This window comes from Pseudomonadales bacterium (genome assembly GCA_041395665.1).
Taxonomy (GTDB): Bacteria; Pseudomonadota; Gammaproteobacteria; order Pseudomonadales; family UBA7239; genus UBA7239.
In genome coordinates this window covers 394947-445827 of the sequence record JAWLAB010000001.1, presented here as the reverse complement: position 1 = coordinate 445827, position 50881 = coordinate 394947, and the positions used below count along the sequence as shown (strand labels likewise).

At 49.1% G+C, this 50881-nt stretch carries 47 protein-coding genes and 1 pseudogene (1 of these 48 running past the window's edge); 15 read left to right on the top strand and 33 right to left on the bottom strand.

Annotated elements, in window-relative coordinates; all coding sequences use genetic code 11:
• Positions 1-221: 221 nt before the first annotated feature.
• The 5 genes from R3E63_02395 to R3E63_02375 form a co-directional block, all read right to left on the bottom strand.
• On the bottom strand, positions 222-2534 hold the full coding sequence (locus R3E63_02395; GenBank protein MEZ5538812.1) for a 7TM-DISM domain-containing protein: 2313 nt from the start codon (positions 2532-2534) through the stop codon (positions 222-224).
• 61 nt (positions 2535-2595) lie between these two features.
• A complete protein-coding gene (gene purD, locus R3E63_02390; protein MEZ5538811.1) occupies positions 2596-3888 on the bottom strand; it encodes a phosphoribosylamine--glycine ligase in 1293 nt (430 codons plus the stop codon).
• 9 nt (positions 3889-3897) lie between these two features.
• Positions 3898-5469 carry a bifunctional phosphoribosylaminoimidazolecarboxamide formyltransferase/IMP cyclohydrolase gene (purH, locus tag R3E63_02385; GenBank protein MEZ5538810.1) on the bottom strand — a complete coding sequence of 524 codons (1572 nt, stop codon included), beginning with the start codon at positions 5467-5469 and terminating at the stop codon, positions 3898-3900.
• A 77-nt stretch (positions 5470-5546) separates the two neighbouring features.
• Positions 5547-5840 (bottom strand): DNA-binding transcriptional regulator Fis, encoded by a 294-nt coding sequence (gene fis / locus R3E63_02380; protein ID MEZ5538809.1) that lies wholly within the window; start codon positions 5838-5840, stop codon positions 5547-5549.
• Positions 5830-7197 (bottom strand): DUF3426 domain-containing protein, encoded by a 1368-nt coding sequence (locus R3E63_02375; GenBank protein MEZ5538808.1) that lies wholly within the window; start codon positions 7195-7197, stop codon positions 5830-5832. Before R3E63_02375 ends, fis begins: the two co-directional genes overlap by 11 nt.
• A gap of 229 nt (positions 7198-7426) precedes the next feature.
• Here R3E63_02375 and R3E63_02370 point away from each other — a divergent pair, with 229 nt between their 5' ends.
• From R3E63_02370 to R3E63_02360, 3 genes are all read left to right on the top strand, one after another.
• Positions 7427-8638 (top strand): cytochrome P450, encoded by a 1212-nt coding sequence (locus R3E63_02370; GenBank protein MEZ5538807.1) that lies wholly within the window; start codon positions 7427-7429, stop codon positions 8636-8638.
• Positions 8639-8764: 126 nt separating this feature from the next.
• On the top strand, positions 8765-9580 hold the full coding sequence (gene ccsA, locus R3E63_02365) for a cytochrome c biogenesis protein CcsA (protein ID MEZ5538806.1): 816 nt from the start codon (positions 8765-8767) through the stop codon (positions 9578-9580).
• Between the two features lie 85 nt (positions 9581-9665).
• Entirely contained in the window at positions 9666-10946 is a 1281-nt protein-coding gene (locus R3E63_02360; protein ID MEZ5538805.1) for an HlyC/CorC family transporter, read from the top strand.
• Here R3E63_02360 and R3E63_02355 read toward each other — a convergent pair.
• The 4 genes from R3E63_02355 to R3E63_02340 all read right to left on the bottom strand — a co-directional run bounded on the left by R3E63_02355 (position 10943) and on the right by R3E63_02340 (position 14396).
• On the bottom strand, positions 10943-12241 hold the full coding sequence (locus R3E63_02355; GenBank protein ID MEZ5538804.1) for a hypothetical protein: 1299 nt from the start codon (positions 12239-12241) through the stop codon (positions 10943-10945). The genes R3E63_02360 and R3E63_02355 overlap by 4 nt on opposite strands.
• Positions 12238-12639: a TM2 domain-containing protein gene (locus tag R3E63_02350; GenBank protein MEZ5538803.1), complete on the bottom strand. Its 402-nt coding sequence runs from the start codon at positions 12637-12639 to the stop codon at positions 12238-12240. The genes R3E63_02355 and R3E63_02350 overlap by 4 nt, the downstream gene beginning before the upstream one ends.
• 61 nt (positions 12640-12700) lie before the next feature.
• Positions 12701-13375, bottom strand: a complete 675-nt coding sequence (locus R3E63_02345) for a nucleotidyltransferase family protein (GenBank protein MEZ5538802.1) — start codon at positions 13373-13375, stop codon at positions 12701-12703.
• Between the two features lie 13 nt (positions 13376-13388).
• Entirely contained in the window at positions 13389-14396 is a 1008-nt protein-coding gene (locus R3E63_02340) for a phosphotransferase (protein ID MEZ5538801.1), read from the bottom strand.
• 163 nt (positions 14397-14559) lie between these two features.
• On the opposite strand from R3E63_02340, the gene lptD reads away from it, so the two are divergent.
• From lptD to R3E63_02310, 6 genes are read left to right on the top strand one after another with little or no spacing between them, the layout of a single operon-like run.
• The gene (gene lptD, locus R3E63_02335) at positions 14560-17469 is read left to right on the top strand and encodes an LPS assembly protein LptD (GenBank protein ID MEZ5538800.1); all 2910 of its coding nucleotides are present in this window, start codon (positions 14560-14562) and stop codon (positions 17467-17469) included.
• A 32-nt stretch (positions 17470-17501) separates the two neighbouring features.
• Positions 17502-18509, top strand: a complete 1008-nt coding sequence (locus R3E63_02330) for a peptidylprolyl isomerase (protein MEZ5538799.1) — start codon at positions 17502-17504, stop codon at positions 18507-18509.
• Positions 18510-18530: 21 nt separating this feature from the next.
• Positions 18531-19529: a 4-hydroxythreonine-4-phosphate dehydrogenase PdxA gene (pdxA, locus tag R3E63_02325; GenBank protein ID MEZ5538798.1), complete on the top strand. Its 999-nt coding sequence runs from the start codon at positions 18531-18533 to the stop codon at positions 19527-19529.
• Entirely contained in the window at positions 19529-20326 is a 798-nt protein-coding gene (gene rsmA, locus R3E63_02320) for a 16S rRNA (adenine(1518)-N(6)/adenine(1519)-N(6))-dimethyltransferase RsmA (GenBank protein MEZ5538797.1), read from the top strand. Before pdxA ends, rsmA begins: the two co-directional genes overlap by 1 nt.
• On the top strand, positions 20326-20694 hold the full coding sequence (gene apaG, locus R3E63_02315; GenBank protein ID MEZ5538796.1) for a Co2+/Mg2+ efflux protein ApaG: 369 nt from the start codon (positions 20326-20328) through the stop codon (positions 20692-20694). The genes rsmA and apaG overlap by 1 nt, the downstream gene beginning before the upstream one ends.
• A gap of 15 nt (positions 20695-20709) precedes the next feature.
• Positions 20710-21528, top strand: a complete 819-nt coding sequence (locus R3E63_02310; protein MEZ5538795.1) for a symmetrical bis(5'-nucleosyl)-tetraphosphatase — start codon at positions 20710-20712, stop codon at positions 21526-21528.
• An 11-nt stretch (positions 21529-21539) separates the two neighbouring features.
• Here R3E63_02310 and R3E63_02305 read toward each other — a convergent pair whose 3' ends face one another.
• Both R3E63_02305 and argH read right to left on the bottom strand, forming a co-directional pair.
• Positions 21540-23918: a phosphoketolase family protein gene (locus R3E63_02305; GenBank protein ID MEZ5538794.1), complete on the bottom strand. Its 2379-nt coding sequence runs from the start codon at positions 23916-23918 to the stop codon at positions 21540-21542.
• A gap of 68 nt (positions 23919-23986) precedes the next feature.
• On the bottom strand, positions 23987-25432 hold the full coding sequence (gene argH / locus R3E63_02300) for an argininosuccinate lyase (protein ID MEZ5538793.1): 1446 nt from the start codon (positions 25430-25432) through the stop codon (positions 23987-23989).
• A 57-nt stretch (positions 25433-25489) separates the two neighbouring features.
• On the opposite strand from argH, the gene R3E63_02295 reads away from it, so the two are divergent.
• Entirely contained in the window at positions 25490-26572 is a 1083-nt protein-coding gene (locus R3E63_02295) for a histidine kinase (GenBank protein MEZ5538792.1), read from the top strand.
• Positions 26569-27321, top strand: a complete 753-nt coding sequence (locus tag R3E63_02290; protein MEZ5538791.1) for a LytTR family DNA-binding domain-containing protein — start codon at positions 26569-26571, stop codon at positions 27319-27321. The genes R3E63_02295 and R3E63_02290 overlap by 4 nt, the downstream gene beginning before the upstream one ends.
• A gap of 5 nt (positions 27322-27326) precedes the next feature.
• Here R3E63_02290 and R3E63_02285 read toward each other — a convergent pair.
• A pseudogene (locus R3E63_02285) lies at positions 27327-28242 on the bottom strand (pseudouridine synthase).
• 20 nt (positions 28243-28262) lie between these two features.
• Here R3E63_02285 and tsaA point away from each other — a divergent pair.
• The gene (gene tsaA / locus R3E63_02280; protein MEZ5538790.1) at positions 28263-28973 is read left to right on the top strand and encodes a tRNA (N6-threonylcarbamoyladenosine(37)-N6)-methyltransferase TrmO; all 711 of its coding nucleotides are present in this window, start codon (positions 28263-28265) and stop codon (positions 28971-28973) included.
• A gap of 2 nt (positions 28974-28975) precedes the next feature.
• Here the strand turns inward: tsaA and R3E63_02275 are convergent, their stop codons facing one another.
• The 18 genes from R3E63_02275 to rfbB all read right to left on the bottom strand — a co-directional run bounded on the left by R3E63_02275 (position 28976) and on the right by rfbB (position 48318).
• Entirely contained in the window at positions 28976-33397 is a 4422-nt protein-coding gene (locus R3E63_02275) for a hypothetical protein (protein MEZ5538789.1), read from the bottom strand.
• 138 nt (positions 33398-33535) lie between these two features.
• Positions 33536-34495, bottom strand: coding sequence for a calcium-binding protein (locus tag R3E63_02270; protein ID MEZ5538788.1), 960 nt, complete (start codon positions 34493-34495; stop codon positions 33536-33538).
• Positions 34479-34748: a hypothetical protein gene (locus R3E63_02265; protein MEZ5538787.1), complete on the bottom strand. Its 270-nt coding sequence runs from the start codon at positions 34746-34748 to the stop codon at positions 34479-34481. Before R3E63_02265 ends, R3E63_02270 begins: the two co-directional genes overlap by 17 nt.
• Entirely contained in the window at positions 34730-35041 is a 312-nt protein-coding gene (locus R3E63_02260) for a hypothetical protein (GenBank protein MEZ5538786.1), read from the bottom strand. The genes R3E63_02265 and R3E63_02260 overlap by 19 nt, the downstream gene beginning before the upstream one ends.
• Positions 35042-35386: 345 nt before the next feature.
• Positions 35387-35950 carry a hypothetical protein gene (locus R3E63_02255; GenBank protein ID MEZ5538785.1) on the bottom strand — a complete coding sequence of 188 codons (564 nt, stop codon included), beginning with the start codon at positions 35948-35950 and terminating at the stop codon, positions 35387-35389.
• Positions 35907-36632 carry a hypothetical protein gene (locus R3E63_02250; GenBank protein ID MEZ5538784.1) on the bottom strand — a complete coding sequence of 242 codons (726 nt, stop codon included), beginning with the start codon at positions 36630-36632 and terminating at the stop codon, positions 35907-35909. The genes R3E63_02255 and R3E63_02250 overlap by 44 nt, the downstream gene beginning before the upstream one ends.
• A 173-nt stretch (positions 36633-36805) precedes the next feature.
• Positions 36806-37258 (bottom strand): hypothetical protein, encoded by a 453-nt coding sequence (locus R3E63_02245; GenBank protein ID MEZ5538783.1) that lies wholly within the window; start codon positions 37256-37258, stop codon positions 36806-36808.
• Between the two features lie 159 nt (positions 37259-37417).
• Positions 37418-37594, bottom strand: a complete 177-nt coding sequence (locus R3E63_02240; GenBank protein ID MEZ5538782.1) for a hypothetical protein — start codon at positions 37592-37594, stop codon at positions 37418-37420.
• A gap of 508 nt (positions 37595-38102) precedes the next feature.
• Positions 38103-38384 (bottom strand): hypothetical protein, encoded by a 282-nt coding sequence (locus tag R3E63_02235; GenBank protein ID MEZ5538781.1) that lies wholly within the window; start codon positions 38382-38384, stop codon positions 38103-38105.
• A gap of 328 nt (positions 38385-38712) precedes the next feature.
• Complete coding sequence (locus tag R3E63_02230; GenBank protein ID MEZ5538780.1) at positions 38713-38892, bottom strand: hypothetical protein; 180 nt, start codon at positions 38890-38892, stop codon at positions 38713-38715.
• Between the two features lie 222 nt (positions 38893-39114).
• Entirely contained in the window at positions 39115-40692 is a 1578-nt protein-coding gene (locus R3E63_02225; GenBank protein ID MEZ5538779.1) for a hypothetical protein, read from the bottom strand.
• Between the two features lie 2 nt (positions 40693-40694).
• On the bottom strand, positions 40695-41183 hold the full coding sequence (locus R3E63_02220) for a hypothetical protein (GenBank protein MEZ5538778.1): 489 nt from the start codon (positions 41181-41183) through the stop codon (positions 40695-40697).
• A gap of 48 nt (positions 41184-41231) precedes the next feature.
• The gene (locus R3E63_02215; protein MEZ5538777.1) at positions 41232-42593 is read right to left on the bottom strand and encodes an HlyD family type I secretion periplasmic adaptor subunit; all 1362 of its coding nucleotides are present in this window, start codon (positions 42591-42593) and stop codon (positions 41232-41234) included.
• Entirely contained in the window at positions 42590-44797 is a 2208-nt protein-coding gene (locus R3E63_02210) for a type I secretion system permease/ATPase (GenBank protein ID MEZ5538776.1), read from the bottom strand. The genes R3E63_02215 and R3E63_02210 overlap by 4 nt, the downstream gene beginning before the upstream one ends.
• Before the next feature lie 93 nt (positions 44798-44890).
• Positions 44891-45772, bottom strand: coding sequence for a dTDP-4-dehydrorhamnose reductase (rfbD, locus tag R3E63_02205; protein ID MEZ5538775.1), 882 nt, complete (start codon positions 45770-45772; stop codon positions 44891-44893).
• Positions 45772-46356, bottom strand: coding sequence for a dTDP-4-dehydrorhamnose 3,5-epimerase (gene rfbC, locus R3E63_02200; protein MEZ5538774.1), 585 nt, complete (start codon positions 46354-46356; stop codon positions 45772-45774). The genes rfbD and rfbC overlap by 1 nt, the downstream gene beginning before the upstream one ends.
• A gap of 2 nt (positions 46357-46358) precedes the next feature.
• Positions 46359-47228 carry a glucose-1-phosphate thymidylyltransferase RfbA gene (rfbA, locus tag R3E63_02195; GenBank protein ID MEZ5538773.1) on the bottom strand — a complete coding sequence of 290 codons (870 nt, stop codon included), beginning with the start codon at positions 47226-47228 and terminating at the stop codon, positions 46359-46361.
• Positions 47229-47256: 28 nt separating this feature from the next.
• Positions 47257-48318 (bottom strand): dTDP-glucose 4,6-dehydratase, encoded by a 1062-nt coding sequence (rfbB, locus tag R3E63_02190; GenBank protein MEZ5538772.1) that lies wholly within the window; start codon positions 48316-48318, stop codon positions 47257-47259.
• A 131-nt stretch (positions 48319-48449) separates the two neighbouring features.
• Between rfbB and R3E63_02185 the strand changes: the two genes are divergently transcribed.
• On the top strand, positions 48450-48935 hold the full coding sequence (locus R3E63_02185) for a GtrA family protein (GenBank protein ID MEZ5538771.1): 486 nt from the start codon (positions 48450-48452) through the stop codon (positions 48933-48935).
• Here the strand turns inward: R3E63_02185 and fur are convergent.
• On the bottom strand, positions 48932-49348 hold the full coding sequence (fur, locus tag R3E63_02180; protein ID MEZ5538770.1) for a ferric iron uptake transcriptional regulator: 417 nt from the start codon (positions 49346-49348) through the stop codon (positions 48932-48934). The two genes, R3E63_02185 and fur, sit on opposite strands and share 4 nt — an antisense overlap.
• Before the next feature lie 74 nt (positions 49349-49422).
• Here fur and bamE point away from each other — a divergent pair, with 74 nt between their 5' ends.
• On the top strand, positions 49423-49860 hold the full coding sequence (bamE, locus tag R3E63_02175; protein ID MEZ5538769.1) for an outer membrane protein assembly factor BamE: 438 nt from the start codon (positions 49423-49425) through the stop codon (positions 49858-49860).
• A 15-nt stretch (positions 49861-49875) separates the two neighbouring features.
• On the opposite strand, the gene R3E63_02170 is transcribed toward bamE, so the two are convergent.
• On the bottom strand, positions 49876-50169 hold the full coding sequence (locus R3E63_02170) for an RnfH family protein (protein MEZ5538768.1): 294 nt from the start codon (positions 50167-50169) through the stop codon (positions 49876-49878).
• On the bottom strand, positions 50166-50612 hold the full coding sequence (locus R3E63_02165) for a type II toxin-antitoxin system RatA family toxin (GenBank protein MEZ5538767.1): 447 nt from the start codon (positions 50610-50612) through the stop codon (positions 50166-50168). The genes R3E63_02170 and R3E63_02165 overlap by 4 nt, the downstream gene beginning before the upstream one ends.
• Before the next feature lie 72 nt (positions 50613-50684).
• On the opposite strand from R3E63_02165, the gene smpB reads away from it, so the two are divergent.
• Positions 50685-50881, top strand: the 5' portion of a protein-coding gene (smpB, locus tag R3E63_02160; protein MEZ5538766.1) for an SsrA-binding protein SmpB. 277 nt of this gene lie beyond the right edge of the window; the window shows 197 of its 474 coding nt (coding positions 1-197); it begins with the start codon at positions 50685-50687; its stop codon lies beyond the right edge, outside the window.

The window sequence follows — 50881 nt, the reverse complement described above, 5'->3', positions numbered from 1 at the left end:
CTTGCAGCGTGTTATTTGCCGCCAGCGCTACATTGCCTACCAGCAATAGCGACGACAGCAAAAAACCTTGGAATAATTTGGACGAAAGATGACGAGTGAACATAGGGCACGCTCAGGTAAATTTTGAGGACAGCGCCTCAATTCTTCCACAAGCGTACCTACATAGCTACTCGAGATTTGACGAAGCGGTCAGGCTCCTATTATTTTCTAATATCTATACACTATTTTTTTTGTGCTAAGGCATTTTGCAAAGCCTGTTTTAAACTCTTGCCACTGAGCGGCTTATAGAGCACGCGCTGCATGCCAACTTGTTCCAACGCTGATTTATTGGGCGCGCGGCTCACACCCGTCAGCATCATCATCAATAAGTGTTCGCTATTGATTTTCTGATCCTCACGAATATGTGCAGCGAGCTCAAGACCATCCATACCCGGCATTTCATAATCGATGAGCGCAAAATCAAAGAATTCTTCTTTTGTGGTATGAGAACGCAGAATCGCCAGCGCTTCCATTCCACTATTGGCTGACTGCACTGTCATACCCCACTGCACCGCTTGTTGTTCGATAATGGAGCAATATGTGGCATTGTCATCCACAATTAAAATACGGCATCCCTGCAACGCACCTTCTTCATCAGCCGATATGTCATGACCGACATGCGCCTCTAAATGCAAACAAAAGCTGATCAATGCACCGCCATTGGCAAAAAGCTGCGTATCTAAAACACCGCCCATCAACTTAATGTATTGCTCTGCAATCGTTAAGTTCAGTTGGTCACTGGAATGCAAGTTGCGTTGGCGCAACAAAGGCCGATGTTCTGTTAGTGTGTTTTGCCCTGAGTGCACATCAAACATTAATTGATCGTTTTCCACAATCTTCACACTAAGAACTACTTCGCCTTGCTCTATATTACGCAAAGAAAACTGCAACAAGTTCACCAAAACATGCTGTAATTTTTCTTGATCGCCTTTGACAAAGCCACTCACACCGCGATCAATATGATAGATCAGCTCCACGCTACTGCTCTCTGCGCGCAGACGGCAACTTTCTATACAAGATTCCACCAATGCCGTGAGCTCAAAAGGTGCGTTATTTAATTCAACGGTTCCTTGCTCAATGGACGACAAGTCAGACAAACGGTTTGTAACATCCAACAAAGCCAAGCCTGAACGATGAATAGTTTTTATTTGGTTGCGCTGCTGTTCTGTGACATTACCTGTCAGCAATAAATCTGTCATCCCCAACACACCGCTGATTGGTGTGCGCAGCTCGTGGCAGACATCGGATAAATTGATAATGGATGAAGGCGCTGTTTTTTCTGCTTTTTCCTTCGATACCTCTGCTCTATCGCGCAAGCGGTTCATGCAATAGATCGACATCACTACACACATAACCAAAGACTCAATAACAATGGCCGCTGCTACGCTCCAAGTGCTGAAAGCGCCTTGAGGCAATAATCCATTGATATTAAAAATAGCTATCAACACCATGCCGATAGTGACAGCACGCAGAGTAATAAAACGGCGCGCCAAGACAATTTCATCCATATTGGCATGCAGTGCGGCAGCAAAGATAAAAACAACAATCACTGCAGATAACCACGCAGCTAACGAGGCGCTAATATGCGGCGAAATAAACCAATTCGCTATCGCACAAATCAAACTCAGTACCGCAAGTATCGAAAGCGCATAGTGCTGCCAAGGCGCTCGTCTGCGCGTTTTCAATAAACTTTGTGCATATAGCGCACTAAACAATAAAGACAAAAACACCGGCGTTAAAATTTGGTGATCCAACAATGTTTCATGGTTATCAAAGAAAGGTAGCCCATAACCATTCCATGCTAGCTGAATGGCTGTAATACAAATCAGTGTCAATCCATGCCATAAAAAAGCCCTGAATTGATAAACCACAAAAAGCCCTAAATACACTGCCGCCAAAAGACCCAAACTGCCCAGCAGCACACCTTGCCAAAATTCATTTTGTGTCGCGCTCACCATGTATTCACGAGGCGAACTCAGCGATAGCCGCGCATTAACCGCTTTATCCGATTCAATACGAATGAAATAACTGTGTGCTGTATGCTCTGCAATTTTTAGATCGAAAAGATTGGATGGATAACGATAAGCACGATCGGTGTAAGGTGTTGCCGATCCCAATTTTGTGTGCTGTTGCAATTGACCTGTTTGTGGATCTACCACATAGAGATCGACAAAATCGATATCCGCTGGCGCCACATCAAGAATCAGTCGCATATCCTCATCACGCTGATTTTCTACCGTAAAACGCAACCAATAAGCAGAAGTGGAATAGCCAAAGTACAACTCAGCCAATGATGCGGGTGCAAATTGAAACGCGTAGCGCTCAGACACCACATCGTCGATCGTGAGACCGCCATTTTTATCTTCTAAAACATCAATGTACGGCGTTAAAGGCAGGTGCACCGTATCGCTATTGATTTCCACCAAGGGTGCGGCCAATAGGTGCGTTGCAAAAAACAAAAAAACCAACATCATCAATGATGCGAAACGCTTCATAGCGATACATTCGGCAGAGCCGCTCCCTTAGTGAATTCCTGTTTTGTTAACTTCCGTTTTACTAGATTTCCGTTTTTGCTCTTTCTCGTGCAATTGCGCGCCAACCGATATCTTTGCGCATAAACATGCCGTCCCAACGAATCCTGTCTGCCAGATAGTACGCAGTCTGCTGCGCCTCGGCTACTGTCTGCCCCAAAGCTGTCGCGCATAAAACGCGGCCGCCTTGTGTGACCACCGCACCATCTTTCATTGCTGTGCCCGCATGAAATACTTTTGCGTTGGCAACAGCAGTATCCAAACCCTGAATCACCGCACCTTTTGCCACATCACCAGGGTAACCGCCCGCCGCCAATACCACGCCGAGCGCGGGGCGTTCATCCCACGCTGCCTGCGCGCTATCTAACTGCTCTGCCAGTGCTTGTTCGACCAAAGCAACCAAAGAAGACTGCAAACGCATCATGATTGGCTGTGTTTCAGGATCACCAAAACGACAATTGAACTCGATCACTTTCGGTGCGCCGCTGGCGTCGATCATCAAACCCGCATAGAGAAAGCCGGTGTAAGGATGCCCTTCCGCCGCCATGCCACGCACGGTGGGCTCGATGACTTCGCGCATCACCCGCGCGTGAACTTCGGCAGTCACCACGGGTGCAGGTGAATACGCACCCATGCCGCCCGTGTTGAGGCCGGTGTCGCCGTCGCCCACGCGCTTGTGATCTTGGCTGGTTGCCATCGGCAATGCGGTTTTGCCATCGACCATCACGATGAAGCTCGCTTCTTCGCCGTCGAGAAACTCCTCAACAACGACACGCGCTCCTGCTGCACCGAATTTGTTGTCCGCCAACATATCGCGCACGGCGTCTTCCGCTTCCGCCAGAGTCATCGCGACGATCACGCCTTTGCCTGCCGCCAAGCCGTCCGCTTTGATGACGATAGGTGCGCCTTTTTCTCGCACATAAGCGAGCGCAGGTTCCACTGCTGTAAACACAGAATAAAACGCGGTGGGAATGTGGTGACGCGCGAGAAAATCTTTTGCAAAAGCTTTGGAGCCTTCCAATTGCGCGGCGTGTTGCGTGGGGCCAAAAACTTTTAATCCCGCCGTACGAAAAGCATCCACTACGCCGTTCACCAACGGCGCTTCGGGGCCAACGATGGTGAGTTGCACATTGTCTTTCGCAAACGCAATTAGCGCATCGTTATCCAAAATATTGAGCGCAATGTTTTCGCATTTATTTTCGGTGGCTGTGCCCGCATTGCCAGGCGCAACAAACACTTTTTTGACACGATCATCCTGCGCGCACTTCCAAGCTAACGCGTGTTCGCGGCCGCCGGAACCTAAAATTAAAATGTTCATCGTGTGACCTCAGTGGCGGAAATGACGCATACCCGTAAACACCATCGCCATGCCGTGTTCGTTGGCGGCGGCGATCACTTCTTCATCACGCATTGAGCCACCGGGTTGAATCACGCAACTGATGCCGACTTTGGCGGCGTTGTCGATGCCATCGCGGAAAGGAAAGAAAGCATCGGATGCCATCACTGCGCCTTGCACAGACAAACCAGCATGTTCGGCTTTGATTGCAGCAATGCGTGCAGAATTAACGCGGCTCATCTGCCCCGCACCCACACCAATCGTTTGACGATTTTTAGCATAAACAATCGCGTTGGATTTCACATACTTCGCAACTTTCCAAGCAAAAATACAATCGTGAATTTCTGCCTCGGTCGGCGCGCGTTGCGTAACAATTTTTAAATCAGAATTTTTGATCATGCCGATATCGAGGTCTTGCACTAACAAACCGCCGTTGACGCGCTTCCAATCCCACTGCGCTGCACGCTGCTCAGGCAATGCACCGCAAACCATCACGCGAATATTTTGTTTGGCGGCTAAAACAGGTAGCGCATCGCTCGCCACCGCTGGCGCAATAATCACTTCCACAAATTGACGATCGACGATCGCTTTTGCTGTCGCTGCATCCAACTCGCGGTTAAACGCAATAATGCCACCAAATGCCGATTCAGGATCCGTGGCATACGCCAAATCGTAAGCAGCATGAATACCATCCAGTGACACCGCCACACCGCAAGGATTGGCGTGTTTCACAATCACACACGCCGGCTTCACAAAAGTTTTTACGCATTCCAACGCGGCATCGGTATCAGCAATGTTGTTGTACGACAACTCCTTACCTTGCAATTGTTTAGCGGTGGCAATGCTCACTTCCTGCGGCGATGCTTCTACATAAAATGCGGCGGCCTGATGCGGGTTTTCACCGTAACGCAGCTCTTGTGCTTTGATGAGCTGCGCGTTGAAAGTGCGCGGAAATTTTTCTACGGTTTCCGTTACGCGCGCACCGAGATAGTTGGCGATCATGCCGTCGTACTGCGCGGTGTGTTCAAACGCTTTCACCGCTAAATCAAAACGCAGGGCGTGCGTTAAGCCTTTGTCATTGTCTAACGCTTGTAGCACGCGCGCGTAATCACTGCTGTTGACGACGATGCCTACATGCTCATGATTTTTTGCTGCTGCGCGCACCATAGTCGGCCCGCCAATATCAATATTTTCGATAGCATCTTCTAACGAGCAATTCGGTTTAGCGACGGTGTGTGCGAAGGGATACAGATTCACTACTACCAAATCTATCGGCGCGATATTGTGTTCTTGCATCACAGCATCGTCTTGCCCGCGACGACCGAGGATGCCGCCGTGAATTTTGGGGTGCAGCGTTTTCACGCGACCGTCCATCATTTCTGGAAAACCGGTGTGATCGGAGACTTCTGTTACGGCAATATTGTTATCGCGCAACAAACGATAAGTGCCGCCCGTAGACAACAATTGCACGCCGCGTACTGCCAACGCTTGCGCAAATTCCACAATGCCTGTTTTATCAGAAACGGAAATCAAAGCGCGGCGTACAGGTATTACAGCTGACATAAAAACTCCAATCATCAATCAATAAAAAGTGAATAAAAAAGGAGGCCGTTGCCTCCTTCTATTTAACTGCTGTTTCCTTACAGCAGGTTGTACTGCTTGAGCTTTTTACGCAGCGTACCGCGATTCAAACCTAACACTTCCGCAGCACGCACTTGGTTGTTGCGCGTGTATTCCAACACCACTTCCAACAAAGGCGCTTCCACTTCGGCCAGCACCATGGCGTAAATATCCACCGCTGGTTGACCATCGAGATGGCTAAAATAATTTCGCAGAGAATTTTCTACACAGCAGCGGATTGTTTGATAATTAGGCACGGCTTCAGTTTTTACTTCATCAGCCGGTAATTCAATTTCTGCACACTTACTCAACATTACCTGCCACCGACATACTCCAATTCACTGCTTCTGCGCCCGGATTAACCACTTCCAATGCAATATGCACCGGCCGGCCTGCTGGCATCATCGTTTGACCACTCAATTCACCGGATAAATATTCCGAAGGATTAAAACGGCGACTGGCTATCGGCGTTTTCACTAGATCACTGAAATATAAATCTAATGCTGGAAAGGGTAGATCCTGATCTGTCACATTCAACAACATGGCATCAACCACCAAAGCATTCGGTAATTGCGCATGCTTGCGCACTACCAAGTTTTGAATTTTGATGTAGCGCCAATTTTCTACTACTGGTAACTCGCAGCGGAACACATGACAAATTGTTTGTATGTACGGCCTACTGGTGCTGGTTTTTGCTAATCGATTGAAATTAAAAAATACATATTGCGCAATCAACAACACGAATAGCGCCGCAATAATTCCACTCCCTTGCAGTGTCACTTTCCAATCTTGTTTTAGTTGACCGGCGCGCGTAGACAGTAAATCAACCGGCAGCGGATCGATATGCGCAATCATTTCTGAGCGATGACTGCCCTGCGTACTACCCAAGTCTTTTGCCGCAAAAGGATCGCGATGCCCAAAACCAAGATCGCGACTGGCTGCATCCACATCAACGGGATTGGCAAAGTCTTGCAAAATATCACGCACATCATCGACGGCGTTCAAATCAATCGTCTGCGTCTCAGGCTTCGGCAATTCATCGTCCAAAAGATTTTTGGCCCACGACTCATCAACGGCTGCGTCATGATGATCTTGTTGCAAATTGGTATCGTCGAGTATGTCATCAAAATTATTGAAGTTATCCAGAGCAGCATCCTGCGCTGCGCTGCGAGGTGCATCCATCATGTCGCCAAATACACTGGCGTAATCACTATCAAGACCCGTTACCGATGATGCAATGACCGGCTCTTCGTCTTCTTCTCTCAAATCTGTATCGTCACTGATTTTGTCGTCATCGCCGATATCGTCTATTTTCTTCGGATTGGCCACTGCGCCAACTGCTTCTATCGGCACACCTAAATCCAGTGTTTCACTGGGACGATAACTATCGGCGGGCGTCTCGTTTTCAATTTTAGGCTGGGCTGTGGATACTGAGTCAGCCGCGCCATTTTGCGACGACGCATCCAACTGAAACCGGCTGTTGGGCGTAGGCGTATTCGAAGAAGAATCCGTTGCTGTTGTTTCAGCGGTTGGGTTAATCCAGTGCTGGCGTGCTTGAAATACCAGCAAGCAAGAGCCGCAGCGCACAGCGCCATTGGCCAGCTTGAGATGGTCTTCCGTGACGCGGAAGGAGGTATGGCACTGAGGACAGCGGGTCACCATGTTGCTCATGCGTATCCTTAATTCCCTGTCGTTTTTACATAGATTTCGGTTGCGCGTAGTTTAGGCAGGTTTGAGCAGGATGTATATTTTTCGCGCATAACAATTCCGCAATGACCCTCTGCACCTACGATGTTTGTCGTTTTGATTTACCGCAAGACATTGGCAGAACCTGACTGGTGTACACGGGATTGTTTGCGGCACAATGCAGCGACACCCATTCAGAAGTCGGAGTACCTACATGAGCACAGTTGATTACGATCCCTATTCCCACGAAGCCATGAAGGATCCTTATGCCCTTTATGCCGCCATGCGTAAAGAAGGCAAGCCGCACTTTATGCCGAAGTACAACGGTTGGGCGCTGGCGCGTTTCCAAGACATTTGGGATGCGAGCAGCAAAGTGGACGACAACTGCACCTTCACCAAGGGTCAAACACCAGGACAGGTGTTGCTGGGCGAGCCCGTGCCTGTCACCTTTATGACCATGGATGCACCAGATCACCGCAAATGGCGCGGTCTGATTCGCCATGAGTTCACGCCAGAAGGTGTGCGCGAACAAGAAGCGCGCCTGCGTGCACTCACCAAAGAAATACTGGCTCCACTGCTGAAAAAAGGTCAGTTCGACATTTACAGTGAACTCGCCAACCGCGTTACCTGTATCAACGCCGGCCACAACCTCGGTCTACCGCGCGAAGACGCTGAAAAATGGCGCGCATTGATCGATGACATGCTGCACCGTGAAGAAGGCCAAGTGGGCGGTAGCTCACCGCGCAACCAAGCGGCAGCGCAGGAGTTATTTGGCTACTTTGGTCAATATGTTCACCAGCTGCGCAACGACCCTGCGCTGGCACAGCGCTATACCAAAATCTTCTTAGAAGCCAATGTCGAAGGGCGCACACTCACCGACGAAGAGATGATGTTCCACCTGTTTTCGTTATTGGTTGTCGGCTCTGAAACTACGCCAATTACTGTTGCCGGCACTTTCTGGAACTTGCAGAACAATCCGGATCAGAAAGCCGCTGTACTGGCCGAAGCAAAAGAAGGCAAATTTGATCTGGCACGCAAAGCCTTCCTAGAAACCATACGCTTTGACCAGCCCACCAACATGTTGGCGCGGACCGCGAAGCGCGATTTCGAATTGAATGGCGTCGAAATCAAAGCAGGTCAGCCGGTGTTGTTTTTGTACGCCTCTGCTGAACGCGATGAAACCATCCACCCCGATCCAGATAAGTTCGACTTGTATCGTCAACCTACGGCGAAGAGTTTGATGTTTGGTCACGGTGGCCACAAGTGCCTTGGCTTGCATTTGGGCGTGTTGATGGGCTGTATCCTTGTTGAGGAAATCCTGAAAGCTGCACCAGACTTTGAAGTGGTTGGAGATCAATGCGAGCGCGTTTACGGCGAGCATTTGTCCGGCTGGGGCAAGGTAGTGATCAAATTCAAACCTCATTGATTCAAGCCCTAGCACGATGAAAGAGGCACTACGGTGCCTCTTTTTTTACCCGCGATTTTCATTTCGCGTTTTTCTCAACCGTAGTCTGTGCCACACTGAACACTTTCGCGGATTGAATCGATTGCTATGTCAACCACACTGGCTGGATTGCTCGCTTGTTTTTTCTATACCTATTTAGCCGGTTGGCGATGGCGCAACTGGCACTCAACCGTTTCGCCAACCACACCCAGCACACCGCACGCTTTGTATATTGCCATCGCGGTAGCCGCTTTGAGCCTACACGGTTTTAGTCTTTATGCATTAATAGATACAACCGCTGGTTTTAATTTTTCTTTTTTTCGTGTGTCGTCACTCATTTTTTGGGTTATTTGCATAACGGTGTTTGCCAGCAGCTTTCGCCTTCCTCTGCCGATACTACTGCCGCCATTTTTTGTGATGACGGCCATCAGCGTTCTCTGTTCTATTCTGATTGAAAGTCCTTACACGCCTCACTCGCTGACTTACCCTCAAGCACTGCATATTTTGTTATCCATTCTTTCCTACAGCATTCTCACCATCGCAGCGATGCAGGCTTTAGCACTCGCCCTGCAAGACCATTTGCTCAAAACAAAACAATTACAAAAAGTGATGGCTCAACTGCCTCCACTGCAAACGATGGAGTTTTTATTGTTTCAAATGCTGTGGGCTGGCTCGGTGTTGCTGGCTTTGTCCATTGCCAGTGGCTTGCTGTTTTTACAAGACATACTGGCGCAGCATTTAGCACACAAAATGTTTTTCTCGTTTGGCGCTCTGCTGGTGTACTGCATATTGCTGTGGGGAAGGTATCGACACGGTTGGCGCGGCAAGCAGGCCATTCGTTGGACGCTCGGCGGTTTTATCGCCTTGATGCTCGCCTATTTCGGCACCAAATTAGTCTTGGAAATTCTGCTGCATAGCGCGTAAGCGTATAAGCAACAACGACTAACGGTTGCGTAAGCCTGATTATTTTCTGACAATAAGAGACCTTGTTTCTTTTACAGGCAACACCTTGGACGACATTTCCATAGGCCTGCTGATCGGTGTATTGGCTTGTCTCACGCTTTTGGGCGCTTTCTTTTCCGGTGCGGAAACCGGTATCGTTTCACTGAATCGCTACAAACTGCGCCATTTGATTAAAAAAAACCATCGCGCAGCAAAACTGGTGGACTTTTTACTGTCCCGTCCCGACCGCTTTTTTGGCATTGTTCTCATCGGCAACAACCTTGCCAATGCCGCTACTGCTGCGATAGCGGCGATTGTCGTACAACGCATTTACGGCAGCACGGGTGCAGCGATTGCTACTTTTGTCATGACGCTAGTGACGATTATTTTTGCAGAAATTATTCCCAAAATGCTGGGCGCACTGTATCCAGAACGCATCGCGTTTCCCGCCAGCTATGTGTTGTATCCGCTACTCAAAATTCTCTACCCTCTGGTGTGGTTCACCAATGTCATATCCAACAGTTTTTTGCGTCTTTTTGGTATCACACCGGATAAAGCCAACAGCGATCAGTTAAGCGCTGATGAGTTGCGCACTGTGGTGCGCGAATCAGGAAAAATTATTTCACCGCGCTATCGCGGTATGTTGCTCAACATCCTCGACCTCGGCCAAATGACTGTGCAAGGCATCATGGTGCCACGCGCACAAGTTACTGGTATCGACATGAGTCGCAGTGATGCAGAAATCATGGCACTGCTGTGCAAAACTGAATATACGCGCGTTCCCGTTTACCAAGGTGAAATAAACAACATTCTTGGTATTTTGCACATGCGTCGCATCGGGCGCTTGTACGATGATGCCGCCAATGAACGCGATGTGCGCGACTTTATCCTCGCCAATATGCGCGAACCGTATTTTGTGCCAGAAACAACGCCACTGAATACACAGCTGCTCAATTTTCAAAAAGAAAAACGACGCATCGGCCTCGTGGTTGATGAATACGGTGATGTACAGGGCATTGTGACACTGGAAGATATTCTGGAAGAAATTGTCGGCGAATTCACGACCAACTTGGGCGAAAGCAACAGTGAGTTTGAACGCTTGCCCAATGATTTTTTTCGCATCAACTGCAGTGCCAATATTCGCGATATCAACAAACACCTCGATTGGCATTTGCCCGTCAAACCCAACAGTGCGCGCACCTTAAATGGACTATTTCTTGAACACCTAGGGCTGATTCCCGCTGGCAATACTTGCTTTGTGATTGGGCAATACTATTTTGAAACGGAAAGCATAGCTGATCACAAAATTCAAAGTGTGATCGTCTTTGAGAAGAAAAACGCGCGTTAGCGTTCGAGTAAACGCGCGATTTGGCTATCCAATAAGTTGCGATGCTGCTGTGCGAACGCAGTAATGCGGCAAAAAGATTTTCCGCCTTCACCGTGCTCAACGGCTAGCGTCAAATTCTCTTGTGCTTGCAACAACTCGCCGACTTCTGCGCTCACTGCCAACTGCGCATTGCCCACTTGATTGCATAACCAGCGGCTGCGTTGTTCATCCGTCGTTTGCTGGCGATTGCGCAAAATATCGTTATCACACGGCGAATGGTGATCCAGCGCCAAGCTCCACTGTAACTGTATGCCCAGCTCGTCATCGCGACAGGCTTGCAATACATTGCACAGCACATCCGCACAGCAGGCAGCGCGCAACAACACCTCAGCCACAGGTGCATCGACAGGGAACACAATTTTGATACAAGAACCAGCCGCTGGCATGCGCTGCGCGTGATAAAGCCGCGTGGTTTTTTTCACTTGTTCTTGCACTTGATCCAGTAAAACGCGCAGACGATCACGGCTTACCTGCCGCTGCAAAACATCGATGTTGTGACATTCCAACAGCAAGTACACATAACCGCCTCGACCATCAAATAACGAAGCAGCCGCTTCATGAAGTTCTGCGGGTGATGGTGTTTGAATTTGCAAAACATACTGTTGCAAATGCTCCATTAACTGACGCATTTCATGCTCACTCAAGTTACTGGGGCGTGAGGAAAAACAAGTCTCCATGACTTCGACAGGGACTCTCTCCATTAAAACAGTTGCCAACGCATTGCGCTGTTGACGAATATCTCGTGTGAAGTAGTAACTCAGCATCAATAATGCAACAAAAGACGCCACAAATAATGTAGCCAATGCCCAGCGTATTTCTGGCAATAAACTTTCAATTTTTTCTACTTCTAAGATGACATTGACGCTGCCCGTCATGTTGTCGCCGAAACCAAGCGTTGCTGTGTAACTGCGCAAAAAATGGCGCTGCGATAATTCACTGGGCGTTGCGCCTGCCTGCGCCAACAATGCATTGCTCGCATCGTAAATACTGACACTCACCACACTCGGCACTTTCATCAAACGAGCGAGCTGCGCTTGTAATCCCACTTGATCGCGCTGAATGGCGGCATCCAAAGAATTTTGTGCCAACTGCTCCGCTACTGTGGTGCCGTAAGTATCGATGGTGCTACCAACTAACCACTCAACACGCGCGACAAGAAAAACGCCTATCAACAAAAAGACTGCAAAAAATATCGCGCCGTATCCCGATACGATACGCAGCAGCAGTGACCCTTTTAGTGCATCAACTACTTTCATTGATTTTCCTGCGCATTCTGTATAGAAATTTGATCGTTCAATGTCCAAAAATCATAGAGAACACCCAAGCCACATAAACCCGCTGTGAACAAATACAAAATCGCTGTCAGCCATTTGCCTTGATAAAAGCGATGAATACCAAACACGCCGAGGAATGTCAGCAAAATCCATGCGAGGTTGTAATCCAAACTTCCTGATGCAAAACGCAAATCCGCTTCTCTATCCATGCTAGGAATCAAAAATAAATCGATCAACCAACCTATGCCCAATAAACCCAAAGTAAAAAACCAAAGCGTGCCGGTAACAGGCTTTCCGTAATAAAAACGGTGTGCACCGAGAAATCCAAAAATCCACAATAGATACCCGATGGTTTTGAGATGCGTATCGCGTTGCTGCATGACATGACTCGTTGATGGCGTTTAACCGCCGAATTATATACAGAACACTTGTGCTGTTTTTTTACGCCAGCTTTTGCGTCAACTGTTGCAGGCGCTGCGGCGTGCCTACATCCAGCCAATAACCTTGATAGTGCTCACCGCTGACGGCGGCTTGCTGCATGGCAGGCAGCAAGACTTCACGCAACGGAAAAGCAGAGCCAGCTCGCTCGCGCCACGCAGAAAATAAATCTGGCGATAACACCGAGACGCCACTAAAAGTCAGCCCTTGTTCCTCGCCGCGCGGCTGCACTTTTCCATCCTGCAACACAAAATCGCCCTGCGGGTGATGCTCGGGGTTATTCACCAATACCAAATGTGCCAGCGCGCCATTCGCAAAATGATTGGGCAGTGTGTTCAGTGGAAAATCTGTCCAAATATCGCCATTGATGACGAGAAACGGTGCATCACCCAACAGCGGCAATGCCTTGACGATACCGCCCGCCGTTTCCAACGGCTGCGATTCCCGCGAGTAAGCAATCTGCACGCCCCATGTACTGCCATCGCCCAACGCCTCTTCAATCATGCAACCGAGATGGGCGATGTTGATGACCAGCTCACGAAACCCAGCAGCGGCGAGGCGTTCAATATGGCGCACAATCAGCGGCTTGCCCGCCACATCCAGCAAGGGCTTAGGGCAGTGGTCGGTCAGCGGTCGCATACGCGTACCCAAACCCGCCGCCAGAATCATTGCTTTCATGGTCAGACGCTCGTCACGGCAAGGGCTTCCACCACGGCTGCCGCTGGCAAGCGGGCAGAATGCGCTCCTGCATCCACTGAGCGAATTCCGCCGTTTGTGGATACTGCTCCGCAACCGATACGGTGTAGTGCAGCACCAAAGGCAGGTCATTGAGATAGCCCGCTTTGCCGTCACGCAGCCAGAGGCGGGCGAAAATACCCAGCACTTTGATGTGCCGCTGCAGCCCCATGAAATCAAACCATTGCAGGAATTGCTGATCGCTGTCGCCAGCTGGCTTTCCTTGATTGATCAGCTTTTTACGGTAAGCAAGCGCCCACTGTTTCACCCGTTCTGGCTGCCAGTAGATGTAGCAATCGCGCAGCAGAGACACCAAATCGTAGGTGATCGGGCCGACCACCGCATCCTGAAAATCTATCGTCACCAACTCAGCAAGCTCGCCGCACAACATCACATTGCGCGCATGGAAATCGCGATGCACTAGCACTTGCGGTTGATCCAGCGCGCTGTGCACCAAGCCATCGAAGCAGTTATCCAACAGCGTTTGCTCGTTGCGGCCACAAGGTTGATCGAGCAGCCCTTGTACAAACCAAGTGGGGAACAACGCCATCTCATCCCACAATCGTTGACCGTCATACAGCGGCACAGCATCCGCAGGCACGGAAACAGATTGCAGCGCCAGCAACATAGCCAAGGCGCTCTCGTACAGGGCATCGACCGAGTGATCATTCAGCGCGGGCAGCAGTAATTGATCGCCGCAATCTTCCACCAACAAAAAGCCGCGACTAAGGTCCGTCGCCAACACTGCCGGCACACGCACGCCGCTAGAAGCCAGCAACTGAGACACCGCCAAATACTGCTCGCTGTTTTCGGTGGCGGGCGGTGCATACACCGCCATCACCGGTGGCTGGCTGTTCGACACGGAAGTAACGGCGAAATCCGGCATCACCAGATAGAGGCAACAACGCACCCGTTGCGCCATGCCCGCCTGTTGTTTTACCCATGTCGCTAACTGCTGTTCCACCGCTGTGCCCGCACTCGTTTATCTCAAACGCGGCATTCTAACCGCCAGCCCGTCTTGCGCCACAGCTCGAGTAAATCCTTTACAATGCGGCGTTCAATTGCCCGCCCGAAACATCTCGCCTGTGGCTTGTCGGGAATGCACAGCACAGCATGGAAAAGACTTGATGAACTCGATTGCTCCCTTTGCGCGTTTGCGCGTTTCGCGCCTGACTTTGACTGGTCTCGGATTGGTGTTGGCCGCCTCAACAGCGATGACCACCCAAGCATCCGGTTGGGACTGCAACACCAACGAACGCGGTGAATGGCTCTGCCAAGCGGGCACTGGCGTGACGGTAGACACTGGCGCTACCGTGGCATCGTCGCAAAATAAAAAATCAGCGGAAGATGCTGCTATCGAAGCGATTGCTTACGGCAGACAAGAAAGCAATAACGCAACAGAAGAATCATCAAAAGATCCAAGCTCTCCAACACATAAAGTGCGTATCAGTGATGACTGGGTGCCGTTCGATAAATTGACAGCGGAGCAAAAAGAAAAACTCACCGACGCACAGCGACACGAAGCCTCCATGTGTTGCGGTATGTATGTTGATCCAACAGAAAATGGCGATCAAACCAAACCGGAAGATGCAGAAATTCAAGCGCACGCCGATAAAACTTATACCGATATCAACAGCCAACTCACGCGCTTAAAAGGCAATGTACATGTGAGTCAAGGTAATCGATATCTGCGTGCAGATACCGTGACGCTACGCAGAGAACCGCGCCAAATCGCACTGCGCGGCAATGTGGCATTGCGCGAACCCGGTTTGTTGTTAACCGGCAGCCGAGCGGATATGCAAGTCGAAGAAAATACTGCGCAAATGGAAAATGTGCGCTACTTAATGCACAAAGCGCATGTGCAAGGTAAGGCGCAAAGTTTGAGCCGCAGTAACACCGGCGTCGTTGCTTTAACCGATGCCAGTTATAGCTACTGTCCGGTGGGCAGTGAGCAATGGACGCTCAATGCCAGCTCACTGACTTTAGATCCCAACGATTCACAAGGCCGCGCGCGCAATGTCACGCTGCGCGTAAAAGGCGTGCCTATTTTTTACACGCCGTATTTGCAATTCCCACTGGGCGACGAGCGTATGTCTGGCTTTCTCGTGCCTTCGTTTAGTTTTGGTGAAAACGGTTTAGATATTTCTACACCGTACTATTTCAACTTAGCACCGAATTACGATTTGATTCTTACGCCGCGCTACATGAGTGATCGCGGTTTAATGTTAAGTGCTAAAGGTCGCTACATGACCGAACACACTTACGGCAGCGCCTTAGTCAGTATTTTGCCGAGTGATCAAGAAGCCGATCGCAATATCGATGATGACCGCTGGTTCTTCAACTTCAAACAGAACGGCGCGGATAAACATTGGGAAAGTATGGTGGATTACTCCTCCGTCAGCGATTCACAATATTTCCACGATCTTGGATCTGACGGCATTCAAGGCACCAACACCGCGCAATTGCGTCAGCAGGCACAGTTCGATTTCCTGCCGGACGACCACTGGCGTTTAGGTATCATCGCGAAACAATTCCAAACACTGAACGATTCCAGTTTGCTTGACGATGTCAACGAATTGATTCGTGCCAACACCATTCCATTTTGGTATCGCACGCTTTTGCAAAACTATCAGTTAGCTGATCCACACAAAGTATTGCCATCTTTGTTTGCCGATGCCGACTACGCGTTAGATAACGGTTTAGAAATCAACCTGCATCATTCTGTGACGCGTTTTGATCATGAACATGAGGGTCGCATCCAACCAAATCTATTCTTCGATACCGATTACAGACCGTTGATTGACCCCGTTACTCTACTGCCAGTTATTGACCCCTTTACCAATCGCACCACTTATCTTGGTGAGCATGAGTTTATTGCCGGTCAACGCATGAATCTCGATTACAGCATTGCGTTTCCTATGCGTACCGCTGGCGCATTTTTCACGCCAAAAATTGGTATACGCCATGTATCACAATCCTTGGATGAAACGACTTTCTTCACACCTGACAGCAACCCGTCAGCTTCGGCAGCTTATGTCAGCCTCGACAGCGGTTTAATTTTCGAACGCGATGCCAATTTCTTTGGTCGTGACTACAAGCAAACGCTTGAACCGAAATTGTCGTACTACTACGCCAACCCCGGCGATCAAGACGACATGTACAACTTCGATAGCAATTCGCTGTCGATGTCCTACGCACAGTTGTTCCGCGAAAATCGTTTTGCAGGTGAAGATTACATTGCCGATAACAATCAGCTGTCTGTGGGCGTTAGCTCGCGCCTGCTGAGCCCAGTCACCGGCCGTGAGTTGCTGCGCGTGGGTGTGGGTCAAGCGTTTTATCTCGATAAGCGCGATGTTGTCTTGGCAGATAACCCTGTCCGCGCCAGGTATGAACGCGATCGTTCACGCTCCGCACTGGTGTTTGACGCCGCTGCACGCATCACCAACGAATGGGATATCCGCACAGAAACACTGTGGAACGAAGATACAGCACAGCGCGAGCGGCAATCGTTGGCCTTGCGCTACCGCGATGGCAAAGGCCTTTTGTTTAACGCCGGCTACCAATACATTGACCGTGAAGAAGAATGGCAGCCTACGGCTTACAATCCAGCAACTGGCGCGATTCTTAGCACGCCACCTGTTATCGATCCTATTACAGGCTATGTCACCGCCATGCCACTGATCGGCCAAGGCACTTACCTTGACCGCAACGTGCAGCAATTTTATGTGTCCGGCGCTTATCCCATCACCAATCAATGGAGCTTGATCGGCCACTGGAATCGCGACACCACCAACGACCGCAATTTGGAAACCATCGCCGGTGTGGAGTACGACAACTGCTGTTGGAGCGTGCGCGTGGTGGCACGACAATGGGTCGTCAACGAACACTTTGTTAACGACGCAGGCCTGCAAGACACCGACAACGGTATCTTCCTGCAAGTACAGTTCAAGAGCCTAGGCAATGTGGGTGACAGCGTAGACAGCATGTTGTCTGACAGCATCGTGGGCTATCAAGATCGTTATAAAACGATCGATTGATGCGCGCTCAAGCCACACAAAAGGAACTCTCGATGAAGAACCTATTTTTCACCGGTCGTACACTGACTGCAGTTGCGACCATTGCACTAGGGATTGCGCTCTCACCTGTTGTGCAAGCAGAAACTTCTTCACAACAACCACTGGATAAGGTGGCTGCCGTTGTCAATGAAGATGTCATCATGCTCAGCGAGTTGGCACTGCAATCGCGTATGCTCGCTGTACAAATGAAGCAAGCAGGGCAGCCTCTGCCACCCAATGATGTCTTACAAAAACAAGTGTTAGAAAAACTCACGGCCGAAAGTTTGCAGTTACAAATCGGTGAGCGCGCCGGCATTAAAGTTAGCAAAGAACAATTGGACGCGGCAGTTAAGAGCATCGCTGCACAAAATAAATTAAGCCCCGAGGCTTTTCGTAAAGAATTGGCCGCGCAGGGCATTCCTTTTGGTATGTTTCGTGAAAACATTCGCCGCCAAATTATTTTGCAGCAAGTGCAGCAAGCGTATGTGATCAAACGCATTGAAATTTCTGATCAAGATGTCGACAACTTCCTCGCTTCAGAAGAAGGTCGCCGTCTTGCCATGCAAGAAGCGATCGATAAACCGATCAACCAAACACAAGCGCGACACATCCTGATTAAACCTTCAGCCATTCGCAATGACGAAGAGACTCGCGCTGTGCTGCAAAAAATTCACGATGTCGTGCTAAACGGTGGCGACTTCTCTGCTCTCGCCAAAAAATATTCTGAAGATCCGGGCTCTGCCATGAAAGGCGGTGATCTCGGTTGGGTTTCACCAGGACAAGTGGTGCCGGAATTTGAAGCGGCGATGGATAACACCGCCAGCGGCTCTGTTTCTGAACCTTTTCAGACACAATTTGGCTGGCATGTAGTGCAAGTGCTCGATCGTCGCGCACAAAACATGAGCGAAACCATCATGCGCCAACAAGCGCAAATGATTTTGCGCAAACGCCACTTTCAAGACGAATTGCCGCGTTGGTTGAAAGAATTGCGCGATCAAGCGTATGTAAAAATTAATCTCTAAGCGCGTGGGTGGCGCATTGCTATGACGCTCGCCATCGCACTCACGCCAGGTGAACCCGCTGGTATTGGCTCCGACATCACCGTACAAATCGCGCAGCACGCACAAACAATTCCCATCATTGCTTACGCCGATCCCGTGCTGTTGCAAAAACGCGCAGAACAATTGGACCTGCCTTTAACACTGATTGATGTCAGCAATTACGCGCCGCAAACAGCATGCACGGCAGGTTCGCTCTACATTCGTCCACATTATTGCAAAGCGCCTGTCGCCGCTGGCGAGTTGGATACGCGCAACGCCGACTATGTTTTGCAATGTCTGCTCGCAGCAGCCAAAGATTGTTTGGCCGCGCCGCAACATTTAGCGTTAGTGACGGGTCCCGTGCAAAAAAGCATCATCAATGACGCGGGCATTACCTTCAGCGGTCACACCGAATTTTTGCAAGCAATTGCGGGCTGCGACAAAGTGGTGATGCTGTTGGCAACACCGCGTTTGCGCGTGGCGCTCGTCACCACACATTTACCACTGCGCGCTGTACCGGATGCCATTACGCCAGACAATTTACGCCGCACGCTAGAAATTATTCACGCTGATATGCAGCGTTATTTCACCGCACAAGCACCGCGTATTGCTGTGTGTGGATTGAATCCGCACGCTGGTGAAAAAGGGCATCTAGGCAGTGAAGAAATGACTGTCATCGAACCAGTAATCAATGCATTGCGTGAAAAAAGTTTCCATTTAATGGGGCCACTGCCGGCGGATACCGCCTTCACGGCTGCGCTGCGCGAGCAAACCGATGTGTTCGTGGCGATGTATCACGATCAAGGTTTGCCCGTACTCAAAGCAGACGGTTTTGGTGAAGCCATCAATGTCACTTTGGGTTTGCCATTTGTGCGCACATCGGTCGATCACGGTACGGCATTGGATTTAGCCGGCAGCGGTTTAGCACAACACAGCAGCTTGCAACACGCGATTGATAATGCGGTGCAAATGCTGCAACACGCTGCAACAAGAGCGCGCTGATGCAAGACAAAACGACACACACGCCGCGCAAACGCTTCGGGCAAAACTTTTTGCACGACACGCGCATGATTCAACGCATCGCCAGCAGTATCGGCCTTACAGCCAACGACACCGTTTTAGAAATCGGCCCTGGGCAGGGCGCACTCACCGAAGTCTTGCTGCCTTATCAAGCGCAACTGACTGCCGTGGAATTGGATCGCGATTTGGTGAGATTACTGCGCGAAAAATTTGCTAGCAATACAAACTTTCAATTGCTCGAAGGCGATGCCCTGCAATTTGATATTGCATCACTGTCGCCTGCAGCGAGCAGCGTGCGCGTAGTCGGCAACTTGCCTTACAACATTTCCACACCACTGTTATTTCATTTGTTGAATCAGCGCGCATGGATTCGTGACATGCATTTCATGTTGCAGAAAGAAGTGGTGCAACGCTTGGCAGCAGAGCCCGGCGGCAAAGACTACGGGCGACTGAGTGTGATGGCGCAATACTATTGCCGCGTGATGCCGCTGTTTGATGTGCCGCCTGGTTGTTTTTTTCCACCGCCGAAAGTGATGTCCGCGATTGTGCGCTTACAGCCGCGTGAACCAGAAATTACTGCGCACGATCCACAACTGCTGGCAACTTTAGTGAATACCGCTTTTCAGCAGCGCAGAAAGACCTTGCGCAATACTTTGAAAACGCTGGCGAATGAAACACACATGCTTGCCGTCAACATCAATCCAGAAGCACGCGCAGAAACACTTTCTGTTGCCGATTTTGTTCGGCTCTCCAATGTTTTGTACGAGGAATCACGGTAATGTCCGGCATCAGCATTCAGGTAAAAACTCAATTTCTCGATGAACATTCTTCACCCGCCGTGCCGCGCTACGCGTTTGCTTATTCCATCAGCATCACCAACAACGGCGAAGAGCCGGTGCAATTGTTGCGCCGCCACTGGATCATCACCGATGGCAATCGTAAAGTCGAAGAAGTGCGCGGCGATGGCGTTGTCGGTGAACAACCGTGGATTGCGCCGCATCAAGCATTTCATTACACCAGCGGCGCTGTGCTGCAAACGCCGGTCGGCATGATGGAAGGCAGCTACACCATGCAGCGCGAAAACGGCGATACATTCAAAGCATTAATTCCGCGCTTTATGCTCGCCAAACCCGGCTCTCTGCACTGAAACGAGAATCAATACATGGCCACTTATGCTGTGGGCGATTTGCAAGGCTGCTTCAACGAATTGCAACAAGTGTTGGCATTGGCGCAATTTGATCCTGCAAACGATGTGTTGTGGTTAACGGGTGATCTCGTCAATCGCGGGCCACAATCCTTAGACTGTTTGCGTTTTGTTAAAAACTTAGGCGGTGCTGCAAAAATCGTTTTAGGTAATCACGATTTACATTTGCTCGCTGTTGCCATGGTAGGAGCAGAAAGTAAAAACAAAGACACGCTGACTGATATTCTCAACGCACCCGATTGTGCTGAATTGATGGCTTGGTTGCGCCAACAACCGTTAATGCTGATCGATCGTCAGAAAAAAATTGTCATGTCACATGCTGGAATTTTTCCTGCATGGAATCTTGAATACGCACAGCAACGCGCGCAAGAAGTGGAAGCTGTTTTGCAGTCCGATCAATGCGACGATTTTTTACGCGCCATGTACGGCAACGAACCTGACAACTGGCGCGATGATTTGCAAGGCATGGCGCGGCTGCGTTTTATTACCAATGCTTTTACGCGTATGCGTATTTGCGCAACCAGTGGTGATGTAGCACAACAGCACGCATTACAGCTGCAATTCAAAAAAGGTGTTGATGAAATACCTGCTGGCTATGCGCCGTGGTTTACGCAATTCACGCCACCATCTGGCTGGCGCGTTTTGTTCGGTCACTGGGCTGCGTTGCAAACACAAACGCAGCGCGATGACATTATTGCGCTCGACAGCGGTTGCGTATGGGGCAAGCATCTCACGCTGTATCGTGTGGACGATGGCGCGTATTTTTATTCAAGCTGATCGCGCTATTATTATTCGCCCCACACCCACTCATCAATTTCCGGTAAATCAACACCGTGTTCATGCGCATACATGCGACACTCAATCTGCTTGCTGCGCCATGTTTCTCGCGCATGCGCGCCGATTTCTGACAGCGCCGGCACACGATTGAGCACATCAATCGCCAAACTAAACCGATCAATTTGATTTTCTATCGCCAATTCCATCGGCGTGTTGATACTGCCTTTTTCTTTATAACCGCGCACATGCAAATTGTCGTGATTAGTGCGGCGATAAGTAAGACGATGAATCAGCCACGGATAACCGTGGAAATTAAAAATAATCGGCTTATTCGTAGTAAATAAACTATCAAAGTCTGCATCATTCAAGCCGTGTGGATGTTCACTCGGCGGCACTAAACGATACAGATCAATCACATTGATAAATCGAATACGCAATGATGGAAACGCTTTTCGCAACAATTGCGTCGCAGCGAGCGCTTCTTTTGTAGTGACATCGCCGCAACCAACCATCACGACATCCGGTTCTTCGCCGTTGTCATTGCTGGCCCACTGCCAAATATCTATGCCTTTGACGCAATGTTTAATCGCGTCATCCATATTGAGATACTGCAGATGCTTTTGTTTATCCGCAACGATGACATTGATGTAGTCTTCACTTTTTAGACAATGATTTGCCACACACAACAAAGTATTGGCGTCAGGTGGCAAATAAATACGCGTAACCGATGGGCTTTTATTGAGCACCACATCTAAAAATCCAGGATCTTGATGCGTAAAACCATTGTGATCTTGTCGCCATACGGTCGAAGTGATCAACAAATTTAACGAGGAAACTGGTGCACGCCACGACACTTTGCTGCACATATCCAACCATTTGGCGTGTTGGTTAAACATGGAATCAATGACATGCACAAACGCTTCATACGTTGAAAAAAATCCGTGGCGGCCAGTGAGCAAATAGCCTTCCAACCATCCTTCTAAAGTGTGTTCGGATAACATTTCCATGACGCGACCATCTGCAGACAGTTGTCCACCATCAGCATCTTCCGGCAGAAAATCAGCCATCCATGTTTTTTTACTGACGGTGTAAATATCATCCAATTTATTGGAAGTGTTTTCATCCGGTGAAAACACACGGAAGTTGTGCATATTTTGCTGCATTACATCGCGCAGAAACTGGCCGAGTGGTCGCGTATTTTCTGCAGCGCTTTCACCGGCAGCAGAAACACTAACGGCATAATCACAAAAATCGGGTAGACGCAGCGCGCGACGCACTAAGCCACCATTGGTATGCGGATTGGCACCCATGCGGCGCGCACCAACCGGTGACAACGCCTTCAAGTGAGGCAACAACGCGCCCTGCTCATCAAACAATTCGTGTGGACGATAGCTGAGCAACCACTGTTCTAATTGCGCAAGATGTTCTGGATTTTCACGCACTTTTTGCAGCGGCACTTGATGCGCACGCCAAAAACCAGCCACGCGATGGCCGTCTACTTCCTCAGGCCCCGTCCAACCCTTCGGGGTACGCAACACAATCATCGGCCAACGCGGTCTTTCTACTGCATTTTTTGCTGCACTGTTTTCGCGTGCTTTTTGCCAGATGGCATGAATGCGCTGCACGCAATGATCCAATATTTGCGCCATCTGTTGATGCAATGCCATAGGCTCATCGCCTTCAACAAAATAAGGCTCCCAACCATAGCCGCAAAATAATGCACGCAATTCTTCATGACTGATGCGCGACAAAATAGTGGGGTTATTAATTTTGTAACCATTCAAATGCAGCACAGGCAACACAGCACCATCGCGTGCAGGATTGAGAAATTTATTGCTGTGCCATGAAGTTGCCAGCGGACCTGTTTCCGCTTCACCATCGCCTACTGCAACCGCAACAATCAACTCCGGATTATCAAATGCAGCACCAAATGCATGAGAGAGCGAATAACCAAGCTCTCCACCTTCATGAATCGAGCCCGGCAATTCTGGTGTGCAATGACTACCAATACCGCCCGGAAAAGAAAATGCGCGAAAAAATTCACGCATGCCATTTTCATCTTCCGCCTTGTTTGGGTAATACTCTGAATAAGTCCCTTCAAGATACACAGGCGCCAATACGCCAGGCGCGCCGTGCCCAGGACCAGCAAGAAAAATTACTTCTTGTTCGTAAGCGCGAATAATGCGATTGAGGTGCGTGTAAATAAATGAAAGCCCAGGGCTAGAACCCCAATGGCCTAACAAGCGTTTTTTGATATGTGATGATTGCAATGGTTCGCGCAACAGTGGGTTGTCGCGCAGATAAATCATACCTGCAGCTAAATAATTACACGCACGCCACCAGGCATCTAAATCGTGTAACTCCTCGTTGCTAACTTCTTTATTATTCATATCAACAACATCTCCGTGCTAGAGAGCTATCTTCAAAAATTACCACGATATTTTGAATATGCCTTTCTTTATGACGCACAGCGCCCGCGCACATCCAACAACGCAGCAGCGCGCGCAGCAGCAGCTTTCACTTGCGCCGGTGCAGTGCCGCCGATGTGATTGCGCGCATTGACTGAACCTTCCAGCGTCAACACCGCAAACACATCGTTCTCGATCATCGCACCAAACGACTGTAATTCTGCCAACGACATTTCCGCTAAATCTTTGCCCGTGCTAACGCCGTGCCCCACAGCTTTGCCGACAATTTCATGTGCATCACGAAACGCCACACCTTTGCGCACTAAATAATCGGCGAGATCGGTTGCTGTCGCAAAACCACGGCGCGCCGCTTCGTACATCACTTCTTTTTTCGGTTGAATGGCAGGAATCATGTCAGCAAAAGCGCGCAAGCAATCTTTCACCGTATCAATGGTATCGAACAGCGGTTCTTTGTCTTCTTGATTGTCTTTGTTATACGCCAACGGCTGACTTTTCATCAGCGTCAGTAATGCAATGAGATGACCATTCACACGCCCGCTTTTTCCGCGCACCAATTCCGGCACATCGGGATTTTTTTTCTGCGGCATGATGGAAGAGCCGGTGCAAAAACGATCGGGCAAATTGACAAAATTAAATTGTGAGGAAGTCCACAACACCAGCTCCTCACTCATGCGCGACAAGTGCGTGGTAATCAATGCCGCAGCAGCACAAAACTCAATCGCAAAATCGCGATCACTAACGGAATCGAGTGAGTTTTCTGTCGGCTTATCAAAACCGAGCAGTGATGCGGTTTGCGCGCGATCAATAGGATAAGTCGTGCCCGCCAACGCCGCCGCGCCCAACGGTGATTGGTTCAAGCGTTTACGGCAATCTTGCAGACGCGAATAATCGCGCTCCAACATTTCATTCCACGCCAACAGGTGATGCCCAAAAGTAATCGGTTGCGCGGTTTGCAAATGCGTGAAGCCAGGCATGATGGTGGCGTGCTCGCGAGCCGCCAACTCCACCATGCCGCGTTGCAAGCGCGTCAACTCACATAAAATATTGTCAATTTCATCGCGCAAATACAGACGCACATCGGTGGCGACTTGGTCGTTGCGCGAACGACCGGTGTGCAATTTTTTTCCAGCAATGCCGATCGCATCTGTCAGGCGCGCCTCGATATTCATGTGCACATCTTCCAGCGCAATCGACCACTCAAATTGACCGGCCTCAATCTGCGCCAAAATAGCGCGCAGCCCTTTTTGAATCGCTGAAAAATCGGCATCTGTGAGTACGCCAACACTGTGCAGCATTTGCGCGTGCGCCAAGGAGCCACGAATGTCTTGTCGATACAAACGCTGATCAAAGACCACTGAGGCGGTAAAACGCTCCACAAACGCATCTGTCGCTTCACTGAAGCGACCGCCCCACGGTTTAATCGTGCTATCGTCACCGTGTTGTGTCGTGCTGGATGAAGTTTTTTTATCGCTCATAGCGTCGTTGTCCGGCCAAAGATTTGTGTGAATTTACAGGGAATCGATTATATCAGTATGCCTTCACTAGACCGTTTAGAACCGCGCACCGACGAGCGCGACACATATTTCTACCTGCCGGACCTGTGCAGCATCACCGCGCTGTTGCCGCTGATTTTGGTGGGTCAGTTGTTGGCGCTGGTGCTGACGCTCGCGGCATCGCCCCTGCCGGCATTTAACTGGCCGCGCTTTTCACTGCTGGCCTGCGAAATTTTGTGGATCGTCTTGGTGGGTGCAGCAGTTTTATGCCGCTTGCGCCCACTATTGCCACGCGTAACGGCAACAACCGGCGTGGCATTGTGTTTTGCCAGTTTACTGGCCGTCATTGCTGCTGTGGCAATCGCCGGCCAATGGTTGATGGCCTACCTCACGCTGAATTGGTCGCAGAGCGCATGGTTGATGATCCAACATTTGGCGATCGGCGGGATTTTGTCTGGCTTGGTCTTGCGCTACTTCTATCTACAACAACAACTGCATTTACAGCGTGAAATACAAATTCGTGCCACGCTACAAGCACGATTTCAATCTCTGCAATCGCGTATTCGCCCGCATTTTTTATTCAACAGCATGAACAGTATCGCCAGTTTAATTGATAGCGATCCTGACACTGCCGAGCGCGTAGTCGAAGACATGAGCGCATTGTTTCGCGCCAGTTTATCGGCAGCAGAAGATTTGGTGGCACTGGAGCAAGAAATTTCTTTATGCCAACGCTATATCCACATCGAGCAGCTACGCTTAGGAGAAAGACTACAAGTGCAGTGGGATATCCAACTACAAAACCCTCAAGTAAAAATTCCATCATTTTCTCTACAGCCATTGATTGAAAATGCCATCTATCACGGCATACAACCGCTGACACGAGGCGGCACAATCAACATCACTCTCAGTGATAATAACGATATTCTACGCTGTGTTGTGAGCAATCCTTTTACTGAAGAGACGGCCAATATTGCACGCAGCGGCAACGGTATGGCTTTAGAAAATTTAGAGCAGCGTTTGAAAACACATTATGGCAGCGCTATTAATTTTTCTATCTTGCGAGAAAAAAACCTGTTCACCGTACAGTTTAGTATCCCTCTGCACACAGGAGCGCGTGCATGAATATTCTTATCGTCGATGATGAAAAATTAGCACGCGACCGTTTGGCGCGCTTGATTGAAAAATCGGAACAACACTGTGTTGTCGGCGAAGCGAACAACGGCTATGAAGCCATTGAACAAGTGGAAAAATTACAGCCGGATATTGTGCTGCTGGATATTCGCATGCCCGGCATGGATGGCTTGGAAGTGGCGCGTCACTTAACCAAACTCGACAATCCCCCCGCGATTATTTTTTGTACCGCTTACGGCGAGCACGCGTTGGAAGCCTTTCAAACACAAGCGGTTGGCTATTTATTAAAACCTGTCAAAGCCGAACAACTTTTAACTGCTCTCAATACCGCCATCAAGCCCAATCGCGCGCAGTTAGTGCAGATTTCTGCCAGCACTCAGCCTGAAGTATCGACTAAAAAAACAGCCGCACGCCAGCACATCAGCGCCAGCACACGGCACGGCTTGGTATTGCTGCCTGTCAGCGAAGTACGCTGTTTTATCGCGGATCACAAATATGTCACGGTGTACCACACCAAAGGCGAATTGCTAATTGACGACCCGCTCAAAGATTTAGAAGAAGAGTTTGGCGATCGTTTCGTGCGTGTACACCGCAACGCTTTAGCCTCTATCGCTCATGTGCAAAGTATGGAAAAAAAATCAGAAGGTCACTATTTACTCACCATACAGGGCATCGACTTTAAGCCAGCTATCAGCCGCCGCAATGTCACACAACTGCGTGAACAATTAAAGCTTTTGTAGCACTGTTAAATCTTATTGAGCGATAAACTTTGCTCGCTTTCAAAATAACGCGGCTGTTGTGTCATGGGATCAATAAAAGCAATGGATTTTGCCAACAACTGTAAAGGCCGTGAAAAATCATCATCCTCACGCTGCGTCACCAGCGGATATAACACATCATTCACTATCGGAATTTTTAATGCGGCCATCTGTACGCGCAGCTGATGTTTCTTTCCTGTGATCGGTTTTAAGGCATACAAAGCCAGACGATCGCTTTGATCAATGATCGACAAATGCGTTTCACTATTCGTTTTACCCGCTATTTCTTTGCTGCGAAAAAACTGCTCGTCTTCCACTACACGACTGCTGTACTGCAATGGAAAATACAAACTAGGATTGATAGGTGCAATCGCGTGATAAGTTTTTTCCACTGCGTGCTGGCGAAATAAGGCCTGATAGGCATCGCGCGTTTTTGGATTGGTAGAAAACAGCACCAAGCCCGCCGTGTCTTTATCGATGCGATGGATAGGCGATAAATGCGCGATGCCCGTTGTTTGCTGCAAGCGCGCCAGCAGTGTTTGCTGCACATACTTTCCTGAAGGAATTACTGGCAGAAAATGTGGCTTGTCTGCGACTAAAAAGTGCTCATCGCAATACAGAATTTTTTCTTGCAAGGGAATAACCACTTCTTGTGCCACTTCGCGATAGTAATAAATCCTATCGCCAGCCTTGCAGGTTATTTCTGGCGATAACACCCTGCCATCTGCATCCAACACCAAGCCGCGCGCAAAGCGCGAACGCCAAGTCGCCTCATCAATCGCGGAAAAATGTGCATAAAAAATGTAGCGCCGTATCCCACTTACCACTTGGCACTTGCACGCAACTGGCTCGTACGCCGTTATGCAGTGGTAAAACAGGGGATTGTGGTAAGGTGTTTTTCATCATCAACATCGGCATGCAGTGTGGATCAGTATACCTTTCAAGCCATTGGCGTTTTGCGCTCACCGTTTCGTGAAAAATTTGGTATCCCGCGCCAGCCTGGTTTAGTGCCAGAAGCCGAAAGCACGCTGGTGTTGTATCCACCGTTTAACACCGAAGAATGCTTGCGTGGATTAGAAGAATTTTCGCATCTGTGGTTGAGTTTTATTTTTCACGCCACCGCCGAGCAGGGCTGGCAAGCAAGCGTGCGCCCACCGCGACTGGGCGGCAATGAAACGCGCGGTGTGTTTGCCACGCGCAGTATGTTTCGCCCAAATCCTATCGGTTTATCCGTGGTGGAATTGCTTGAAGTAATGGATGGCGAGAAAGGAAAAATATTGCGTTTGCGCGGCGCCGATTTACTGGATGGCACGCCGATACTCGACATCAAACCGTATATCCCTTACGCCGATGCACTGCCGCAAGCGCGCGGTGGGTTTGCACCAGAAAAACCTGCCACGCTCACCGTGCAGTGGAGCGAGCGCGCAGAAAATGATGCAAACAGTTTGACTGTGACTGAAAATCTTCGCGCATTGATTGATGCGGTGTTAGCGCAAGACCCGCGACCCGCGTATCGACAACAACAAAATGATACGCACGAGTACGGTGTGTGGTTGGAGAATATCAATGTGCGGTTTTGTGTTGTTGAATGCTGCGTCAAGATTACCCATTTGATGCAGCACGCTGAAAAATAAATCTACGCCGCCTGCGGCGTTGCTAACTGCCACGCCGCGCTGTACTCGTCCTGCAACGAAGCAACAACATCGGTCACGGCGGCGGGTTTACTGCCAAATTGCGCCATGGCTTGCACCAACATTTCAAACGCTTCGCTGTTGGTGTCTGCCATCAGGATTGCGCCATCATCTTGCTTGACTTGTATCGCATCGAGACGGCCTTCACCCACCGTATTGATAACACCACTGCCATCGTCAATTTCTGCATACCAATCGCGGATACAAATTTCGCCATCGGCTAATTCATCCAATTGATCAATCAATAAATCATTGCCTTCGCGGGTAAACCACAGCGTGCGGTAATCCCACACACCGTAACCCTGCTGACCAATTTGCAAAGTGTCGATATCATCGGCTGCGCCGCCAGTATTGTCGATCAGTGTGTGATCGCCGGACCACAAATTGCCTTCAATATATAAATCATTGCCCGCACCACCGATTAAAAAATCTTCGCCCCAACCAGCATCCAAGATGTCATTGCCTTCGCCGCCATCAAAAATATCGTTGCCGTTATCCGCCCAATTGCCAAACGAAAGCACATCGTTGCCTGCGCCGCCTTGCACGAAGTCATCGCCAAAACCGTCAAAAATTCTGTCGTCGCCACTTGCACCGTCGATAGTGAGTGCTGCGGTGGATTGCCCGCCGTCCAACACATCCGCGTTGCCGCTGCCGATTAAGCTGCCGGTGTTTTCTTGCACCACCACTTGCATAGTGGATTGAATCATCAAGCCATCATCGCGCTGCAAAGTGTAAGCAAAGCTGGCATTGCCAGCGCTCGTGTTTGGCATAAAGCCGACATAATTTTTGCCGCTACCCCATAAATTTTCTATGAATAAAAAGGTTTGATCAGTGGTATCGCCATCGCCGTCGACATCGTATTGATCAGGTAAAAAATTACCAGAAATCATTTCTACACCAGTGATTTGCCAACGCAATTTTTCTGCATCACTCATTGAATTACCGAGTAAATCTTGTGCCGTAAGCGCTACAACGGCTGGCGCACTTTCGTTATAGGTTTGTGTGAATAATTGTGTCGCTAAATGTTGGCGTGTGTGTGACTCTTCTGATAACGATGCGCGGCTCAGCAACTCATCCCAACGCATTGAACTACCATCGGCTAACACTACCGTTTGTACACCGGCCTCCACACGAAGTCCGCTGTCGGCATCACCATCTCTTGCCCAATCTTCACCAGTCAGTACAGTCACATCTGCGCCGCCGATATGTAGGGTGATTTTTGTGTTGATATCGGTATGCCAGTCGTCATCACCGTAGTCGGCATAAGGCCTGCGTGCGTCAAAATGAATGCCGTTATTTTCTGGTGCTATGGTTTCAACGCTGTAAGTGACAGCGGATAAATCAAAAGCCTCGGTGAATACCAACGTGTTGTTGAGTGGCGCGTAATAACCGAGCCAATCATTGCCATCCCTGCGCGTGGCAGGATCGGCCTGCGCATCACCGCCTGCGCCTTGACCCCAGCTATACACACCTTCCACCGCTGCATCGGTGATAGTGGTTTTGCTGCCGTTGGCCAGAGAAACATAGTAGACATCGTCGCCCGCACCGCCGACCAACTGGTTGGTGCCGCCGCCTGCGCTAAACACATCATTGCCACGCGTACCGACCAGCGAGTCATCGCCTGAACCTGTTGTTATGTATGCGCCCGGTGCTGCCAAGCTGCCCCTTGGCTGCCACGGCGACCACAAGTTTTGATGATCGCCGCCTAAGCGCACGCTGTTATTGCCTTCACCCACAGCCACTGTGCCGAGAAAAGCCCCTTCAGCTGCCAGTACATCATCGGCTTCACTGCCTATGACTGTGTATTGCGTGAACGAACGCGTGATATCGGCAATGGTTTCGCTGTAAGTGATGACTCGCTCTTCTGTGTCTATCTGTCGATGCTCATAGTGACCGGACACCATGGCAGTCGCCGTGCCATCGCCGTGTTCTTGCAGCGTGACATAACCGTTGACCGCGAGACTGTTCCAAGCGGGATCATCTACCGGCAAATTAAAAACCTGCCCCGTCACATAGTAGTCGCGGTAAACAGGTTCAAGCACCACCACCTCGAGTGTTCGCTCTGATAGCCTGACCGTGTCTGACTCGGATGCGCCCAGCACAAGCGGGCTGCCATCCAGTGAAATTACTTCTGAGCGCACACCAGCAAAGGTATAGCTGCCGATTCGTGCATTTTCTGCTTGGTACTGCTGATTCAATACAACGCTTTGTAGATCACCCAAGGTATTACCTTTTTTACCCATCGGCTGTATTGCGGCGAGCTGCTCGCTGAGGAACCAATCGGTGGAGTAATCATCGTCGAGATTGCCGCCCAACCATGCGCTTAAAGGCTGGCTGGTCTCGCTATCACTGCCAATCGACCACCGATCGCTATCCGCAAAATAGTTTTCAAGACGGATAAAAGTGCCGTCATTGGATTTCAGCAGCAGGTCTTGAGGATCCGCCAGCGAACGCCCCGCTGAGAAATCTGCCAATGCGCTGCCCGTTGGCAGCAACACCACATTGTTTGCGTCCACAAAACGGGGGGACAAATTCACACTCGCGCCCGCTTCAACGCGATAGCGATATCGGCTAATGGCTACGCCATCCACCGTTTCACAGGCAGTAATCGCCTGCCAGCTGGCGTTATCGAGCATTGCAATATCGGAACCGCCTGAAGATGTAAGCACTTGCACACCTAGTGTGCCTACTTGTACATTCAATACTGCTTGGTCACCGCTGAGATGGTCAAAACGCAGGCGGTTGCTGCCTTCCTCATCTTGTACGATGTCGCTACCGTTATCCGTTGCGCCGAACCAGTAAAGATCATTGCCAATACCACCCAGCAAACGGTCGTTGCCGCCACCTCCGCTCAGTGTGTCATTGCCCTCGTTACCGTACAGGGTTTCATCGCTATCACCGCCTGCTATCACATCATCGCCACCACGCCCGTTCAATACACCGTCTTGCCCTGTACTGGCATCCAAGGTAAAGCCCAGCTCAAAGCCGTAGCGGTCCGTCACGGCGACCATTTGATCCCAACGCTCTAACGATACCGTGAGCTCAGTGCCATCGGCTTGTTCCAGCGCGATATGCGCGCCACCCGCATCCACCGTCATGGCAGGTGGCGCCACAAAAGTATGTTGTTCCCCCGTTAAGCGTAGAGCCACGCCCGCATCGCCCACGCTGCTGATGCTGACCGTGCCGCCCATATCTGTATTCACCGCGTATACGGGCGTCGATCCATTGCCGACAGATGCTGCAATATGTTGATTTTGCTCTACTTTATCGCTATTTACGCTACGCAGCACAAAATGGCTGAGGCTGCTGTCGACAAAGCCGACGGCTTGGCTGTGATCGGCCGACAAATACACCACCGAACTGCCATCACCGGCTGTCTCAATATCCACTTTGTTCACCATCACACGCAGCGTATTTCGACCCTCGCTATCGCTGATTGTGTCTTGTCCGTCCCCGGTGCCAATCACATAGCAATCATCACCCGCCCCACCTTGCAGTTGGTCATTGCCAGAACCACCGGTCAGCGTATCCTCGCCGTCGCCGCCAAAAAGAAAATCATCACCCACACCACCAACCAGTACATCATCACCTTCACCGCTAAACCCTGCGCCATCAAAGGAATCACCGTACAACCGGTCATCGCCACGGCCGCCTTCCAGCACATCGTCACCACTGTTGCCCATCAACTGGTCGTTGCCATCGCCGCCGTACAGCGTGTCGTTACCCGTTTTTGCACCGACATTGGCGTAGGCCTGCATCTGCCAGTTTGCCCAATCGCCGTAGAGATGGTCATCGCCCGCACCACCGTCTAACAGATCGTCCCCGCCTTCGCCCACCAACGCATCATTGCCCGCGCCGCCCAGCAATAAGTCATTGCCCCACCAGCCTTCATCACTGGCTTGCAGTGCTGGCGCGTCAGCGGTGTTTGCGCCGTATTCGATCTTGTCCAAGCCGACATCGCCATACACCGTGTCGTTGCCATCACCACCGATCAAGCGATCGGCACCCCCACCACCCACCAATAAATCTTCGCCCGCACCACCATCCACCACATCGTCACCATGGAATTTTTTGTCGAGTGATTGGAAATTTTTTGGCGGCGCCCCTTCGATAAAAAATCCCGCGCCAAAAACGCGATCGCCAAACAACACATCATTACCTGCGCCACCACTAAGGTTATCCGCACCAATTTCACCTTGAATTAAATCATTGCCCGTACCTCCATCAATCACATCGTTGTAATCCATTTTTTCTTTGAAGGTATAACGCAATGTCACTTCATCGCCTGATTTTTGATAAAAATGCGCACGGCTATAGTCATCTATTTCAGGGATTTCATCCGGTGCTATAAAATCACTAAACGCCAACCCTTTGAAAAATACGCGTAAGAATCACCACAGATCTCATCATCACCTGCGCCGCCAGCAATCACATCACAACCTGCACCGGCGTAAATCCAACCTTATCATCACCGCCGTCAATCACATCCGAAAAACTGGCGCCTTCTAGCACATCATTGCCATCACCACCATTGAGGTAATTTTTTCGTCCTTGTCTTCCAGCGTGATAACAATTTGTGTTTCTTGTTGCGTCTCTGGGTCGTACAAAAAGGCGTTATTAAAAATTGCCTCTGCAAGCGACGCATATTTATTAGGATTGTAAGTAAGCCCTAAAGACGCAGCACCCCAACCGCTACGGTATTGCTCCATACCCAACAAAATATCGTTGCCGCCCATACCATAAACAACATCGCTGCCGCGTCCGCCGACTAAAATATCACGATTGCCTTTTTGCGAACCCGCTTGCTGCTCCAACACACTTTGATTGCCGTCACCGATAATCAAATCGTCACCGTTCAAACCAAACAACACATCGTTGTTGCCATGTTTTGCCGGATCAAATCCGTTAATTCTATTCAAGCGGTAGTAATGATCATTAGCATCATCCCAATCCTTGATGGCCTGCATCTGACTTGTCCAATCCTTGCCATACAGCGCATCATTTTGATTGGATCCTTCAAAGCGCATTATCTCCTTGCCATGACGCGACTCACTGGTATCAATCGCTAATGTTTCGTATGGATGATTTGGATAGGGCGAGGGGGGACCATTTTTGTCTATCGGTTCCCAATGCAGATCGTCGGCATTCCATTCACCCCAATAATCTACAGCGTTATAAACCAGCGATTTGTTACGGTATTGCTCAACATTCAATGCTTCTGGAATACTAGGATCATTATTTTCAACATGGCGATTGTTCGGCAGAAAAACATCTACAGGATTGTCTGCACCTTGTGGCGTGTACGCGCCTAAAAATCCACGATTGGGCACAGTAAACGCACCGCCAAGCGACGCCATTTCAACATCGGCCATTTCCTCAAACTGAATACCAAATTGATTGCTCGCAATATTGAAATCATCTATCGCAATCACATGTACATTGTTTTGATCATCTTTGACAGACACCGTGGCCGCTGCCAGAAACCGATACACTCCAGCCTTCTTTGCCGCTCAACCACTCGCTATTTTCATCCACTGCGATGTACAAACCATCGGTGTTAGCTTCACCATCGCCCACGCGACGAAAAGTTATTCCACTCAATAAAGAAATGCTGCCGCCGTCCCAACGCCCGCAATCATCACATCGCCAAAATTGCTGTCGATGAGATAAGCACGTTGCCCATGCCGCCATTGATGCGATCAAAACCTGTGCCTGCATTCAATCTCGTCATCACCGGCACCGCCTTCGAGATAATCATTGCCAGCGCCGCCGGATAAATAATCGCTGCCGCCTGCGCCGTAGAGGTGGTCGTTGGCGTTGCTGCTGGTGAGAGTGTCGGACGATTCTGCGCCGAAGAGGATTTGTTTATCGCCTGCTCCAATAATGTTGTCTTTCTGCCAAGTGATGAAATCTATATAGGATGTGTCGCTGCTGCCTCCTGAAATACTCAGTGACAACATCTGTTGCCGGTCTTCCAACCATTGCGATGTCAGTTCATCTAAAAACACCATCTGGATTTCTGCTCGAATAATCCAGCGCGGTCAGCGCAACAGGACGCAAGTTATACAGCGCATAGCGGAAAGCATAGCCATCTGCGCCTTCGGTGTACTGAGAAAATTTGATATGCCTGCAACAACACCATCGCCGTAGTTTGCATAGGGAGCGCCCAATGCATTTCCAATGGCAGAAGCGTTCAGCAAATGCGTCATTCCACCTGAATCACCAATACCGGGAACCGGTCATATGGTACGCCTGCGGCAACAGTTTCGCTGTAACGCTCAAGAACTTTTGTTCTTCCCAACACGCAGTAAGTGACATACAGCGAATCCTTAAATTCTTGCGGCAACCCATCCCACTCATTGCCGTAAGCATATTGCGAAAAAATCTTCCGCCTCTCCGACCATGACGGCGTAGAGTTTGGCGGTGAGCGAGTTATTTTGTACAGCAAGGTCAGCCGCAAGAAATTCATAATGCTGAGAGTAATCTCTCTCTGCCCGTAAAAGGTTAAGAGGATCATCGCCGGAATGTTGACTGACATAAGACCGAATCAAGCGAATGGCCGTCGCCATTTTGATGTTGCCATACCCTATGTCGTTATAACAGCCATTGGTTGCTTTGTCCGTGATACTAGGAATGTACCCATTATCACCACCGACAGACGTGTAATTATCCAGCCAATATTGATGTGTTCCCCATAAAGGATTGTTCAAGACATAAGTGTCAGCGGCAGCATCCACCAAATCATAGCGATTATATTCTCGCGCCATAGCGCCGGCGATAGCTGTTGCCGAAACAGAATAATCTTCGGCAATGGATAAAACAGTTTCTCCATCACTGAATGAATTGGAAATGTAATTTATAGCAGCTGCGCTATATTCACCTTGCGCAGTGGATGAAGAATAAAAAACTTCTGTATTCATAATATCTTTCCATGATAATTGACAAAAAGTTATAGGCAAGCCTTGCTAAATGCAAGAAACCAGTGCTCATCCATCTGGCGCATGTAACTACCACACCAGCGTTCACGGTCGCCAGAAACCCTGAAAACAAGGGATAATTATTCAGCGAGGGCAACACCTCAATATTCATTTTCCCAAGGCATTGTTTTCCAGAACCAGAAGGGCATAGTGATTTACCACTAGTTAAGGGCTGAGCTTCAGGAAAATACCAATAACTCTTCCAAATAGTTGAACCCTCACGAATAGAACGTGTAGTGGCGCCTGCTAAATGAAACTCCATTGAATAGACTATTTTTTTTCTATCGCCCAACCCAGAATTTACCTCTATTCCACCATGCCATTGACTTTCTTCGGGATTAACTCGTTCATCACGCGCTTGTACTTTATGCTGTAATGCCACTTTTCGTGGGGATGTAAGCCAAGATTTCATGGCATCATTGCCACGTTGCTTTGCCTCAATGTATCCAGCTATCAGTTCATCATATTCGTCTCTGTTTTGTTCAAGATGCTCAATCATGTATTCATCACTTGGAAGTGGATTGATAAACCAATGCCATGAGAAAATTGAAGCCGTTATGCCAACAGTAGCCACAAAGGAAATACAGCGTGAGCGCACAACTAGTAGGCCATTATGCTTTGCCACAAGCCCTGCGAGCACAGTTATCAAGCCAAGCAACAATAGATACCCAGTAATTAGTGTAAAGGCTATCATCCAAAACATAGTTTTTTTCTCATAGTAAATCCCATGCCATCAACTTTTTATAAAACGACTGGTCAATTGTGGCACCAAATCATCACGCTGCTATTTTTAACGAATCAATAAGCTTGGATTTTTAAAAAATATGCTTCGGCAAAATTGTTATCTCGGCTAGTATCAATAATGTCATCACCGGCACCGCCTTCGAGATAATCATTGCCAGCGCCGCCGGATAAATAATCGCTGCCGCCTGCGCCGTAGAGATGATCGCTGTTGTTGCCGCCGGTGAGAGTGTCGGAAGATTCCGCTCCGAATAGGATTTGTTTGTTGTCTTGCGCAAGAAATCCGTCGTCCTTTTCGCCAATCACTAAATTGTTTGTACTGTCGACGAAATAAGTGCCGTTCTGCACATCGCTGTAATCGGTGTCTGTGATATTGGCGCCGAGTTTCGCACTGAGTAGCGCAATGCGGTCTTCGATATATTGCGATGAGAACTCGCCAGAAGACCATTGCTCATACAGACTTTGATTCGTCTCTTGTAACGCAGAGCCCGAAATAAAAACTGGTGACAACTGATAGAGACTGAGAAATGTGCCGAAATCTATTGCTGCTTGTGATACTGTAATATTTGTAGAGGATTACCGCTGGCGTTGTTGATGAGAGAGCGGTGTAGGAATCAGATTCTTTTAGTGCGTAAATAGCTTCATACAGCGCATCACGATTGTTTATTTCTATTGCGAATTGCTGATGCCAAATATTTCTTGTACGGCATCCAGCATACGCTCGCGCGTAGAGTCCATGTCGTTGCTGGATGTATGGAAAATTGTATTGAATTCAGGAACGCTCAGGGATTCATCCAATGTACCCAGTAAATCAAACAAGGCTAAAGAATCGGTCAGATTGATCATGCTGTGATTACCTGTACCAAGATCACCCGAAGAATCCTTGTCTTCTATGGCAATCTGTACCAGCGCGCCCGGTGTTCCACCGTGTAGGTTGCTGATGACATCAATTTGGCTTTCGCCAGGTAGAGCGTTGTTCGCTTGTATGCGGTTACCAGACCAGCCACATCAGAAGGCATGACAACATCGTCGACAGCAACATCTTCTAGTACTGCAAAAAGCTCGATTGTTTTCTGTATTGGTAAACCCAGGGCCATTGTAGGTGTATGTCTCATCGACTTGTCCGCTAAACAAAGCAGTAAACGCCGAAGCAAGGTGGCCACCTAGTGAATGACCCGTGACGGTTACACCGTTCAGGTCAGCTTCATTAGCCAGTAGTCCTGAAGCAGCTACGGTACCAACACTCACCAAGTAATAATTATCTGTCAGCGTGTCAAATAATTTGACGGCTCCAACAGGAGGCGTTCCAGACATCACGTGAATATCAAACTGTTCGACAAGCGCTCCTTGTGGATTAGAATTGTTGCCACCAGTTGTACATATCTTTTATCTGGTAGTACGCCGTGCCGAAACCTGTAAGGTACGCATCCTCGTTAAGGTCAACATAATCGGGCACTGTTCCCCTGATCGCTACCGTCAGATTCCCAGATGTATCCTTGAAAACCGCAGCAGAAAATCCAGCTGCTGTTTCCTGCGAAACAGCAAGCACCGAAGAATAACGCGCAGCAAACTGCTCCGCCTGAGTAGAAGACATCCCGGTAGAAGAATCCTCAAGTGCAGTTTTTTGGCTAAGCACACATCACCAACTGTCAAATCCGCATAAGCGGCCATAGCCAATTCCGCATTATTGTAAAAATCAGATGAAACACTCCATTTATTATCTCCATTAATAATGAAAATTTCTCTTGTTCTTTGTAATATTCAGGAATTTCTGGCAAGAAAATGAAGATGGATGATCTATTGCAACAAAGTATCACCACCCCCTCTTCCATAAGAAATTATTTTTCCTATAGCTACTCCATTATCACTGCGAATAACTTCTTTTCATTTTAATAACTTTAAGCCATCCATCTTTGATGAAGATTTCTTTATCTATCGTATAAACAGGAACCGCGCTCCTCCATTTAACTTTTTGGCGCAATCGCTATAAAACCTGCAACCCTACCAAGTTCTCCAGCCTGCTCTGTGGTAATGGTAATTTTCTGGTAAATAGTCACCCCGCCATCCTCTCGCACCACTGCTTTGATTTTATGATCCCAATACGCTTTATTAGCTTCGCAATAAGCGAAGTACAACAAAGCCATACCAACCAGCTACCAATAAAAGAAATGACGATAAAAACATCATCTTCACTATTTTTAATACTTTATTTTTCATTGCTTTTTATCTTGTCCATTCATAACAAATTATCTCCTCACACTCACTCACCCTTCGCAAGGGCGATAGAAAATACTCAATCATGCAGCGTTTTATGCTGCCATAGAAAAAGACAACTCTCACCGCTTTCATCAATCGCGATATACATACTATCGGTGTTTTCTTCTGCCTTCTCCGACACGACGAAAACTGATGTCGCTCAACAACGAAATAGCACCGCCATCTGTGTCACTCGCAATTACTACATCACCGAATTGGTTGCTTTCAATTTGATACAAATCCGCACCAGCACCAGCGTTGATGCGATCAAATCCCGTGCCTGCATTTAAAATATCTACATCATCGCCACCTTCGAGGTAATCATTGCCTGCGCCGCTTTTTAATGTGTCGGCACCTGTACCACCGTAGAGGTGGTCGTTTTTGTTTCCTCCAGTCAGCGTGTTGGCCCCATCATCGCCAAACAATATGCGATTTCTTTCTATACCTTCAAACGGAACTCCGTAAGGTGTGCTGATGACAGTACCGCTTGCTTCATCTTTGTAATAAGAATTACCGCCCACAGCCAAATAATCCAAATCTGCCCTGTTGGCACTTAGCTTCGTACCGAGCAGCGCGATACGGTCTTCTAAATATTGAGATGAGAATTCGCCAGCTGACCATCTTCCATACAGATTCTGATTCGGCTCTTGCAACGCAGCACCAGAAATAAAAACTGGCGATAACTGATAGAGACTGAGAAATGCACCGAAATCTATTGCTGCTTGTGTTGCTGTAATGTTTGTAGAGGGTTGTACACTGGCGTTGTTGGTGAGGACTGCGTAAGAATCAGATTCCTTTAGCGTGTGGATAGCTTCATACAGTGCATCACGATTGTCTATTTCTAATGGTGAATTGCTGATGCCAAATATTTTGTGTAGTGCATCAACTATGCCTTCTAAACTGGCATCTTCTGAACTACTGGATTGTTTAAATATGTCATTGAAGGATGAAATTTCTAATGAATTGTCTAATTGCCATAGTGTGTCGTAGACAGCGAGGGAGTCGGTGAGTTTTTTTACAGTATGGTCTTCATATGCGGCAAATATAGAAGCATTTTCAATTTCGACTACCTTATCAAGGCCAGCAGAAATTCCAACACTAGCAATAGTCGATAATCCATCACCTTGAATATTTGTAATATTTGAAACAGGAACGCTCTCCACGCTACCAAATACATCTAATGAAACGCCACCGATCCCTGGTGCATTATAGGTGTAGGTACTATCGATATCGCCAGCCCGATCAATAGTAAGCACTTGAGCAAGAAAACCGCCCAAGGAGTGACCCGCAACAACTAAGTTATCCGTATCCGTAAGCACTCCTGATGTTTTTAACGAATCAAAATATGTTCTCAATAATTCATATTGATCAACAATTTTTCCTGTTCCCAGTTGTAAGTCTGCCAACAAATCTTTTAAGTCTGTAGGAGTTGTCCCACGAATGGCAACACAAACATCACTACCATTACGAAACACTGTCACAGAAAGACCAGTATCATCATCAGTGTATTGACCGACTACTGAAGGCCATCGCTCAGCAAAATATGCAGCCTGTTTTTTTGACATGCCCTTATCGCCATCTTGCAAAGCAGAAATATTATCTGTGGCTTCTGTTACTCCGACAGTTAGATTGGCATAAGCCGCAAGCGCCAGATCAGCACCATCAAAATATTTATTGCTCGTATCCATGCTCACTCTCCCTTAACAGTAATAATTGACTCAGAAATTCTCATTCTTTCATCTTGACCATTGCAATGATGTCTTGAAGATTCAAACCCCAGCGGGAAATCCCCGCCCCATCGCCCATAAGTTATACCTTTAGCTAGTATTTTTTTGTCGCTATTACGCATGGTTAAGTGCTCATACCTATTAACGTGAAGATTTATAAACTTATATATTCGATTCGAGCTAAATCTATAAAAGAATGGATCATCTTGATTGACCCTTTCCTCAAAAGGCAACACAGGTATACCAGTTGAAATAAATTTCATATTTGGATAGTCAGATTTTGAAATAACTACTTTCTCATAGATTGTTATTCCGCCATCCTTTGCGCACATTTCATCAACTCTGTAGTCCCAATAAGCCTTGTTGACTTCACAGAATATAAAAGCCAACAAAACCAGAACAACTGGTGCCATGAAAATACACTTCACTATTTTTGATGTGTTATTTTTCATTGTTTTCTACCTTGTCTATTCATAACACATTATCTCTCTCGCACACTCTCACTCACTCGCTTTTGCAAAGGCGAGAGAAAATACTTCAATCACGCGGCGTTTGCCGGTAATAATTTCTGCTGTAACTTGCATGCCTGGCATCAGCGGCTGCTCGCGTCCATCCACCAGTAAAGTATTGCGCGACATTAGTAAGCTCATGCGATACAGCAGGCCGCCTTTTTCGCGCGTGGTTTTTTCATCTTGCACAGCATCTTGCGAAATATGCGTTACTTCCGCTGTTATGGTGCCGTAACGCGTGAAAGGAAAAGTCTGCACTTTGAAAACCGCTTGATCGCCAACCTGCACAAAACCAATGTCTTTGTTGGGCAGCCACGCCTCCACTTCCAACTGCGCTTCCTGCGGCACAATTACCATCAACTGCTGCGCTTCTAGCACCACACCGCCGACGGTGTTAACGGCGAGGTCTTTCACCTGCCCACTCACTGGCGCGTACAGCACTTGCCTGCTGTTGATATCGCTGGCCTGCGTCAATTGCTGCGCACTGCTATCCACCGTGCGCTGCGCTTCCGCCAAGCGCACTAAATTTTCCGCGCGTGTTTTGGCGGTTAAAGCATCGCTGTTTTGCACCGCTTCTTGTAAGGCTGCCGCTAATTGTTGATCACGCACCTGCGCTGCCGCTAAATCTTGTTGCTGGGTAATGCGCGTTTCTTCCAGCGCGAGATATTGATCCTGTGCTACCAATTTTCGCTCAGCCAAGGCTTTGTATTTTTCTGCGCGCTGTGTGTTGATCGGCAGTGTCGCTTGCAATTTTTTGATTAAAGCCTTGTTCACTTGCCATTCAGCACGACGATTTTCTTGCTGGCTTTGCAACGCCGCACGCTGCGCTAGATATTGCTGCCACTGCTGTGCCAACAAAGATTGTTGCACAGCGTTTAAGCCTTGTGCGTCATCTGAAGTTTGCTGCCCTTGTACCAGCCCTTGTAAATGGGCTTGCAATATTTGCTCGCGCAATAACACGGCGCGTTGTTCTTGCAAAGCATTGGCGATGCGCACGCGCTCTGAATCGGTGATGGTGTTATCCAGTTCAATCAATTTTGTTCCCGCAGCAACAAACTTACCTTCGTGCACATAAATTGCTTTCACTACACCTTTTGCGATTGGCTGAATTTGTTGCACGCGCGATGAAGGAATTATTTTTCCCTCTGCCACCGCAACAACATCCACTTTGCCGAAGTAAGACCACAGCAGCGTAACGATGAACAGCGCCATCACAGTAAAGATTAATCCGCGCGCCAGTGGATGCGGCGGCGTGTGCTGAATTTCTAACAGCGCCGGCAAAAATTCGTGCTGCACCGCAGCAAACGCATTATCGCGCTGTGCTGCTTGCCATTTATTCCACAAAAACTTCATGCGCAGCGAGCACTATTCAGCGCGGTGTTTTCTGTTTGACGCAGCGGTATGACTTCGTTTTGATAGCGATACATTTGCGCGTAACGACCATTTTTATTGAGCAATATCGCATGCGAACCCTGCTCGACAATTTTTCCCTGCTCCATCACCACAATCCGATCGCAGCCCTGCACGGTTGATAAACGATGCGCGATGACAAACACGGTGCGCCCACGGCAAATCGCTGCCATATTCGCTTGAATGGTGCGTTCCGATTCCACATCGAGCGCGCTGGTGGCTTCGTCAAAAATCAAAATGCGCGGCTGCTGCAACAATGCTCTGGCAATGGCGATGCGCTGTTTTTGTCCGCCGGATAAATTACTCCCCTGCTCCTCCACCATCGCGTCATAGCCCTGCGGCAATGCACTGATAAACGCGTGCGCGCCCGCCAATTGCGCCGCGCGCACCACAGCCTCCATCGTCGCAGACGGCTGCGTCACCGCAATGTTTTCGCGAATAGTTTTGTTAAATAAAAAACTGTTCTGCAGCACCACGCCGATTTTGCTGCGCAACCACGCGGTATCGACAGTGGCGAGATCAACGCCATCGACCAACACTTTGCCTGCTTCCGGTACATACAAGCGTTGCAATAATTTTGTCAGCGTACTTTTACCCGAACCCGACGAACCAACTATGCCGACAATTTCACCCGCTTTAATGTGCAGTGATAAATCTTCCAATGCCAGTGCGCGATCTTGTTGATAGCGAAAGCGCACACGCTCAAAGCGAATCTCGCCTTTTAGTGATGGCAGCACACTGCGCTGCGGATTGAAATGTGTTTCGCTTGGCGTGTTGAGAATATCGCCCAAACGCTGCAAAGAAATTTTTGCCTGCTGCACATCTTGCGCCAATTGCACCAATTTCAAAATCGGGCCGCTGATTCTGCTGGCGAGCATATTGAAAGCAATCAATTGCCCAACACTGAGCGCGCCCTGCATCACTTGTTGCGCGCCCCACCACAGTATGCCTAGCGTCATCAATTTATTGATAAAAGAAGCTGCTTGCGAAGCGATATTGTTCAGATGCTGCGCACGAAAACCGCTCGCCACACCATTCGCTAAGTGTTCTTCCCACTGGCGTTGCATCATCGGCTCCAGTGCCAAACTTTTTACAGTCTCAGCACCGCTAATCGATTCCACCAAAAAACTTTGGTTGGCGGCACTGTATTTGAATTTGTCTTCCACGCGTGTTTTCAGTATCGGCGCGCTGATCACCGACAACAACACATAAAGCGGTATCGTCAGCAACACAACCACACTCAGTGACATGCTGTAATACAACATTACGGCAAGGAACACGAAGGCGAACAATAAATCGACACATAGCGTCAGCGCAGAGCCAGTAATGAAATTGCGGATGCTGTCCAACTCACGCACGCGCGCCACACTTTGCCCCACTGCGCGCGTTTGAAAATAGGCCAAGGGCAAACGCAGTAAATGCTTGTACAAGGCACTGCCTAATTCCACATCCACGCGATTGGTGGTGTGCGAAAAAAGATAAGTGCGCAATCCACTCAACAGCGTTTCAAATACAACAACCGCAAAAAATCCTACGGCCAACACATCCAGCGTCGACAACCCGTTGTGTACCAAGACCTTATCCATCACCACTTGAAAAAACAGCGGCGTTGCCAAAGCAAACACTTGCAAAAAGAAGCTGGCGATAATGACTTCAGCAAACAAGCGCCGATATTTCATCAACACCGGAATAAACCAGCTCAGATTAAAATGGCGATGGAAGTTTTCGCTCAGTGAGCTGCGACGCGCCAATAACAATAATTCACCCGACCATTGCGTGAGGAATACAGCCTCATCCAATACTTCGGGTTGTGCACATCGAATATCGTGGATCAGCACTTGTTGATTGCCGTGTCGCGCCAACACGACATAACTGCCGTCAACGCGTTTGGCGATGGCTGGCAGTAGCGACTCTCTCGGGAACTGTTTGCCGTGTTTTTTGTCCGGCACGACATGACGACAATGCAAACCAATGGCTTTGGCCGCGCGCTGTATATCAACATCATTTAATGATTGATTGCCGTGGCGATACTCGCGCGCCAACTGCGCAACATCCACGGGTATTTGATGGAAGCGACACAGCGCCACCAAACACAGCAAGCCGCTGTCGGGCGCTTTTGAGCGCCTCTCCTCTGCAGCATCTTTCATGCACAATTCCTTTTGTCAGCGTACGATTCCTTTTGACCGCGAATTCCTATCCGCGAGTGGGTCGCGATTCTACTCTATCGCCACAAGAACCTGTCAACCGTTTTTCAACAGTACATCCAAAGCATCATTCCATTGCGGCGCGGAAATTCCTAAGGCTTGTTGCAATTTTTTGCAGCACATTTCTGAGTTCATCGGGCGCTGCGCTGCTGTGGGATATTCGTGCGTGGCAATAGAAATAACATTGGGCTTTTTTTCCAACAAGCCCAACACAAACGCGCGCTCAATAATGGCACTGGCAAATGCATGCCAAGAGCAAGTGGGCGCGCCGGCGTAGTGATAAATGCCACTTTGCAAATTTTCTTCCATCATAGCGATCGCAGCTTTCACCAAAGTTGTAGCGATATCCGCAGCGTGTGTTGGACAACCGTATTGGTCGCCCACTACGCGCAATTCATCGCGTTCACGTGCCAAACGCAACATGGTTTTGGGGAAATTATTACCGTAACGACCAAACACCCAACTGGTGCGCATTACAAAAGCGCGTCCGCACATATCCAATACTTGTTCTTCGCCTACGCGCTTGCTATGGCCGTACACGGAGCGCGGTTCACAGATATCGCTTTCTAGCCACGCTTTTCCTGTGGCTTTATCGCCAGAAAAAACATAATCGGTTGAAATATGTAATAGAGGAATATCGTGTGTTTGTGCAACTTGCGCCAAATTGCCCGCACCGATAGCGTTAACAGCAAAAGCGAGATCTGGCTCGCTTTCTGCGCGATCAACGGCGGTATACGCGGCAGCATTGATTACCGCATCTGGCCGATATTTTTCAAACGTGCGCTGAATGCTAACGGGTTGTGTAATATCCAAATCACTACGCTTGCAACGCAGTAACTCCACATTTTCTACCGCAAGATCAGCAAACTCTTTGCCGACTTGCCCATCACCACCTGCAATCAGAATACGCAAACTCATCATTCATCCAAATGTCTTTTATGCACAGGAAAATGCGCGGGCTGTTGTTTTAACTGCTCGGCTAGCTCTCGCAGTGTCGGTAAATTTTTATCTTTGTCTGATAACTGTGGGGCAGCAATCGGCCAAGCAATATTGACCGCCACATCATTCCACAACACGCCCATTTCATCACCGGGCTGATAGTAATCTGTGCATTTGTAAAGAAAATCGGCGGTGTCTGACAACACACAAAAGCCATGCGCATAGCCAGGTGGAATATACAGTTGGCGATGATTGTCGTCGCTCAATTCAACCGCCACATGTTTACCGAAAGTATCCGACGCAGGATTGATATCTACCGCCACATCAAACACCGCACCGCGTGATACGCGTACTAACTTTCCCTGCGGGCGCAAGCGTTGCGCGTGTAGGCCGCGCAATACGCCGCGCATGGAGCGCGAGTGATTGTCTTGCACAAAATCAGGAATACCGATGTTGTTATAGCTATCACTGCGCCAAGTTTCTTGAAAAAATCCACGACTATCGCCGTGCACCTTCGGTTCCAGAATTAACACGCCAGGCAAAATGGTTTCGATGACTTTCATCATCAATCCACTCTCAATAAATCTAGTAGGTATTCCCCATAGCCACTTTTCTTCAACGGTTCGGCTAAATCACGCAACTGCGCGTCATCTATCCATTGTTGTCGCCATGCCACTTCTTCAGGGCTCGCCATTTTTAAACCTTGGCGGTGCTCAATGGTTTGTACAAATTGTGAAGCATCTAGCAGTGAATCGTGCGTACCCGTATCCAGCCACGCCGTGCCGCGTCCCATAATTTCTACACGCAAACTGCCATTCTGTAGATAAATATTATTGAGGTCCGTAATTTCTAATTCGCCGCGCACAGAAGGCTTGATCGACTCTGCGTGTTTCACCACATGGTTATCATAAAAATACAAACCCGTCACTGCGTAGCGCGATTTGGGTTTCGCCGGCTTTTCTTCCAAGCTGATCGCTTTGCCATCTTTATCAAACTCCACCACACCAAAGCGCTCTGGATCTTTTACTTGATAAGCAAACACGGTGGCGCCTTCACACTGTGTGGCCGCTTGCTTCAAGTTGCGCGAAAAATGCTCGCCAAAAAATAAGTTGTCGCCCAGCACCAGCGCACAGGCGTCGTTGCCGATAAATTCTTTACCTATCAAAAACGCTTGCGCCAACCCATCAGGACTAGGCTGTACGGCGTATTGCAAATTGATACCCCAGCGCGCGCCATCGCCGAGCAACTCTTGAAAACGCGGCGTGTCTTGCGGCGTAGAAATCACCAAAATATCTTTGATGCCCGCCAACATCAGCGTGGTCAACGGGTAGTAAATCATGGGCTTGTCATAAATTGGCAATAACTGTTTTGAAATCGCCAGCGTCACTGGATGCAACCGCGTGCCAGAACCGCCCGCCAAAATAATACCTTTCATTTTTTTCTCCGTTATTTGTATGCGTTTTTTAAGCGCCTAAACCCAAGCGCTGCATTTGATAACTGCCGTCCAATACGCGTTGCCACCAAGCAGCATTATCGAGATACCAACGCACGGTTTTGCGTATACCGCTGTCGAAAGTTTCTTCTGGCTGCCAACCCAATTTGCGTTGAATTTTGCTGGCATCAATCGCGTAGCGCACATCGTGGCCGGGGCGATCCGCGACATGGGTGATTAAATCGCGGTAGTGCGCCACGCCTTGCGGTTTTTCAGGGCGCATTTCTTCCAACAATTCACAAATGGTTTTCACCACTTCGATATTTTGTTTTTCGTTGTGGCCGCCGATGTTATAGGTCTCGCCGATCACACCTTCTTTTGCCACTTTGTACAGGGCGCGCGCGTGATCATCCACGAACAACCAATCACGCACTTGATCGCCTTTGCCGTAAATCGGCAGCGGCTTGCCAGCAATGGCATTCAAAATCACCAGTGGAATTAATTTTTCCGGAAAATGATAGGGGCCGTAATTATTGGAACAATTCGTCACCAAAATAGGCAAACCGTAAGTTTCATGCCATGCGCGCACGAGATGATCAGACGACGCTTTACTCGCGGAATACGGTGAATTGGGCGAGTACGAAGTTTCTTCAGTAAACAAACCCGTAGCACCGAGTGCGCCATACACTTCGTCCGTTGAAATATGATGGAAACGAAACGCGTTTTTCTTTTCTGGTGACAAGCTCAACCAATATTGTCGTGAAGCTTCCAACAATGTGTAAGTGCCGACGATATTGGTTTCGATAAAAGCAGCGGGGCCATCAATGGAACGATCGACATGCGATTCTGCCGCCAAATGCATCACGATATCGGGCGTGTGTTTTGCAAACACAGCATCGATTGCTGTGCGATCGCAAATATCCACATGGCAAAAATGATAGCGCGGCGATTCTGCAACGGCTGTTAACGATTCGAGATTACCGGCATAGGTCAATTTATCGACATTGATCACGGTGTCTTGCGTGTTGCCGATGATGTGGCGCACCACGGCTGAACCAATAAATCCTGCGCCACCTGTCACTAAAATATTCACGCTGTGTGTTGCTCCTGTTTATTAGCGATTCGCCTAATACAATCGGTCGATTATGGCATTTTCAAGCTTGGGCTGTCAGCCACACGCATTACCCGCTAAGCTAGCGACTGCCTCCAAACCTTAGCTTGCTCATGCAAAATTTACCGCCATCAACTAAGTCTGCTTTTAGCGCCAGCACCTTGGCAACCTGGCTACAAAAGCACGAATTTTTGCGTTTTCTTGTGACGGGCAGCATCAACACCGGGTCGTCTTGGCTGGTCTATTTACTGGTGCGACACACACTGCTCTTTGTCGGCTTGCACGCTATTACCGCGTTTGATCGTATTGCCATCAGCGCTGACAAGCTGGCTTTTACTGTCGCCTATATTTTTGGCATTGTGTTCACTTACTACCTGAACTCGCGTTGGGTATTTCGTGTACCCATGAGCTGGAGAGCTTTCTTAGAATTTCCATCGGTTTATGTTGTGCAGTACGGCGTTGGGATCGTGCTGATGCATATCTTGGTCGATCGCCTAGCTTTCCCTGTCGACTTTGCGCCGCTCGCCGTTGTGGTAGTCACCATGCCGGTGACTTTTGTGCTATCGCGCCTCGTTTTGAAGCGCCACGATCGCACTTAAGCTTTCTTTTTCGGTTTCACATACAACACAAGGCTGTGACCGACTAAATCAAAACCATGCGCCTCAGCAATTTCCTGCTGCAAGCGTTCGATTTCCTCGTTGTGAAACTCCACCACTTTGCCGGTTTCTGCGCAGACCATGTGATCGTGGTGTTCATCGCCACGAATTAGCTCAAACACCGCATAGCCGCCGTCAAAATTGTGGCGCGTGACCAAGCCTGCTGACTCAAACTGCGTCAATACGCGATACACCGTGGCTAAACCCACATCCTCACCACTCTCCAGCAAATGCTTATAAACATCCTCCGCACTGAGATGGCGCTGATCGTTAGTCTCTAGCATCTGCAAAATTTTGATGCGTGGCCCCGTGACTTTCAGCCCAGCATTGCGCAATTCTTGATTCCTGCCTGTCATATCCCGCCCCTTCTAGCGCTTCCGACTATCGGGTATTATCGCCGCTCGCTGCAATCTGTGGAACCTTGCCACCCATGCCCGCCCTGCTTCGTCACACATTGATTCGCCTGCTGTTGCCATGCTGCCTCGCAATGGCTGTGGCCGCTTGCTCTTTTCCTGGGGTTTATCACCTCACTGTGCAACAAGGCAATGTGGTTTCTCAAGACATGGTGAATCAGCTGCAGCCCGGCATGGACAAGCGCCAGATACGCTACATCATGGGTACGCCACTGCTGATCGACAGTTTTGAAGACAATCGTTGGGATTATTTTTACTCGCTAAAAAATGGCGACAACGAATACTCGCGCGAGCGTTTAACGCTGTATTTCAGCAATGATATTTTGACCAACTTGCAAGGCAATTTCCGTCCGGAACAAGCCACGGGTGCCACGGTATTGCGTGACGGTGAGGAAATTACGCCTAGCGAAGAAGATGACGATAGCGAGTGGGATATCAGTAAGTGGTGGGATTAGTCCGCCGCTGCACGCTCAGCCCTGTTTTGCTTTCGCCGCGCGCTGCCTGCGCGCTTCTTTAGGATCCAACAACAGCGGTCGATAAAGCTCGATGCGGTCGCCTTCCTGTAACACATAATCATCCGTTACGGCTTTGCTGTAGATGCCCAACGCTAGCTGCGCAAAATCCAAGTCAGGGAACTCTGCCGCCAGACCCGACTGCAAAACCGCCGCGCGTGCTGTGCAACCCGCCACAACGCTCATCGCCTCCACCACTTGCCGCTCCGGCAGTGCACAAGCCACCTCAATGTGAATCAGCTCGGTACTCATACTGCCGCTCCCAACACAGTGTGCGCACGACGGCACAGTGCATCCACCAAATTGCTGGCAACGCTTTCAAACAAGCGACCAGCGGCGATGCTGGCGAGTTTGCCGTCCAACTCAAAACGCAAATCCAGCGACACTTTGCAGGCTTCCTCGCCCAGTACCAAAAACTGCCAGCGACCTGACAGCGCGGTGAATGGGCCTTCCAACAGCGCCATCTCAATCACTTCCGGTCTTTGCAGGCGATTGCGCGTGGCAAAAGATTGCGTGATGCCGCCGCGGCTCAACTCCAAGCGCGCCTCCACTTGTTCTGACGATGCCGATAACACCGTGGCGGCTACGCAGCCCTCCATGTATTGCGGGTAGGCGGCGATGTCATTGACCAGATCAAACAACTGCTCGGCGGCATACGGCAGCAGGGCAGTTTTGGCGATACGCGTAACGGGCATAGTGGCGAAAAATCATCGTGAGATAGATGCGCATTCTAACGAAGCGCCGCAGCCTGCACCTATAATGCCGCCATGAAAAAAGCCAATAGCAAAGAAAACGGTGGCACCATCGCGCTCAATAAAAAAGCGCGCCACGACTACTTCATTCAAGATCGCTTTGAAGCTGGCATTGCGTTGCAGGGCTGGGAAGTGAAAAGCCTGCGTGCGGGCAAATGTCAGCTGGTGGATTCTTATGTGTTACTAAAAGATGGCGAGGCTTTTTTGCTCGG

What these genes read in the sequence shown, in the direction of transcription:
- R3E63_02255 (MEZ5538785.1), bottom strand. Translation starts at nt 35,950, where the DNA reads ATGAATACAGAAGTTTTTTATTCTTCATCCACTGCGCAAGGTGAATAT.
- R3E63_02230 (MEZ5538780.1), bottom strand. Translation starts at nt 38,892, where the DNA reads ATGGCTTTGTTGTACTTCGCTTATTGCGAAGCTAATAAAGCGTATTGG.
- R3E63_02375 (MEZ5538808.1), bottom strand. Translation starts at nt 7,197, where the DNA reads ATGAGCAACATGGTGACCCGCTGTCCTCAGTGCCATACCTCCTTCCGC.
- R3E63_02225 (MEZ5538779.1), bottom strand. Translation starts at nt 40,692, where the DNA reads ATGGATACGAGCAATAAATATTTTGATGGTGCTGATCTGGCGCTTGCG.
- R3E63_02215 (MEZ5538777.1), bottom strand. Translation starts at nt 42,593, where the DNA reads ATGAAGTTTTTGTGGAATAAATGGCAAGCAGCACAGCGCGATAATGCG.
- R3E63_02265 (MEZ5538787.1), bottom strand. Translation starts at nt 34,748, where the DNA reads ATGCAGGCACAGGTTTTGATCGCATCAATGGCGGCATGGGCAACGTGC.
- R3E63_02260 (MEZ5538786.1), bottom strand. Translation starts at nt 35,041, where the DNA reads ATGGTGTTTTTAGATGAACTGACATCGCAATGGTTGGAAGACCGGCAA.
- R3E63_02240 (MEZ5538782.1), bottom strand. Translation starts at nt 37,594, where the DNA reads ATGATCAATCTGACCGATTCTTTAGCCTTGTTTGATTTACTGGGTACA.
- R3E63_02210 (MEZ5538776.1), bottom strand. Translation starts at nt 44,797, where the DNA reads ATGAAAGATGCTGCAGAGGAGAGGCGCTCAAAAGCGCCCGACAGCGGC.
- R3E63_02170 (MEZ5538768.1), bottom strand. Translation starts at nt 50,169, where the DNA reads ATGAGTACCGAGCTGATTCACATTGAGGTGGCTTGTGCACTGCCGGAG.
- R3E63_02185 (MEZ5538771.1), top strand. Translation starts at nt 48,450, where the DNA reads ATGCAAAATTTACCGCCATCAACTAAGTCTGCTTTTAGCGCCAGCACC.
- apaG (MEZ5538796.1), top strand. Translation starts at nt 20,326, where the DNA reads ATGTCCGGCATCAGCATTCAGGTAAAAACTCAATTTCTCGATGAACAT.
- R3E63_02290 (MEZ5538791.1), top strand. Translation starts at nt 26,569, where the DNA reads ATGAATATTCTTATCGTCGATGATGAAAAATTAGCACGCGACCGTTTG.
- R3E63_02345 (MEZ5538802.1), bottom strand. Translation starts at nt 13,375, where the DNA reads ATGAAAGCAATGATTCTGGCGGCGGGTTTGGGTACGCGTATGCGACCG.
- argH (MEZ5538793.1), bottom strand. Translation starts at nt 25,432, where the DNA reads ATGAGCGATAAAAAAACTTCATCCAGCACGACACAACACGGTGACGAT.
- purH (MEZ5538810.1), bottom strand. Translation starts at nt 5,469, where the DNA reads ATGTCAGCTGTAATACCTGTACGCCGCGCTTTGATTTCCGTTTCTGAT.
- pdxA (MEZ5538798.1), top strand. Translation starts at nt 18,531, where the DNA reads ATGACGCTCGCCATCGCACTCACGCCAGGTGAACCCGCTGGTATTGGC.
- rfbD (MEZ5538775.1), bottom strand. Translation starts at nt 45,772, where the DNA reads ATGAGTTTGCGTATTCTGATTGCAGGTGGTGATGGGCAAGTCGGCAAA.
- R3E63_02220 (MEZ5538778.1), bottom strand. Translation starts at nt 41,183, where the DNA reads ATGAAAAATAACACATCAAAAATAGTGAAGTGTATTTTCATGGCACCA.
- R3E63_02350 (MEZ5538803.1), bottom strand. Translation starts at nt 12,639, where the DNA reads ATGCAGCAACGCGATACGCATCTCAAAACCATCGGGTATCTATTGTGG.
- R3E63_02370 (MEZ5538807.1), top strand. Translation starts at nt 7,427, where the DNA reads ATGAGCACAGTTGATTACGATCCCTATTCCCACGAAGCCATGAAGGAT.
- R3E63_02295 (MEZ5538792.1), top strand. Translation starts at nt 25,490, where the DNA reads ATGCCTTCACTAGACCGTTTAGAACCGCGCACCGACGAGCGCGACACA.
- R3E63_02310 (MEZ5538795.1), top strand. Translation starts at nt 20,710, where the DNA reads ATGGCCACTTATGCTGTGGGCGATTTGCAAGGCTGCTTCAACGAATTG.
- R3E63_02395 (MEZ5538812.1), bottom strand. Translation starts at nt 2,534, where the DNA reads ATGAAGCGTTTCGCATCATTGATGATGTTGGTTTTTTTGTTTTTTGCA.
- rfbC (MEZ5538774.1), bottom strand. Translation starts at nt 46,356, where the DNA reads ATGAAAGTCATCGAAACCATTTTGCCTGGCGTGTTAATTCTGGAACCG.
- R3E63_02165 (MEZ5538767.1), bottom strand. Translation starts at nt 50,612, where the DNA reads ATGCCCGTTACGCGTATCGCCAAAACTGCCCTGCTGCCGTATGCCGCC.
- R3E63_02355 (MEZ5538804.1), bottom strand. Translation starts at nt 12,241, where the DNA reads ATGAAAGTAGTTGATGCACTAAAAGGGTCACTGCTGCTGCGTATCGTA.
- ccsA (MEZ5538806.1), top strand. Translation starts at nt 8,765, where the DNA reads ATGTCAACCACACTGGCTGGATTGCTCGCTTGTTTTTTCTATACCTAT.
- R3E63_02330 (MEZ5538799.1), top strand. Translation starts at nt 17,502, where the DNA reads ATGAAGAACCTATTTTTCACCGGTCGTACACTGACTGCAGTTGCGACC.
- rfbA (MEZ5538773.1), bottom strand. Translation starts at nt 47,228, where the DNA reads ATGAAAGGTATTATTTTGGCGGGCGGTTCTGGCACGCGGTTGCATCCA.
- fis (MEZ5538809.1), bottom strand. Translation starts at nt 5,840, where the DNA reads ATGTTGAGTAAGTGTGCAGAAATTGAATTACCGGCTGATGAAGTAAAA.
- bamE (MEZ5538769.1), top strand. Translation starts at nt 49,423, where the DNA reads ATGCCCGCCCTGCTTCGTCACACATTGATTCGCCTGCTGTTGCCATGC.
- fur (MEZ5538770.1), bottom strand. Translation starts at nt 49,348, where the DNA reads ATGACAGGCAGGAATCAAGAATTGCGCAATGCTGGGCTGAAAGTCACG.
- lptD (MEZ5538800.1), top strand. Translation starts at nt 14,560, where the DNA reads ATGAACTCGATTGCTCCCTTTGCGCGTTTGCGCGTTTCGCGCCTGACT.
- purD (MEZ5538811.1), bottom strand. Translation starts at nt 3,888, where the DNA reads ATGAACATTTTAATTTTAGGTTCCGGCGGCCGCGAACACGCGTTAGCT.
- rsmA (MEZ5538797.1), top strand. Translation starts at nt 19,529, where the DNA reads ATGCAAGACAAAACGACACACACGCCGCGCAAACGCTTCGGGCAAAAC.
- R3E63_02305 (MEZ5538794.1), bottom strand. Translation starts at nt 23,918, where the DNA reads ATGAATAATAAAGAAGTTAGCAACGAGGAGTTACACGATTTAGATGCC.